The organism is Pedobacter jeongneungensis (assembly GCF_000633455.1).
GTDB classification, from domain to species: Bacteria; Bacteroidota; Bacteroidia; order Sphingobacteriales; family Sphingobacteriaceae; genus Pedobacter; species Pedobacter jeongneungensis_A.
This window is the reverse complement of sequence record NZ_AYMG01000001.1, coordinates 230,686-288,356: the sequence shown is the minus strand read 5'-3', so window position 1 is coordinate 288,356 and position 57,671 is coordinate 230,686. Positions and strand designations below refer to the sequence as shown.

The 57,671-nt window shown below is 38.9% G+C and carries 49 protein-coding genes (2 of these 49 only partly in view); 26 read left to right on the top strand and 23 right to left on the bottom strand.

Annotation, left to right across the window (positions count from 1 at the left end; all coding sequences use genetic code 11):
- Positions 1–969, top strand: the 3' portion of a protein-coding gene (locus tag U859_RS0101270) for a VIT domain-containing protein (protein WP_025141634.1). The gene continues 2,115 nt to the left of window position 1, outside the view; only the last 969 of its 3,084 coding nucleotides appear in the window; its start codon lies beyond the left edge, outside the window; its stop codon occupies positions 967–969.
- Positions 970–1,146: 177 nt separating this feature from the next.
- Here the strand turns inward: U859_RS0101270 and U859_RS0101265 are convergent, their stop codons facing one another.
- A complete protein-coding gene (locus tag U859_RS0101265) occupies positions 1,147–1,668 on the bottom strand; it encodes a 5' nucleotidase, NT5C type (protein ID WP_025141633.1) in 522 nt (173 codons plus the stop codon).
- A gap of 144 nt (positions 1,669–1,812) precedes the next feature.
- On the opposite strand from U859_RS0101265, the gene U859_RS0101260 reads away from it, so the two are divergent.
- From U859_RS0101260 to U859_RS0101235, 6 genes are all read left to right on the top strand, one after another.
- Positions 1,813–2,385 (top strand): 30S ribosomal protein S16, encoded by a 573-nt coding sequence (locus U859_RS0101260; protein WP_025141632.1) that lies wholly within the window; start codon positions 1,813–1,815, stop codon positions 2,383–2,385.
- Between the two features lie 138 nt (positions 2,386–2,523).
- A complete protein-coding gene (gene rimM, locus U859_RS0101255) occupies positions 2,524–3,051 on the top strand; it encodes a ribosome maturation factor RimM (protein WP_025141631.1) in 528 nt (175 codons plus the stop codon).
- Between the two features lie 84 nt (positions 3,052–3,135).
- On the top strand, positions 3,136–3,570 hold the full coding sequence (locus U859_RS0101250) for a hypothetical protein (protein WP_025141630.1): 435 nt from the start codon (positions 3,136–3,138) through the stop codon (positions 3,568–3,570).
- A gap of 149 nt (positions 3,571–3,719) precedes the next feature.
- The gene (gene trmD, locus U859_RS0101245; RefSeq protein WP_025141629.1) at positions 3,720–4,394 is read left to right on the top strand and encodes a tRNA (guanosine(37)-N1)-methyltransferase TrmD; all 675 of its coding nucleotides are present in this window, start codon (positions 3,720–3,722) and stop codon (positions 4,392–4,394) included.
- Positions 4,395–4,532: 138 nt separating this feature from the next.
- Complete coding sequence (gene rplS / locus U859_RS0101240; protein ID WP_025141628.1) at positions 4,533–4,880, top strand: 50S ribosomal protein L19; 348 nt, start codon at positions 4,533–4,535, stop codon at positions 4,878–4,880.
- Positions 4,881–4,950: 70 nt separating this feature from the next.
- A complete protein-coding gene (locus U859_RS0101235; RefSeq protein ID WP_025141627.1) occupies positions 4,951–6,126 on the top strand; it encodes a mechanosensitive ion channel family protein in 1,176 nt (391 codons plus the stop codon).
- Between the two features lie 515 nt (positions 6,127–6,641).
- On the opposite strand, the gene U859_RS0101230 is transcribed toward U859_RS0101235, so the two are convergent.
- From U859_RS0101230 to U859_RS0101220, 3 genes are all read right to left on the bottom strand, one after another.
- Positions 6,642–7,301, bottom strand: a complete 660-nt coding sequence (locus U859_RS0101230) for a phosphatidylserine decarboxylase family protein (RefSeq protein WP_025141626.1) — start codon at positions 7,299–7,301, stop codon at positions 6,642–6,644.
- Between the two features lie 56 nt (positions 7,302–7,357).
- Positions 7,358–7,900, bottom strand: coding sequence for a hypoxanthine phosphoribosyltransferase (gene hpt / locus U859_RS0101225; RefSeq protein WP_025141625.1), 543 nt, complete (start codon positions 7,898–7,900; stop codon positions 7,358–7,360).
- Between the two features lie 141 nt (positions 7,901–8,041).
- Entirely contained in the window at positions 8,042–10,207 is a 2,166-nt protein-coding gene (locus tag U859_RS0101220) for a transglycosylase domain-containing protein (protein WP_025141624.1), read from the bottom strand.
- Between the two features lie 131 nt (positions 10,208–10,338).
- On the opposite strand from U859_RS0101220, the gene U859_RS0101215 reads away from it, so the two are divergent.
- From U859_RS0101215 to U859_RS0101205, 3 genes are read left to right on the top strand one after another with little or no spacing between them, the layout of a single operon-like run.
- Positions 10,339–11,415, top strand: coding sequence for an Mrp/NBP35 family ATP-binding protein (locus U859_RS0101215; RefSeq protein WP_025141623.1), 1,077 nt, complete (start codon positions 10,339–10,341; stop codon positions 11,413–11,415).
- A gap of 35 nt (positions 11,416–11,450) precedes the next feature.
- Complete coding sequence (locus U859_RS0101210; protein ID WP_025141622.1) at positions 11,451–11,696, top strand: NifU family protein; 246 nt, start codon at positions 11,451–11,453, stop codon at positions 11,694–11,696.
- 53 nt (positions 11,697–11,749) lie between these two features.
- Positions 11,750–12,385 carry a hypothetical protein gene (locus U859_RS0101205; RefSeq protein WP_025141621.1) on the top strand — a complete coding sequence of 212 codons (636 nt, stop codon included), beginning with the start codon at positions 11,750–11,752 and terminating at the stop codon, positions 12,383–12,385.
- 304 nt (positions 12,386–12,689) lie between these two features.
- On the opposite strand, the gene def is transcribed toward U859_RS0101205, so the two are convergent.
- The 4 genes from def to U859_RS0101180 all read right to left on the bottom strand — a co-directional run bounded on the left by def (position 12,690) and on the right by U859_RS0101180 (position 17,446).
- Positions 12,690–13,250: a peptide deformylase gene (def, locus tag U859_RS0101195; protein ID WP_025141620.1), complete on the bottom strand. Its 561-nt coding sequence runs from the start codon at positions 13,248–13,250 to the stop codon at positions 12,690–12,692.
- A gap of 191 nt (positions 13,251–13,441) precedes the next feature.
- A complete protein-coding gene (locus tag U859_RS0101190; protein ID WP_025141619.1) occupies positions 13,442–14,674 on the bottom strand; it encodes a M16 family metallopeptidase in 1,233 nt (410 codons plus the stop codon).
- Positions 14,675–14,700: 26 nt separating this feature from the next.
- Entirely contained in the window at positions 14,701–15,153 is a 453-nt protein-coding gene (locus U859_RS0101185) for a hypothetical protein (protein WP_025141618.1), read from the bottom strand.
- A gap of 142 nt (positions 15,154–15,295) precedes the next feature.
- The gene (locus U859_RS0101180) at positions 15,296–17,446 is read right to left on the bottom strand and encodes a S9 family peptidase (protein ID WP_025141617.1); all 2,151 of its coding nucleotides are present in this window, start codon (positions 17,444–17,446) and stop codon (positions 15,296–15,298) included.
- A gap of 402 nt (positions 17,447–17,848) precedes the next feature.
- Between U859_RS0101180 and proB the strand changes: the two genes are divergently transcribed.
- Both proB and U859_RS0101170 read left to right on the top strand, forming a co-directional pair.
- On the top strand, positions 17,849–18,928 hold the full coding sequence (gene proB, locus U859_RS0101175) for a glutamate 5-kinase (RefSeq protein ID WP_025141616.1): 1,080 nt from the start codon (positions 17,849–17,851) through the stop codon (positions 18,926–18,928).
- Between the two features lie 233 nt (positions 18,929–19,161).
- Positions 19,162–20,409 carry a glutamate-5-semialdehyde dehydrogenase gene (locus tag U859_RS0101170; RefSeq protein ID WP_025141615.1) on the top strand — a complete coding sequence of 416 codons (1,248 nt, stop codon included), beginning with the start codon at positions 19,162–19,164 and terminating at the stop codon, positions 20,407–20,409.
- Between the two features lie 446 nt (positions 20,410–20,855).
- On the opposite strand, the gene U859_RS0101160 is transcribed toward U859_RS0101170, so the two are convergent.
- Together U859_RS0101160 and U859_RS0101155 are read right to left on the bottom strand one after the other, a co-directional pair.
- Entirely contained in the window at positions 20,856–22,238 is a 1,383-nt protein-coding gene (locus U859_RS0101160; protein ID WP_025141613.1) for an MBL fold metallo-hydrolase RNA specificity domain-containing protein, read from the bottom strand.
- A gap of 82 nt (positions 22,239–22,320) precedes the next feature.
- Positions 22,321–22,671: a hypothetical protein gene (locus U859_RS0101155; protein WP_025141612.1), complete on the bottom strand. Its 351-nt coding sequence runs from the start codon at positions 22,669–22,671 to the stop codon at positions 22,321–22,323.
- Positions 22,672–22,770: 99 nt separating this feature from the next.
- On the opposite strand from U859_RS0101155, the gene U859_RS0101150 reads away from it, so the two are divergent.
- Positions 22,771–23,022, top strand: a complete 252-nt coding sequence (locus U859_RS0101150) for a hypothetical protein (RefSeq protein WP_025141611.1) — start codon at positions 22,771–22,773, stop codon at positions 23,020–23,022.
- A 53-nt stretch (positions 23,023–23,075) separates the two neighbouring features.
- On the opposite strand, the gene U859_RS0101145 is transcribed toward U859_RS0101150, so the two are convergent.
- Positions 23,076–23,450 (bottom strand): hypothetical protein, encoded by a 375-nt coding sequence (locus U859_RS0101145; protein WP_025141610.1) that lies wholly within the window; start codon positions 23,448–23,450, stop codon positions 23,076–23,078.
- A 232-nt stretch (positions 23,451–23,682) separates the two neighbouring features.
- Positions 23,683–24,306, bottom strand: coding sequence for an XAC2610-related protein (locus U859_RS0101140; protein ID WP_025141609.1), 624 nt, complete (start codon positions 24,304–24,306; stop codon positions 23,683–23,685).
- A 113-nt stretch (positions 24,307–24,419) separates the two neighbouring features.
- Between U859_RS0101140 and U859_RS0101135 the strand changes: the two genes are divergently transcribed.
- Positions 24,420–24,812, top strand: coding sequence for a hypothetical protein (locus U859_RS0101135; RefSeq protein ID WP_025141608.1), 393 nt, complete (start codon positions 24,420–24,422; stop codon positions 24,810–24,812).
- Between the two features lie 3 nt (positions 24,813–24,815).
- On the opposite strand, the gene U859_RS0101130 is transcribed toward U859_RS0101135, so the two are convergent.
- On the bottom strand, positions 24,816–26,354 hold the full coding sequence (locus tag U859_RS0101130) for a YifB family Mg chelatase-like AAA ATPase (protein ID WP_025141607.1): 1,539 nt from the start codon (positions 26,352–26,354) through the stop codon (positions 24,816–24,818).
- Positions 26,355–26,732: 378 nt separating this feature from the next.
- Positions 26,733–28,070, bottom strand: coding sequence for a signal recognition particle protein (gene ffh, locus U859_RS0101125; protein WP_025141606.1), 1,338 nt, complete (start codon positions 28,068–28,070; stop codon positions 26,733–26,735).
- Positions 28,071–28,277: 207 nt separating this feature from the next.
- Between ffh and U859_RS0101120 the strand changes: the two genes are divergently transcribed.
- The 3 genes from U859_RS0101120 (at position 28,278) to U859_RS0101110 (ending at position 33,488) form a co-directional block, all read left to right on the top strand.
- Positions 28,278–28,640, top strand: coding sequence for a BlaI/MecI/CopY family transcriptional regulator (locus tag U859_RS0101120; protein WP_025141605.1), 363 nt, complete (start codon positions 28,278–28,280; stop codon positions 28,638–28,640).
- Positions 28,637–30,793 carry a M56 family metallopeptidase gene (locus U859_RS0101115; protein WP_029985338.1) on the top strand — a complete coding sequence of 719 codons (2,157 nt, stop codon included), beginning with the start codon at positions 28,637–28,639 and terminating at the stop codon, positions 30,791–30,793. The genes U859_RS0101120 and U859_RS0101115 overlap by 4 nt, the downstream gene beginning before the upstream one ends.
- Positions 30,794–31,067: 274 nt before the next feature.
- Entirely contained in the window at positions 31,068–33,488 is a 2,421-nt protein-coding gene (locus tag U859_RS0101110; RefSeq protein WP_025141603.1) for a DUF5916 domain-containing protein, read from the top strand.
- 106 nt (positions 33,489–33,594) lie between these two features.
- Here the strand turns inward: U859_RS0101110 and U859_RS0101105 are convergent, their stop codons facing one another.
- Complete coding sequence (locus tag U859_RS0101105) at positions 33,595–34,584, bottom strand: helix-turn-helix domain-containing protein (protein WP_025141602.1); 990 nt, start codon at positions 34,582–34,584, stop codon at positions 33,595–33,597.
- A 96-nt stretch (positions 34,585–34,680) separates the two neighbouring features.
- Here U859_RS0101105 and U859_RS0101100 point away from each other — a divergent pair, with 96 nt between their 5' ends.
- Positions 34,681–35,412, top strand: coding sequence for a hypothetical protein (locus U859_RS0101100; RefSeq protein ID WP_025141601.1), 732 nt, complete (start codon positions 34,681–34,683; stop codon positions 35,410–35,412).
- A 2-nt stretch (positions 35,413–35,414) separates the two neighbouring features.
- On the opposite strand, the gene U859_RS0101095 is transcribed toward U859_RS0101100, so the two are convergent.
- From U859_RS0101095 to ruvX, 7 genes are all read right to left on the bottom strand, one after another.
- Positions 35,415–36,419 carry a DUF3078 domain-containing protein gene (locus U859_RS0101095; protein ID WP_025141600.1) on the bottom strand — a complete coding sequence of 335 codons (1,005 nt, stop codon included), beginning with the start codon at positions 36,417–36,419 and terminating at the stop codon, positions 35,415–35,417.
- 93 nt (positions 36,420–36,512) lie between these two features.
- Complete coding sequence (locus tag U859_RS0101090) at positions 36,513–36,830, bottom strand: hypothetical protein (RefSeq protein WP_025141599.1); 318 nt, start codon at positions 36,828–36,830, stop codon at positions 36,513–36,515.
- A gap of 2 nt (positions 36,831–36,832) precedes the next feature.
- Positions 36,833–37,585 carry a hypothetical protein gene (locus U859_RS0101085; RefSeq protein ID WP_025141598.1) on the bottom strand — a complete coding sequence of 251 codons (753 nt, stop codon included), beginning with the start codon at positions 37,583–37,585 and terminating at the stop codon, positions 36,833–36,835.
- Between the two features lie 48 nt (positions 37,586–37,633).
- Entirely contained in the window at positions 37,634–38,476 is an 843-nt protein-coding gene (locus tag U859_RS0101080) for a glucosaminidase domain-containing protein (RefSeq protein ID WP_025141597.1), read from the bottom strand.
- Positions 38,477–38,545: 69 nt separating this feature from the next.
- Positions 38,546–39,223 (bottom strand): glucosaminidase domain-containing protein, encoded by a 678-nt coding sequence (locus U859_RS0101075; RefSeq protein ID WP_025141596.1) that lies wholly within the window; start codon positions 39,221–39,223, stop codon positions 38,546–38,548.
- 161 nt (positions 39,224–39,384) lie between these two features.
- Entirely contained in the window at positions 39,385–40,023 is a 639-nt protein-coding gene (locus U859_RS0101070; RefSeq protein WP_025141595.1) for an O-methyltransferase, read from the bottom strand.
- A 7-nt stretch (positions 40,024–40,030) separates the two neighbouring features.
- The gene (gene ruvX / locus U859_RS0101065; protein WP_025141594.1) at positions 40,031–40,447 is read right to left on the bottom strand and encodes a Holliday junction resolvase RuvX; all 417 of its coding nucleotides are present in this window, start codon (positions 40,445–40,447) and stop codon (positions 40,031–40,033) included.
- A 500-nt stretch (positions 40,448–40,947) separates the two neighbouring features.
- On the opposite strand from ruvX, the gene U859_RS0101055 reads away from it, so the two are divergent.
- The 4 genes from U859_RS0101055 to U859_RS0101040 all read left to right on the top strand — a co-directional run bounded on the left by U859_RS0101055 (position 40,948) and on the right by U859_RS0101040 (position 47,123).
- Positions 40,948–42,096: an ATP-binding protein gene (locus U859_RS0101055; protein WP_025141593.1), complete on the top strand. Its 1,149-nt coding sequence runs from the start codon at positions 40,948–40,950 to the stop codon at positions 42,094–42,096.
- A gap of 1 nt (position 42,097) precedes the next feature.
- Positions 42,098–43,639 carry a stage 0 sporulation family protein gene (gene ricT, locus U859_RS0101050; RefSeq protein WP_025141592.1) on the top strand — a complete coding sequence of 514 codons (1,542 nt, stop codon included), beginning with the start codon at positions 42,098–42,100 and terminating at the stop codon, positions 43,637–43,639.
- The gene (locus U859_RS0101045) at positions 43,608–44,099 is read left to right on the top strand and encodes a gliding motility lipoprotein GldH (protein WP_037505112.1); all 492 of its coding nucleotides are present in this window, start codon (positions 43,608–43,610) and stop codon (positions 44,097–44,099) included. Before ricT ends, U859_RS0101045 begins: the two co-directional genes overlap by 32 nt.
- A 165-nt stretch (positions 44,100–44,264) precedes the next feature.
- Complete coding sequence (locus tag U859_RS0101040; RefSeq protein ID WP_025141590.1) at positions 44,265–47,123, top strand: TonB-dependent receptor; 2,859 nt, start codon at positions 44,265–44,267, stop codon at positions 47,121–47,123.
- A 309-nt stretch (positions 47,124–47,432) separates the two neighbouring features.
- Here the strand turns inward: U859_RS0101040 and U859_RS0101035 are convergent, their stop codons facing one another.
- A complete protein-coding gene (locus tag U859_RS0101035; RefSeq protein WP_029985334.1) occupies positions 47,433–48,734 on the bottom strand; it encodes a UDP-N-acetylmuramoyl-tripeptide--D-alanyl-D-alanine ligase in 1,302 nt (433 codons plus the stop codon).
- Between the two features lie 84 nt (positions 48,735–48,818).
- On the opposite strand from U859_RS0101035, the gene U859_RS0101030 reads away from it, so the two are divergent.
- The 4 genes from U859_RS0101030 to U859_RS0101015 form a co-directional block, all read left to right on the top strand.
- A complete protein-coding gene (locus U859_RS0101030; RefSeq protein ID WP_025141588.1) occupies positions 48,819–51,314 on the top strand; it encodes a M14 family metallopeptidase in 2,496 nt (831 codons plus the stop codon).
- A 237-nt stretch (positions 51,315–51,551) separates the two neighbouring features.
- Entirely contained in the window at positions 51,552–54,770 is a 3,219-nt protein-coding gene (locus U859_RS0101025; protein ID WP_025141587.1) for a SusC/RagA family TonB-linked outer membrane protein, read from the top strand.
- 17 nt (positions 54,771–54,787) lie between these two features.
- Entirely contained in the window at positions 54,788–56,215 is a 1,428-nt protein-coding gene (locus U859_RS0101020) for a SusD/RagB family nutrient-binding outer membrane lipoprotein (protein ID WP_025141586.1), read from the top strand.
- A gap of 499 nt (positions 56,216–56,714) precedes the next feature.
- Positions 56,715–57,671, top strand: partial view of a SusC/RagA family TonB-linked outer membrane protein gene (locus tag U859_RS0101015; RefSeq protein WP_025141585.1) — the start only. Its footprint extends 2,238 nt past the window's final position; the window shows 957 of its 3,195 coding nt (coding positions 1–957); the start codon lies at positions 56,715–56,717; its stop codon lies off the right edge, out of view.

Genomic DNA, 57,671 nt, shown 5'->3' with positions numbered 1-57,671 from the left:
CAAGTAGCAAAAGCTGATGCCAAAAGAATATCGCCAGTATCGCCACCACAACACCCGGCAATTATCATCCCCGAATTTAAAAGTGATAAGGACTATATGAAAAATTTGGTTGGTAAACCGGATAGTGCTTACCAGGCTTATTTAAAAATGCGCTCGAAATATATTTCTACACCGATGTTTTATTTCGATGTGGCCAATTGGTTCTATCAACAAAGAGACAGTGTTAGGGCCCTAACCATTTTAAGCAATATTGCCGATTTAGATTTGGAAAACGCTGATCTATATAAAACCCTGGCCTATAAATTAAAACAGACCGGAAATTATAAAGATGAACTTTTTATCACTCAAAAAGTTTTACAATGGCGCCCGATGGATGCACAAAGTTACCGCGATTATGCTTTGGCTCTTGCCGATAACGGTCAGTACCAGTTAGCAATTGATAATTTATATAAAGTGCTTACCCAAAGTTACAATGCCCAAATTGCCGACAGGGACCAGGGGATTGAAGAGATTGTAATTTCAGAAATGAACAACCTCCTTGCAAAACACGGCAATAATATTAGTACAAAAGGAATTGATAAACGTTTGATCCAGCCTTTGCCAGTGGATGTACGTGTGGTGCTCAACTGGAATAAAAATGATACCGATATCGATTTATGGCTAACCGATCCTACTGGTGAAAAAGGCTTTTATGGTAACTCGAGAACCAAAATCGGTGGAAGAATCAGTAACGATTTTACTTCGGGTTACGGACCAGAACAGTTTATGATCAAAAAAGCCATTAAAGGAAAATATAAGATAGAAGTGAATTATTACGGTGATAGGCAGATCAACATCAGTGGACCAACAACGGTAACTGCTGAGATTTACACCCGATATGCAACTGGAAAACAGCAAAGAAAAGTAATTGTACTGCCACTTGCGGCAGGAAGTGGTGGCGGAAACTTTGTAGGGGAATTTAATTTTTAGGAAGGTGATTACACCGATGGAAGGCTTAGAATGATTTGGGAGCCTTACGAGGTAGGTCGTCATTCCCAACTTGATTGGGAATCTTAATGCAATAAGTGTTAAGATTCCCGCCTGCGCGGGAATGACGATCGCTTTATTCTAATCCCATTCCGTTGCTCTCCGGTCGAAGTAACGGATCTACAACAACAAACCCGCTACCTCTTCCCAGGTATTTACACGCTCATATTCAGTTATAAGTAAATTATGTGGCGAGGTAAACAATAATGGCCTGCCGTCAAAATTTACAAAGTTTTTGATTCGGTCGTCAATAATAATGTCAACGTTCACAATTTTATTTCCGCAGAACATAATGTGCTGCCAATCGATAAAAGGGAAATGCTCGGCCATCCAATCGTATTTATCTACCAGCGAGTTACGGAATTCCATTGCCGCCGAAACAATATAAACATCATATTTTTGCTGCAGGGCTTTAATTACCCGTTGACTATCATCGATAACGTCAAGATCGCGGAAAAACCCAGGTTCATTAATATACTCGAACCATTTTTGGTTAACCTCCTGGGGCACATGGTGATAAATTTCGTTTCCGGCATCAATCTTTAAATCAAGCGGAACATTAAAATCACGGTTATATAATTTAATAAATTTTCCAACGGCATCGGCAATCACCTCGTCCATGTCAATCGCAATTCTTTCCATTTTGTATCTGCAAATATTTTGGCGTAAATATCCTGAAAACAAAGAAATTAAACTATGTTTTTAATTTCCAGTATTTTAGTTATCTTTGCAGCCCCGCAGCATGAAGCTCCGGGAACTATGTTGAATACATAAATACAAAAGAAAATGGCAACTAAAATCAGATTGCAAAGATTCGGTAAAAAAGGGAAACCTTTTTTCCACGTTGTGGTAGCAGATTCTCGCTCTCCACGTGATGGTAAATTTATTGAGCGTTTAGGTTCTTATAACCCAAATACCAATCCTGCAACCATCGAAATTAACTTCGAAAAAACTTTAGCTTGGGTTAACAGTGGTGCAGAACCAACTGATACTGCTCGTGCTATCCTTTCTTACAAAGGTGTTTTATACAAAAAACACTTAGAAGGTGGTGTTAAAAAAGGAGCTTTAACTCAAGAACAGGCAGATGAAAAATTTGCAGCTTGGTTAGATGCTAAATCAGGTAAAATTTCTGGTAAATCAGAAGGTTTAGCTGCTTCTAAAGCTGACGTACGTAAAGCAGCTTTAGCCGCAGAAGCTAAGAAAAAAGAAGATAGAGCAGCAGCTATCGCAGCTAAAAATGCACCAGTTGCAGAAGAGGTTGTTGAAGAAGAAGTTACTGAAGAAGCGCCAGCTGTTGAAGCTGAGGCAACTGAAGAAGCTCCTGCAGCAGAAGCTACTAAAGAAGAAGGAGCAGAATAATTTTAATTATTTTGACTCATAAAATAGCGTTCCGAATTTCGGAACGCTATTTTTTTAACTAAAAATGTCATCCTGAGGTACGAAGGATCTGTTTCATCGCTATCAGATCCTCGTACCTCAGGATGACAATGTAATTATATGAAACACGAAGAAGCATTTTACATAGGGTACGTTACCAAAACGCGGGGTTTAAAAGGAGAGGTTCAGGTCTTTTTCGAATTCGACGATTATGAGCAACTGGAGTTCGACGTTGTTTTTGCAGATATGAACGGCAAATTAGTACCCTATTTCGTGGCATCGGCAAAATTGCAGGCCAATAAAACGGGTTATTTTAATTTTGATGATGTTGATCACATCGATAAAGTGCAGCCCTTATTAAAAAAGAAACTTTATCTTCCCATTGCCCAAATGCCTGAAAGAGATGAATCAGAGTTCTTCTATACAGATTTAAAAGGCTTTATGGCTGTTGATGAAACGCTTGGTGAGCTTGGAGAAATAATAGAGGTAAATGAATATCCTCAGCAATTTGTGGCTACAGTGATTTATCAGGAAACCGAAATCCTTTTTCCGTTAAACGAAGATTTTATTGTGGAAATTGATGATGAGGAAAAAATCCTGACACTTGATTTGCCTGAAGGTTTGCTTGATATCTACCTGGAAAAATAAACTTTCTTGTTTAGTATATCAGTTAACAGGTAATGTTTTTAAAGAAAAATTGTTAATTTAGATTTCATTCTAACCAAAATTAACATGCTCAAAAGAACATCAAAAATTGCCCTGATTTTTGTGGCTACGCTAACAATTTTTTCTTGTAAAACGGTTCAACAGGCTAATTTAACAGAAATTAAACCTTTCATAGGCATCTGGAACGACACCACCAACCCGGGGAGCAAAATCGTTTTCAAATCTGACGGTAGTTTTTACAATATCGCTAAAGAAGGAGGCGTTCAGATCGTTACCCATAGCGGTACCTTTAAAATTTTATCAAACAACATGTATGTGCTCAGTATTTCTGATGCCAGAGCCAATGCTACATACGATTTAAAGGGTAGGCAATATGCAAATTACTATACTTTAAGCCGTGATCAGAAAACGATGAAAGTAAGTGGCTATGTTGATGGTCGGAACGGGGGAAAAGGACTGCAATGGGCAAGCGACTTGGTGAAGATAAATACGCTGGATTAAGCATAAATTGGTTTCGTAGCAAATAGAGCAAAAGCCTTAGATAGTACAAATGGTGGTTAGCTTTCTGATTCAGCAAAGAAATTGATCTTGAATACAGCAAAATTCGACTTCGGGCTAAAGACTTCGCACTAAAGACTTACCTTTGCAGTATGCGTTTTGATATCATAACAGTTCTGCCTGGTTTATTAGAAAGTCCTTTTGCCCACTCCATTTTGCAGCGGGCCCAAAAAAAGGGCATTGCCGAAATTGTGGTGCATAATCTACGGGATTATGCCACCAATAAGCAAAAAAGTGTAGACGATTATCAATATGGTGGCGGCAGCGGTATGGTAATGAGTATCGAACCCTTTGCGGCATGTATCGAAAAACTTCAGGCTGAGCGCGAATACGATGAAATCATTTTCATGAGTCCCGATGGTGTTACGTTAAACCAAAGTACAGCCAACGAACTTTCTATTAAAAAAAACATCATTATTTTGTGTGGCCATTATAAGGGCATAGATCAGCGCATACGCGATATCTTTGTAACTAGAGAGATATCGGTGGGCGATTACGTTTTAAGCGGAGGTGAGCTTCCTGCTGCGATTGTGGTAGATGCTGTGGTGCGTTTAATCCCTGGTGTTTTAAATGATGAGACTTCTGCCCTATCCGATAGTTTTCAGGGAGATTTACTTGATGCTCCGGTTTATACCCGGCCGGCAGATTGGCGTGGACATAAAGTGCCTGATGTTTTATTAAGTGGCCACGAAGCAAAAGTGAACGAGTGGAGGCACGAACAGGCCTTAGAGCGGACTAAAACCCGTCGTCCTGACCTTTTGGAATAGAAGCATTTAACACAATCGAATGTGGAATTCATAAAGATTGTGGAAAAAATTAAAATAGGTTTTTTTATATCAAAAAAAATCCCTAATATTGCAATCCGATTTTCAAGGTAAAGAAAGTTGGTTTAATAGCTTAAAATCATGGATTTAGTAAAATTTGTTGAAGAGCAGGCCATCGCGAAAAAAGATTTTCCTGCGTTCAAGTCTGGCGATACAGTGAGCGTACACTATAAAATTCGCGAAGGTAATAAGGAACGTATCCAAATTTACCAAGGTGTTGTAATACAACGTAACAGTGCTGGTGCTAACGAAACCTTCACCGTACGTAAAATGAGCAACAGTATTGGTGTTGAACGTATTTTCCCTATCAATTCTCCAAACATTGAGAAAGTAGAAGTGAATAGCTATGGTAAAGTTCGTAGAGCGAAATTGTTCTATTTACGTGCTTTAACTGGTAAAGCTGCTCGTATCAAATCATTGAGAAAATAATATTCTTTATTATACGATATAGCCTTCACGATTAATTTCGTGGAGGTTTTTTTGTTTATACCTTTGTTAAATGTTAGATTCTGCTTTTTTCGACCAAGTTTTTTGGGGCAACACTGTAAAAGCCTATTTCCTTTTCGGGGGGATATTATTTTTAGGTCTGGTATTTAAAAATATTGTTTCCAAGCTTTTAAGCAGGTTGCTGTTTAGGCTTTTCAGAAGTTTCTCCAACCAATCGCATAACGATGCCTTTGTGGCTTTACTGGTAAAGCCGATTGAGATTTTCATTCTGTTATCTACCCTCTACCTTTCCATTAACCAATTAAAACATCCTTTAGAAGTAGCTGTATTTCATTACAGTAAATTAATCGGTAAAACAAAGGAATTAATCCCGGTAACCATTGGCGATTGTATAGACAGGATATTCCTGTTTATGATTATTTTGTCTTTTTTCTGGATTATTTTAAGGATAATCGATTTCATCAGCCATGTATTATTGTACAAAGCTTCCCTTACCGAAAATAAGGCCGATGATCAATTGGTACCTTTTTTAAAGGAGCTGTTTAAAACCATTGTCATTTTTATAGGCTTTTTTACGCTTTTAGGCTTCGTTTTCGAGGTGAATGTGTTAACGCTGATTACCGGATTGGGTATTGGTGGTATTGCCATTGCTTTGGCGGCTAAAGAAAGTTTAGAAAACCTGATCGGATCATTCACAATCTTTTTAGATAAGCCTTTTACCGTTGGCGATCTGGTAAAAGTTGATGGTGTGGAAGGAACAGTAGAAAAGGTAGGTTTTAGAAGTACCAGGATCAGAACATCTGAAAAAACCATGGCTACCCTACCCAACAGGGGCATGATAGACGGGGTTTTGGAGAATCTCTCTTTAAGAAATTCACGCAAAGTATCCTTTGTTATCGGACTTACTTATGAAACCAGTTCCGATTCGTTAAGAAAAATTATCACCGAAATAGAAAGTTACATCAATAATCACGAAGGTACAAGTAATGATGGAAACGCCTCTTTTAAAAGCTTTGGCGATTCGGGTTTGAATGTTGAGGTTAATTATTTTGTAACGGTACTTAATTATACCGAATTCCTTAAAATCAGACAGGAAATCAATCTGGAGATTATGGATATCGTGATCCGGAATAAATCAGATTTTGCTTACCCGACACAACGTTTAATCAGCGACAGGCCGCCTGGCAATGCAGCAGAAAAAGAAGTGGGTAATGATACTACGGATTAGATAGATTCCAATAACTGACTTCTGTGGTCTATGTCCTCACAGACCGCTCTACGTTAATTAGAAGATGCGATACAGCAGGTGTATTGGATAAGTCAAAAGGTTGCTTTTTTTGGAAAGCAAAGCCTGTGAGAATGATTAAAGTTTGTTCCTGCTATGCACTACAAGTCCTCTCCCGATGAAAAATCGGGATGCGGGCTTTCCGTTGCTATCAGGTTTAGGGGATCCTTCAGTGTTTCAAAATCCTTTCAGTTCCCGTGGTCTGTGTCCTCAAAGACCACCGCGTTAATCCAATGGTAGTAAAAACAAAAAGCCGATTAGCATTAACTAAACCGGCTTTCTTGTGAAATATTATACTCTTAACTTAAAGTTTGCCAATTTGGTGATTCCACCTTTTACAACTTGGTTGAGTTAAGTCAGTGGTCTGTGTCTCCACAGACCACTGCGAGAATCTACTGGTAATAAAAAAAGCCGTCCCGGTTTTACATCGGGACGGCTTTTTTATACTTTTAATATCCTTAGCTTAAAGTTGCCAGTGTAGTGATTCCACCTTTTACAACCTGGTTAAGTTCTACGTTAACTTTAGTACCTACAGGAAGAAAAACATCAACCCTCGATCCGAATTTGATAAAACCGAATTGTTCTGTTTGTACCACCTGATCGCCTTCTTTTACGTACCAAACAATCCTGCGGGCCAAAGCACCTGCAATTTGACGGAACAGTACAGGCGTACCGTTTTTATGCTCTACAACAGTTGTGGTACGCTCATTCTCAGTAGAAGATTTAGGGTTCCATGCCGCAAGATATTTTCCCGGGTGGTATTTGAAAAATTTAACCACACCTGAAATGGGGTTACGGTTAATATGCACATTAACCGGCGACATAAAAATAGATACCTGTAAACGTTTATCTTTAAAGTATTCGCCTTCTTCTGTTTCTTCAATTACCACTACTTTACCATCGGCAGGACAGATGACCAGGTTTTCTCCTGATGAGAAGCTGCGGCTCGGATTACGGAAAAACTGCAGCACGATGATAAATAGTGCTGCTGAAAAAATATAAATAAACCAGCGCAACCAGGTAATGTCGTGATATTTATAATCAACAATCGCGTTGATAACGAAAATAAACAGTATGCTTAAGGCAATAGTAGTGTAACCTTCTTTATGTATGGTCATTGTGTTCGAAATTATTGGGCAAAGGTGCGAAAAATAAAATTAATCCAATCTAAAAATTATGCCTCAGTTGCTCTATAAATGTCGGTTAAGTTTCTACCAAGACCATTGTAATCTAAACCATAACCCACCACAAACTCGTTAGGTATTTCAAAACCAACATATTCCAGTTCTTCAATTTCGTACTTCAGCGCACTTGGTTTTAGCAAAAGTGAACTTACTTTAACCGATGCCGGATTTTTTTCTTTAATCGTTTTTAAAATATGGGTTAAAGTTAGGCCGGTATCAACAATGTCTTCCACAATCACGATATCTCTTCCCTCAATGTTTTCAGGCAGTCCGATCAGTTCTTTTACATTACCAGAGCTTGATGTGCCTTCATAAGAGGCCACGCGCATAAAAGCAATTTCGCAGGGTACATTGATTTCTTTGATTAAATCGGCCATAAACAAAAAACTGCCATTTAGCACGCCGATAAAAAGTGGACATTTACCTTCATAATCAACGTTCATCTGAATACCCATCAAACGGATTCGTTTATTTAAGGTGTCGTTTTCTAAAAATATCTCGAACTCTTTATCTTCTACTTTTATTTTGTGCATGCTGCTGTTAAATAGTTTTAATGTTGAAACGTTGTAATGTTATTGTTGGCAAAACGGTTAATCGTATAAATTGGTTAACTGTTCGAACAACTTCCCTAACTGAAAATTGTGAACTGTTTACTGAAAACTCCCAACCCCAAACTACTGTTGTTGGTTCTTCTCCAGTTCCTTTTGGCGTCTCCGCTCTTCCCTGCGCTCCTGCCTCAATTGTTTTTTGGTTTTAGTGGTGTCTGCAGGATTGCTTGTAGGTTTAGTTACTGTAGTATCTTTTTTAGATCCGCCTCCAAATAAGCGTTCGAAGAAACTTTTGTTTTTATCGTGTACAATTACAACCGGTAAGCCATCGCCATCATCATCAAATGCGCTGGTATCTACTACAGCAGTATCAGGTGCTAAGTAACGACGAAGTCCTTCTCTCAAGCGAACATTATAGAAACCATAACCCGAGGTATCGCTAGGCGTTAAACCTTTTCTGGCCATAATGTTTCCCATAAACCTGAAATAGTTGAACATGTAAGGTTTCAGGCTGCCATCGGCCATAAATTTATACATCGATGCTTTTGGCTTAGGCACAATACTGGCTAAAAATAATCCGTCACCAATGGTTAAATCGGCAGGTTGTTTTCCAAAATAGTACCTTGATGCCTCTCCTATCCCGTAAATGTTCTGGCCAAGCTCCATAATGTTAAAGTAAACCTCCAACATTCGCTGTTTACTGATCAGGTGGTTATGTTCAATAAGCCAAACAATCAAAATTTCCTCGGCTTTACGGGCCAAAGTTTTCTGACGGCTTAAATAAACGTTTTTTACCAGTTGCATACTGATGGTACTACCACCACGTTTAAATTTCTTTTCCTTAAAATTTACGGCTATCGATTTTCGGATCGATTCTTCAACAAAACCATTGTGCGTAAAAAACGAAGGATCTTCTGCGGTTAAAACAGCATTGATGAAGTTTTTAGAAATGGCAGATAATGGAGTGAAATTTGGGTTAGACGGACCAATGGTGATATCGCGCATTGGTTTGCCGTATTCGTACGGCGTGTAAACAAAGGTATTGTTGATTTTTTGAAGATTCGTTTTGCCCCATTGCACGATTTTAAAATCAACGGGTGTTAGGGTCGAATTAAAACGGACACTATCGGGTATTTTGGTATCGAGGTAAAAATTGAGGTTATATTTAACCTTACCCTGTACCTTTAACCCTTCCAGCGATTCGAACAAACCCTGCGGAAAAGCATCTAAAATGCTTTGGGCATCCTGTTCTTCTGCGTTTAATTTTAATTCGTATATCTTGTTTTTTCCTAAAGTATATTTAACAAAAGGATGGATCTGTGCATTTTTAAGATAAGCTGTTGATGAGCTATCTAAAGCAATATAGTTTTGGCCAACCAAAATATCGGCATCCAGTTTTGCGCTTTGTACAATAATATCGTTTGAAGCAATACGCGGCTGGTTGATCAGCATATTTTTTACTGACCATGAGCCTGATATTTTATAATCATCGCCACTGTATTTCGCGTTTTTAAGTTCCGTTTGTAAGGTGTCGAAACTGATTTTTGCGTGGAGTTTATTGTTCAGGTAGGGTAATTCGAGTTTTTTACCGTCAGCATAAGCAGTAAAACGTAATTCTTTGCTGCCAGGATTAACATAACCATCTACATGCCAGGTCGCTTCGCCATTATTTACATTGATGGCCGATTTTAGGTCCCCTCCATCAATAGTAGCCATGGTGGCAAAGCTCAGTTTAGCCGTATCATGATCATTTAGTTTAAAAATCATGTTCTGCACATCCATATCATCAGGAATTTTGTACAAAACCTGGTTTAGGATGTTGCTGGCTATTTCTGATAAGTTAACTTTCCCTTTATTTTCGGTACTGTCTGTTTTCTTTCTTTTTAAAATAAAATCGATATTGGTGGTCGAATCTTTAAGCACTACGCTTACAAAACCTTCTTTTAGTTTTACTTCCGACAATTTTACATTCCCAAAAATGAGTGGAAGAAGTTTTACACCCACACTCAGTTCACCGATATTGGAAAGGGTATCACGCTCTTTAGGAACAACAGAAATGTTGGTCATTTTAACAGTACTCAGGCCGGTAAATCCGGCACTGCCGATTTTAACTTCAAGACCGTAATCTTTATCAGCCTTGGCAATTGCTTTGGCTACCATTTTTTTAAGAAGGGCTTCCCTTTTGCTATAAGCTACGGCGCCCAAAGCAATACAAACGACTAAAAAAACACCTAAAACCCAGGCTCCGATTTTTAAATATTTTTTGGGGATCTTAATTTTTGGTATTCGCATATAGTCGTTAAAATGGTTAATTGCTTAAACGTAACAATTAAATGTTTATTTCGTGTTAAAATTACAGTTTAAAAGCCTAAATAAAAGTATTTATGGCTATGTTTTGTTAATTTTGAATTTAAATTAATACAATGCAGATTAGCCCGCAACAAGTTTTAGATGCGCTTAAAAATGTTGAAGATCCCGATCTTAAAAAAGACCTGGTCACCTTAAACATGATTAAGGATTTACAGATAGCAGATAACCAAGTCAAATTTACATTAGAGCTTACTACGCCGGCATGTCCGATGAAGGAAATGCTGAAAAATGCCTGTACAAATGCCATTAAACATTTTGTGTCGCCAACGGCAGAAGTTGTCATCAATGTAACTTCGAGGGTTACCCAGCCAACCAACTCATCTTCACTAGATAACATCAAAAACATCATTTTGGTTTCATCTGGGAAAGGTGGCGTGGGTAAATCTACGGTATCGAGCAATTTAGCTGTGGTATTGGCAAAAGATGGTGCCAAAGTTGGGCTTATTGATGCCGATATTTATGGCCCGTCGGTACCTACCATGTTCGACCTGGTTGATGCAAAACCTGGTGCTGAAGAAACCGCAGATGGGAAAACCAAAATTTTGCCGATCGAAAAATACGGAATCAAATTATTGTCGTTAGGCTTTTTTGCCGATCCTGGTCAGCCGGTACCGTGGCGTGGCCCGATGGCTTCAAATGCAGTAAAACAACTTTTTAACGATACCAATTGGGGTGAACTCGATTACCTGATTGTTGATCTTCCACCGGGAACAGGCGATATCCACATTACCATTACGCAGAGTTTCCCTATTTCGGGAGCAGTTGTAGTTACCACACCTCAGCAGGTTGCTTTGGCTGATACACATAAAGGTTTGGCCATGTTCAGAATGCCGGGAATTAATATTCCAATTTTAGGTGTTATTGAAAACATGTCGTATTTTACACCTGCAGAACTGCCTGATCATAAATATTACATTTTCGGAAAAGGCGGGGGTACGGAACTTGCAGCGCGTTTTGATGTGCCATTTTTAGGTGAAATTCCAATTATCCAGAGTATTTCGGAGGCCGGAGATCAGGGGAAACCGGTGGCCTTAAACCAAAATCCTTTATTGGATGAAATATTTGGTGATATTGCAAGTAAGATTGCACAGCAGATCTCCATCAATAATGCGCAAATGGTGAATTGCTAAAAAATTACTATTTTTATAACCTTAAAAAATATATAATGAATTTAACAGAACAAGTAGAACAGGCATTGGAAACCATCAGGCCATATTTAAAGGCCGACGGAGGTGATGTTTCTGTTGAAGAAATTACATCAGAAGGCACAGTGAAGCTTAAGCTTTTAGGTAACTGCGGTTCTTGCCCAATGAGTTTTATGACCATGAAATCGGGTATAGAACAGGCAATTATGAAAGCTGTTCCACAAATTACTTCGGTAGTTGCCGTAAACATGGCAGAGCAAGAGTAAGCTTTAACAATATTTAACTAGGAAGTTTTATTTTAAAAATTACTTTTGTCTTAATGAGATATTGTATTGCCCTAATTTGCCTAATTTTTTCTGTAACCGCTTTTGCGCAACAAAAGCCGGCACAGGATAAACTCATCCAATTTTCAGGGATTATTACCGATATCGATAGTTCAAACGTAATACCTTATGTAACCATCACCGATCTTTCGGCAAAGAGTAAAAGGGTTGGTGCCGATTACAGGGGATATTTTACTTTTATTGTTAATCCTGGCGATACGATTTTGTTTACCGCCATTGGATACAAAAAATTCTCAACTGTTATACCACAAAGTACGCCGGATAGCAAATACACCATCATGGTTAAATTGAAAGCTAATGTAATCGATTTACCTTCGGTGCGTGTTTTCCCTTGGGCTACAACAGAAGAGTTTACCCGCGAGTTTTTATCAATGAAACTGGCAGATGATGATATGGCCATTGCCAAAAAGAACCTTTCGCGTTCATCAATTGATGGCTTGATCCAAACGTTACCGCGTGACGGACAGGAAATTGGCAGTCAGAATTACCGATATAATTTTGACAGAATGGTGAATAAGAACATGGTTCAAACTAATCCACTACTTAATCCTTTCGCCTGGGGCAAGCTGATGCAGCAGATCTTTGATGGTGATAAAAGCAGGACGAATTAGTCTGGAGTCTTAAGTTCGGAGTCCTTAGTCTTGGGAGCAGAGCCGATCAATTTTGTTTTTTTCATTAATTTATAAGCATAATCTGCTTTTAATAGAAAAGTCGTCATTGCGAGGCACGAAGCAATCTTACAACGATCGCTACAGCGTCCGCATTAAGATATTGCTTCGCCGGCTGAAAAAACCTTCTCGCAATGGCGAAACCTCACAGCTGAAATAAATTAAGCATATTGATCGCGGTGAGAATCATTCGAATAAAAAAAAGGAAAACGTTTCCATTTTCCCTCTTACATTTTCCATTTAAGGCCTATCTTTTCTTGCTCTTGTTCGGAAACTTCATTTTGTAATCTGTTTTGATATTTCCTTTCGAAATGGCATCGAGTTTACTTTTAAGCATCGTTTTGCGTAGTACACTTACTTTATCGGTAAATAATTTACCTTCGATATGGTCGTATTCGTGCTGGATTACACGTGCAGGCATTCCGTCAACATCATCCGTATGTTCTACCCAGTTTTCGTCGAAATAGGTAATTTTGATGTTTGGCTTGCGCATGATGTTTTCGCGGATATCCGGAATACTTAAACAACCTTCGTTAAAGCTCCAGGCCTCTCCTGTTTCTTCCAAAATCTCTGCATTAATAAATACTTTTTTGTAACCAGGTTTGCCATCTTCATCTTCACCAGTATCTACAATAAATAAACGGATTGGCAAACCAATCTGAGGTGCAGCAAGGCCTACCCCGTTTGCGTAATACATGGTGTCGAACATATCGCTGATCAATTGTTTTAATTCAGGATAGTCTTTATCGATATCGGTTCCTACCTTTTTTAAAACAGGATCGCCGTAAGCTACTATTGGTAATTTCATTGTATTGTATTTTTTTCAGAAATGAATCTGAATTTGTTAATGTAGGCAAAATTGTCATTCTGAATGCAATGAAGAATCTTTCAATTAGCATTACCGACTAAACAAATTGCTGCTGTATTTAATGGAACTGCTGATTGCGATGAGATACTTCGTGCCTCAGTATGACAGCAAATTCTTTACAAAAATAACAATTATTCCTCTATTGGGCAGAAAGTAAAGATATTCAGCTGCTCAATATCTAAAATTTCATGAGTAACATCGGCCATTTGCGTAGTGGTAACGGCATTAATTTTCTCAAAAACGGTTTCCAACGAATCTATTTTATCATGATCAATCAGGCTTTTGGCCATTGATATGATTAAACCAATCCTGTTTTCTTCTCCTAAAGCAATCTGTCCGATAAATTTATTTTTGGCTTTTTGCAACTGCAGCTCATTTAATGGTTTCTCTTTAAGCTTTTTGATCTCTTTAAAGATTAAAGAGAGTGCCTTTGTCTGTTTTTCTTTATCCGTTCCGAAATAAATGGAAAAAATACCGGTATCGTGTAATGGAGAGAAATTCGATTCGATGGTATAGGCAATACCATATTTTTCCCTGATTTGTAAGTTTAAAACCGAGCTCATTCCATTGCCGCCAAAGTAATTGTTTAACAACATTAAAGGAACTTTTTGCGATTGGTAGGTAGAATAAGCCTGCGTGCCCAAAATACAGTGCGCCTGCATAATCGGTTTGTAAATGGTGGTGTTGCTCTGCGGGCGAATGCCCGGTTTAATCCTTTTTTTAACCGGATTGTTTTCTTCAACATCGGCAAAATATTTGCTTCCTTTATTTACAACGCTGTTTAAAGTATAATTTCCTAAAACGGCCACCACGATTTCGTTGGTGCGGTAATTGGCTTTTCTGAAATTGATCACATCCTCTCGTGTAAAGTTTTGAACGGATTCTGTTGTACCCAAAATATTGTTGCCCAATGCATGCCCGGCGAAAAGCATGTCTTCGAAATCATCGTTAATGGCTTCTTCCGGCTGATCTAAATAAGATGAAATTTCATCCAAAATCACGCTTTTTTCCTTATCCATTTCCTCCTCAGGGAAAGTGGAATGGAACATAATATCGTTAAAAAGATCTAACGTCCTATCGAGATATGGGTTTAGAAAAGAAGCATGTACGCAAGTATATTCTTTTGTGGTATAGGCGTTTAAATCTGCTCCAACACTTTCCAATCGGTTTAAGATCTGGTTGGTGCTGCGTTTTTCGGTCCGCTTAAAAATTAAATGTTCAATAAAATGTGCTAAACCTGCTTTATTTTCAGGTTCATCGCGAGACCCTGTATTGATGATAATGCAAGCGTGAGATATGGCTGAGGCCGAAGGCACATGCAATAAGCGTATGCCGTTTGGCAAGGTGTGAACATTGTATTCCATTGAGGGGCAAAGATAAGGCTAATTGCTTACAAAGCCTCCGTATCGGGGTATTGCAATTGTAAAGCGGAAATCAATTTATCTTTGGTTGGTCTTTTTAAGACTAAAAAAACAAAATTAGCGAGGCCAAAAATCAAAAAGAAGGAGTTGTGCGTCATAAAAAAGCCTACGATATTAAAAAGTGCGCCACCTTCTAAAAGTGCAGAACTGATGATAAAGGCACTTTGGTACATGTTGATCTTCGTATCAGCCGTGGCAGATTTATCTATTTTAGAAATTAAATTTCTATAAAAAAATATGCTTCCTGATATGGTAATCAGTCCCATAATCGGGAATATCGGGTTAAAAGGTGCTGTGGTTTGTGGATTGGCATCAAAAAACATGATTTCGCGGTTAAGGAAAATGGTTATCAATGCAAAGAGGAAAACGCCTGAGCATAGTGCGAGGTGGATGATTTGGAGTGTTTTTAGTTTGGTGTTCATTGTGGGGTTTTATATAAATTATGGTTAAAAAAGATCCGTCATTTCGAGGCACGAAGCAATCTTAATGCATACGCTAGTAGCGATCGTTGTAAAATTGCTTCGTCGGCTGAAAAGCCTTCTCGCAATGACGAATTTATTGTGATTATTTCTCTATTCCTTCCAACGAAAACAAAAAGGCCCAGCGTAATGCCACATCCTTTAAATAGTCGAAACGGCCGGATGCACCACCATGGCCAAATTCCATATTGGTTTTAAGCAGCAGTACATTTTTATCAGTTTTGGTTGCCCGTAATTTAGCGACCCATTTTGCCGGCTCAAAATACTGTACCTGACTATCGTGTAAACCAGTGGTAACGAGGATATTCGGATAAGCTTTTTTCTCTACGTTTTCGTAAGGAGAATAACTTTTCATGTAATCATAAGCGGCTTTTTGTTTTGGATTTCCCCATTCATCAAATTCGTTTGTAGTAAGCGGAATACTTTCATCAAGCATGGTATTAACCACATCTACAAAAGGAACATCGGCAATCACACCATTCCATAAATCGGGAGCGATATTGACCACTGCGCCCATTAATAAACCACCCGCGCTACCGCCATGTGCGTATAAATGGCCTTTCGAGGTATATTTCTGATTAATCAAATACTCTCCTGCTGCAATAAAATCGGTAAAAGTGTTTTTCTTTTTCATCAGTTTTCCGTCTTCATACCATTGGCGGCCCATTTCCTGTCCGCCACGGATATTGGCAATGGCAAATACAAAACCGCGATCTAACAGGCTTAAACGTGGTGAAGAGAAATAAACATCCGAATTTGCACCATAAGAGCCATAACCATAAAGCAACAATGGCGATTCTCCATTCTTTTTAAAGCCTTTTTTATAAACCAGGGCAATTGGTACTTTGGTGCCATCTTTTGCGGCTGCAAAAACGCGCTCAGTAACATAATCTTTTGGATTATAGCCGCCCAAAACCTCCTGTTGTTTCATTAGTTTCTGGTCTTTTTTTACAAGATCATAATCGTAGGTAGAGTTTGGAGTAGTTAATGAGGTATATGAATAGCGTAAGGTTGTGCTGTTATATTCAGGGTTAGCGCCTACGCCGGCATCATAGACAGGTTCGTCAAATTTGATATAATAATCGCTTTTGTCTTTTTTGAGTACGCGCAGCTCGGTTAATCCGTTTTTACGCTCTGATAAAACGGTAAAATCTTTAAATTCTTCAGCACTTTCCAATAAAACATCGGCACGGTGCGGAATCACCTCTTTCCAGTTTTCTTTTTCGGTCTTATCCAGCGGACATTCCATTAAACGGAAATTCTTGGCGTTCCAGTTGGTTAAAATCAAAAATTTGCCATCAACAGGCATTACATCATACAATACATCTTTTGATCGCGCTGCAAAAACTTTAAAAGGGCTTTCCGGGTGGTCGGCATCTACTATTTTATATTCTGAAGTAAGTGTTCCCTGCGAAGCGATAAAAATATACCGTCCATTTTTCGATTTACCTACACCAATATAATTGGTATTATCTTTCTCATCGTAAACCACGGCATCGGTTTTGGCATCTGCACCAAGCATATGTTTTTTGATTTTTTCGCTTAGTAGTGTAACCGGATTTTTTGACGTGTAAAAGAATGTTTTATTATCGTTTGCCCAGGCTACCCCTCCTTCTGTATTGGTAATGGCATCTTTTAAGATTTCGCCAGTTTCTAAATTTTTAATGTTAATGGTGTACTGGCGGCGTGAAACCTGATCTACACCAAAGGCTAAAAGTTTATTGTCGGGACTGATGCTAAATCCAGTCGCGCTGTAATAGGCATGTCCTTTTGCCAGCTGATCTACATCCAGCAAGATTTCTTCAGCTGCAGATAAACTTCCTTTTTTGCGGCAGTATTTAAAATATTGCTGTCCATCTTCTGTCCGTGAATAATAATAATAACCGTTTTTAAAAACCGGAACTGATTCGTCTTTTTCTTTGATTCGGGCTTTCATTTCCTTAAACAGATCAGCCTGAAACTGATCGGTACTTTTTAGCATGGTGTCCAGGTAAGCGTTTTCGGCCTTCAGGTAGTTTACAACCTTTGTGCTGTCGGGCCCTTTTTTAAAATAATCGATCATCCAATAGTAATTATCTACTACGGTATCGCCATGTATTATTCTTTGGTGCGGAATAATCTCCGCTATGGGCGCCTTTGCATCTGGCCACTTTATTGTTTTCATTTCTTTCTTTTGAGGGTGATTACAGGCTGTAATTGCGCTAAGCAATATAAGGCCTGGTAAGATACGTTTCATAGTGGTTTGATTTAGGTTCAATTGCAATTTAATAATTTAGTTCAATAGTTCATTAGCCATTAGTTTATTAGTGGTTAACTTGTTAATTGTTTAAATCGGTTAACTGTTTTAGGCAACTAACACTTCTGACCTCGGTCCTCGGACTTAATAAATAGTTCATTTGTTTATTCGTGGCGTGGTGGTTAATCGGTTAATTATTTAAATCGGTTAATTGTGTTATGCGCCAGGACTTCTGACCTCGGTCATCAGACTTCGGACTCATAGGTTAATCGCCGCCAACGCTTAGCGCTAAACTCCAAACCCAATTATCATTTTCGCAAAAATCCATTAAGCCTATGGATAATCATCTGATTTAGAAAAATTGATGTTAAATTGCCGCTTCCAAACGGTTTGAAGATCATAATGAAATTAGGGTACAAAAAAATAGTTGTTAAAGTTGGTTCAAATGTAATTACGCAAGCGAATGGTTTGCCGGATGAAGCAAGGATTAAACACCTTGTAAATCAACTGGCCGACATTAAACAGATGGGTATTGAAGTAATTTTGGTGTCTTCGGGAGCAGTGGCTTCGGGCAGAAGTTTGATCAAAGTATCCGAAAAACAGGATGCGGTAACTACCCGACAGCTATTGGCGGCTATTGGTCAGGTAAAACTGATCAATACCTACTCCAATTTCTTTGCTGCACACAATATACAATGTGCACAGGTTTTGGTTACCAAAGAAGATTTTCGTGACCGGGCGCATTATTTGAACATGAAAAACTGCCTGCAGATTTTGCTTCAAAATGAGGTAATTCCGGTGGTGAATGAAAATGATGTGGTTTCGGTAACTGAACTGATGTTTACCGATAACGATGAACTGGCCGGATTAATTGCTTCGATGTTAAATGCCGATGCGCTGATTATCTTGTCGAATGTAGATGGCATTTATAACGGTGATCCGAAAATTGAGGGTTCAGCTGTTATTGAGGAAATTAATGGTTCAGTTGCTAATTTGGCCTCTTTTATCCAAACTGGTAAATCGCAATTTGGCCGTGGCGGAATGATTACTAAATCGACTATGGCGCAAAAAGTGGCCAAATTGGGTATTTCTGTGCATATCGCCAATGGAACAAAAGATAATGTGCTGGTTTCCTTATTAAATAATGAATTGGTACATACCCGTTTTGTGCCCGAAAAAAGCAAGTCGGGCAAGAAAAAATGGATTGCCCATTCAGAAACAGCTGCAACCGGCGTGGTAAAACTAAATGATGGTGCCAAAACGGTATTAACCTCGGGCAGAGCAACCAGTTTATTGCCTGTGGGGATTATCGAAATCCAAACCGACTTTTTAAAAGGCGATATTATTAAAATTATTGACGAAAATAACCAGCTAATAGGTTTGGGTATTGCAGAATACGGATCGGATAAAGCCCGGGAACGTATCGGCCAGAAAAAACAGAAAGCTTTAGTGCATTACGATTATTTTTATTCGGCTATTTAGTGATTAACCACCGAGCACACAGAGAAAAAATCACAGAGGGCATAGAGAGTTAATAACCGATGCGCTCATTTTTCCTCAGTGAAAACTCGGTGCCCTCTTTGGTTAAAAAGAAAAGCAATTTAGATAACCACCGAGCGCACAGAGAAAAAATCACAGAGGACATAGAGTTTAAAATATACCATGCTCATTTTCTCAGTGAAAACTCCGTGCCCTCTGTGGTAATAAAGAAAAAAATGGATTACAAACAATACTTCGAAAAAGCAAAGCAAGCTAGTCGCACTTTGATTAGTCTTAGCAAAGAAACAACAGATGCTGTTTTAAAGGATCTGGCTGAAGCTTTAGTGGCCAATACAGCAGAAATTCTCGCTGAAAACGCCAGGGATTTAGCTAAAATGCCTATCGAAGATTCTAAATACGACAGGTTAAAGTTAAGCGCAGCACGTATTGCAGATATTGCAAATGACCTGAAAAATGTTGCCGGCTTAAATAGCCCCTTAGGTAAAGTCCTTTCTGATAAAACATTGGATAACCAACTTCATATCCAAAAAGTGAGCGTGCCCTTGGGTGTTGTTGGTGTAATTTACGAAGCTCGCCCCAATGTTACGGCTGATGTATTTTCACTCTGCTTTAAAACCGGAAATGTTGCCGTATTAAAAGGTGGAAGTGATGCCGAATTTTCTAATCTCGCGATTGCAAAGGTAATACATCAAGTATTGGATAATCATAAAATAAACCGCGATATTTTAACCTTGTTGCCAGCGGAAAGGGCCGCAACAGAAGCTTTGCTAAATGCGAGGGGTTTTGTTGATGTGCTGATCCCCAGGGGGAGCCAATCATTAATCAATTACGTCCGCGAAAATAGTAAGATCCCTGTTATCGAAACCGGCGCAGGTATTGTACATACTTATTTTGATGAATCGGGTGATTTAGAGAAAGGTAAAGCAATTATTTTCAATGCCAAAACCAGAAGGGTAAGTGTATGTAATTCTTTAGACTGCGTGTTAATTAACGAAAATAGACTGGATGATCTTCCTGCACTTTTATCTCCTTTAGCTGATGGAAATGTAGAATTATATGCGGATGAAAAAAGTTATGAAGTATTAAAATCTTCTTACCCACCTCACTTACTAAACAAAGCCACGCCTGAACATTTTGGGACAGAATTTTTGTCGTTAAAATTAGCGGTTAAGGTTGTTGGAAATTTAACTGCTGCACTAAACCATATTGCTGATTATAGCTCAAAACATAGCGAAGCCATTATTTCTGAAGATGCTGCTAATATTGCTCAATTTTTAAATGAAGTAGATGCAGCTGCGGTTTATGCCAATGCCTCTACCGGTTTTACAGATGGCGCACAGTTTGGTCTTGGTGCAGAAATCGGGATTAGTACACAAAAACTTCATGCCCGTGGCCCAATGGGTTTAGAAGAATTAACGAGTTATAAATGGGTGGTGAGAGGTGACGGGCAAGTGAGGGGCTGATAGATTTATTGTCATTCTGAGGAATAATTTATTTTATAAAAATCAATATGAATGACGTATATATTTAATTTTTTGCCTTGTGGCGCAGTCTTGCTTCGGCTCGCCGCCGCCGAAGGGCTCTTTCTTTTTGGCATCAAAAAGAAACAAAAAATGCCGGCTGAAAATTTTTCTTTCAAAGCCAGTAGGATGGCAGGGGCAGTGGAGCCCGAAAAATTTGTTAGGCCGGATTTATGTAGAACGGAGATGTGGTGCTTTGGCCTAGCTGGACGGGAAATGCATACTTCCTCAAATTGCTCATTAATAAACAATTACAAAATAACGTCAATGGTAGCGCAGAATCTCTAAGCCTTTGGTTCATAGTCTCAATAGATCATGGTTTAATAGCCGCAATGGTCATCAGCTATAAACCAAAAGACCATGAACTATTAACCCAATGAACAACTGACCTACAACTCAAAAACCGCTCCCCTTTCAGGTACTTCAACATTAAAACCATCTTCCTGTAGCGCCAGCGATAAGCTTTGCAGGCTTTTATCTTCGCCATGCACCAGGAAAACTTTTTTAGGCTGACCAGTTTGCTTAATTGTTTTTACCAGGTCGTTATGATCGCCATGGCCACTTAACAGATCGGTTTGGCGGATAGTCGCATATACCATCATTTCGCGGTCTTTAATCCGCACAATCGGCGCACCACTTAGTAGTTTGTAACCTAATGTTCCTTTTGCGCAGTAACCGATAAAAAGAATGGTGCAGTAATAATTCTGAATGTTATAATACAAGTGATCCTGAATCCGCCCTCCCTCCAGCATACCTGCGGATGAAATGATAATGCAAGGATCGAAATAATTAGAAACATCCTTGCTTTCTTTCATGGTTTGGACATAAGCCAGGTGCTCAAATTCAAACTCATCCCCCATGGTCTGGTAAAAGTCTTTTGCTTCCTGATTCACCAGGTTATGGTGTTTGCGGTAAACCTCTGTAGCTTGAATCGCCATAGGGCTATCCACAAAAATCTGAACCGGAGGTAATAGTTTTTTAGTGAATATCTGATTTAAGGCAAATACCAACGATTGTGTTCTACCGATACTAAATGCAGGAATAATCAAGCGGCCTGGGCTTTTAATACAGGCTTCTGTAATTTCCTGTACCAGGCGTTCTTCCAATGTCTGATCTTTGGTGTGCATTCTGCCACCATAAGTAGCCTCGCTTACCACATAATCCACATCAGGCAATGGTTCTGGATTAACCAAAACAGGATAGTTTTCTCTACCGATATCGCCGGTAAAAGCTATTTTTTTCTCAACGCCGTTATCATTTATGGTTAAAATAGCCGCTGCGGCACCTAACAAATGGCCAACAGGTACAAAAGTTAAGCTAATATCGCCATTGATTTTGAACGGTTTGTTAAAGGCAATGGTTACAAAACGATCGATCATATCCATTACGTGCTTGTGCAGGTACAATGGTTTTGGTCCGCTGAAATTGCCGCGTTTTGTACGGGGTTTTCGACCGGCCTTTCTTAAAAAAAGTTCAACAGAATCGAATAACAATATTGAAGTTAAATCGGCAGTTGGTGGTGTACAGAGTACCTGACCATCAAAACCCATTCGAACCAGTGTAGGTAAATTACCAGAGTGATCGATGTGTGCGTGGGTTAAAATTACCAGGTTAATGCCTGCCGGATCGAACGGAAATTGTTGATTTTCTTCCTGATAGGTTTCCTTTTCATAGTCTAATCCGCAATCTATCAGTATTTTATAATGTCCAATTTCGAGTAAGTGCATACTCCCTGTTACCTGTTGCGCTGCGCCCCAAAACGTTAACTTCATCTTCTTATCTATCGCGTAAATTCTTTTGCCGTAAAGTAATATAAATGATGGGATTTTTAAACAATCAGGCGTAATTTTTTAATTATAGTTGATTAACTTCTCTGAATTTAAGGCTCTTCAATATTTCGCTTTTTGCTTCTTCCGAAAAACCTTCTAAATCGGCAGTAGTAATGATTTTATCTATAAGCAAAGCTATTACAGTATCGAAAAACCATGAATTTTTAAGCCCGTCGTATCTTCTGGCAATGTGTTTATCAAAATCTTTTACTGCGGTAAATATCTTATAGTAGTCATCCCTATTGTCTTCAGGCTGTTGCGTTTTCCATTGATCCAAAACTTCAGCGAATTCGTACATGCCTTTTATTAATTCTCTTTGTAAAGCTACCTCAAATAATTTTCGGGCAACCTTGTTATCTGCTTTTGAAAAATCCATCTTTATTAATTGATCCTATAAAGATAAGAATGTCTGATATATCCGTTCAAGCTCAAAGTCAACGAAAAGATTTTTTATCTTTGTAAAAAAACATTCAGCATGCAAGAGCCTTTTGATATCGAAATCGGACCGATCAACTATTCAGTTTTTCCGGAAGGAAATGATTCATACACCATTTTTAAAGATGGAAGAGAATATATCCAGATTCAAAAAGATACTTCATCGATCTGGTTGAAAATGGATTATAAAACAGAACTTCCGATTTTTGAGGAGGATGAAGAGGTGAATGCAATTGGCCAGGCGATTGAAAAATACGTGCCTGAAGAAGATGACGAGGAAGAAGAATTGTAATTTTATAAAAGAGGCCCGATTTTTTAAAACCGGGCCTTTTGCTTATTCAATGTTTACCTTGTACAGTTTGCTGTCCAGGTTTGGCCATCTTTTACAACCAGAATTTTAAGGTTGCTGGCATCAATACTAATGCCTGTTAAGCCTGAGCCTACGCTCACATAACTGTTATCGCCAGTTTTTTCAAACTTTACACCTGTAATATCAGGAATGTTGTTGCCAAAGTAAAAGTTATACGTTTCGCCAACTTTGCTCACGGTTACTTTACCATCAGAACTGTTAATAGTTGTTTCGCCATTGCGGTAAGAAACCGTTCCTTTGTAAGTACCCACGAAGAAATCTTTATCTGCTGGATCAGTATCTTTTTTACACGATACCATTACTGTTAATGCTATTAAAAGCATACTGAAAATTTGGACTGTCTTTTTCATCTCTTTCACTTTTTTGTTTTAAATAGGGTTGAATAATGTAACAGCCCTATGACAATGACTATGCCAAAGAAGGTTGTAGGCCGCATAAATCAAGGTGATTTAAGAAGTTGATTTGAATTTTAATTAACTGAAATTTAGATGTTTATATCTGTTTTATGTTTTTGTGGCTAATTTTTTTTCGGATAGGTAATAATAGGAGCAGGACAGTGTATCCTTTTTAGAATAATCGTTATTAATGGACAGGTTTTTTTAAAATTTTCCTAATTCTTTTATCCAATTCATTGGGATCGCTTTCAAATGTATCTTCAAAACTTTTTCCAATCTCGGAAGCTTTGTTATCCTTAGAAATTTTATAAATGCTGTAATTATTCGTGCCAGATAAACCGTAAGATACAACAACATGGTGTTTGCGGTTGTATTCAGGGTTTACAATGTTTTCGAAATTTTTAACTCTGATTATTTTTTTGTTTTTATGGTTTATCAAAAATAAATAATAAAAGGCGTTGCCACCCCGGCCTCCGGTTTCTGAAAAGATAACCACATCTTTAATGCCGTCTCCATTGTAGTCTTCGTAAGAAATGTTGTCATTGATCAATTTTAAATAAACTTTCTCTTTCCAGAAGATTTTATCCGTTTTTGCACTGCTTTTGCCGAAATAAACGTTGGCTTCAGTTGCTCCACCGAACGATTCTTTTCCATCAATCCCATATTGTATGGCCAGGGGGTAGCTTTTATCCTGAAATGGGTAAATGTATTGCCATGTGCCTTTTGCATCAGGCTGATGAAATATTTTCTGCGCAAACGAGTGGTTTGAAATTAATAATGAAGTAAAAAGCAAAAAAAATGATTTTTTCATGAACTGATTCTTATTGCAATAATTCATTACGAACTTCTTTAAGTAAAAGTATAATCTTCAAAGCTGCAATTTATCCTTTCTACCTATATTTACGTAAAGGCTATTGAGAATATATGATAAATACAACAACACATATAGATTATAAAGGTAAGATCCCTTTACATTTTGAAATTAAAGATTTGAAAGGAAATAAGAATGGATTTTTATCTATGACAACTTTTGTAATCTCTGAAAATATAGAGGCAATGATTACAAAATCGGTAAATGTTCTGATCGCATTTACCAATCAGGTTTTCGATGATGAATATGTGATGAATAACCAAGGATATTTTGAACTTGACGAGATCACAATAGAAGATACCGGGCAACATTCTTACGTGACTGATCACATTACGTATACATTGGCGTTTTCGTTAGAATCCCATTCTGGATTTGTTTTGGATTATCTTAGTTATAGTGTTGTATTTGATACGCAATTTACTTTAACGGCAGTAAGTAGAGGTTAAATATTACCCTGCCCAGCCGTCACGATCCAAACTGCGGTAATTGATTGATTCGGCCAGGTGTTCGAGTTCTACATTTTCGCTTCCGGCCAGATCGGCAATGGTGCGTGCCACTTTTAAAATCCTGTCGTAAGCCCGTGCTGATAAACCCAGGCTTTCCATGGCGGTTTTTAAAAGCATAATTCCATCCTCATTAATCTGGCAGACTTTGCGGACCATTTTAGGACTCATTTGTGCATTATAATGCAGTTCTGGTTTATCTGCAAAACGTTTATCCTGAATTTCCCGTGCTTTAATTACGCGATTTCTAATAACGTCGCTTTTTTCAGCATGGTCTGAAGAGGCCAAAGAAGTAAAATTAACAGGTGTAACCTCTACGTGTAAATCGATGCGGTCTAAAAGTGGACCTGAAATTTTGCTCAGGTATTTTTGCACTACGCCTGGTGCGCAAACGCAATCTTTTTCGGGGTGGTTATAAAAGCCACATGGGCAGGGGTTCATAGATGCTACCAGCATAAAACTGGCCGGATATTCTACCGAAAACCTCGCTCTTGAAATGGCAACTTTACGATCTTCCAGAGGCTGGCGCATTACTTCTAAAACGGTACGTTTAAATTCAGGCAATTCATCCAGAAACAAAACGCCGTTATGTGCCAGCGATATTTCGCCTGGCTGCGGGTTGATTCCGCCGCCAACGAGGGCCACGTCGCTAATGGTATGATGGGGCGAACGGTAAGGACGCGCGGTCATCAAAGCATCTGCTGCAGAAAGCTTTCCAGCTACAGAGTGAATTTTCGTGGTTTCGAGCGCTTCGTTTAAATTTAAGGGAGGCAAAATGGTAGGCAGGCGTTTAGCAAGCATGGTTTTTCCGGCTCCCGGCGGACCGATCAATATTACATTATGTCCTCCGGCAGCGGCAATTTCGAGTGCGCGTTTAATATTTTCCTGCCCTTTAACATCTGCAAAATCGTGTTCGTAGTTGTTAATGTTTTTTAAAAATTCTTCTTTGGTATCTACTTTAACCTCTTCTAATACTTCTGTTTTATTAAAAAAAGCCGCTACCTGTGCAAGATTTTCTACGCCATAAGCAGCTAAACCATCAACAATGGCCGCTTCGCGTACATTTTGTTTAGGCAGGATAAAGCCTTTAAAACCATCTTGTTGTGCCTGTATGGCAATGGGTAAAGCACCCTTTATAGGCTGGATACTTCCATCTAAGGAAAGTTCGCCCATAATGAAATAGTTCTCCAATTCATCATTGGGAATTTGCCCTGATGCGGCTAAAATGCCGATGGCAATGGGTAAATCATAGGATGAGCCTTCTTTTTTAATATCGGCAGGTGCCAAGTTGACCACGATTTTTTGCTTCGGCATACGCAAGCCCGAAATGTTAATGGCACTGGCCACTCGTTGCAGACTTTCTTTTACCGCATTATCTGGCAGACCTACCATGTAGTATTTGGTACCGCCACTGATATTCACTTCGATGGTTATGGTTAGTGCATTTACACCATAAACAGCACTCCCGTATGTTTTTACAAGCATTAATTTTTTATTAAATAAAAGCAGGATGTAAATTATTCGGGACGAATAGTGATTTATGCTAAGATAATAATTTTTTAGTTTATTGACTAAAATTATAGCACTTTGCGATATCCCTGACGGGCTTTTAATTAAGGAAGAAAACTGATAGCGCTATTTGATTTTGGAGTTCTAGTTAAGCTAAGCAACAAACTTGGTTAAATAAACCTGATTGTACGAATGCCGATTTTTCTATCGGCAGCAGGAAAAGCAGGACTGTAGCCCGCTATAGAATGCTGAACACTCATTTCCAAAACCTATAAACCAAAAATCCCAACCATTTCTGATTGGGATTTAAATATCTGCAATATGTTATTTTTGCTTTAAACTTTCTGCTAAAACCTATCTTCCAAACGGCATTTTAGGCATGCCTTTCATCATTGCTGCTGCGGCTGCCGGGTTAGAAAACTGCTTCATCATTTTACGCATATCTTCAAACTGTTTAATCAGCTTGGTTACTTCTTCTACCTTACTGCCCGATCCTTTTGCAATACGCAAACGGCGACTTTGTTGAATGCTATCTGGATTTTCTTTTTCGAACGGGGTCATCGAATTAATGATGGCTTCGATTGATTTAAAAGCATCATCCTGGATATCTACATTCTTCATCATTTTACCCACACCAGGAATCATGCCCATCAAATCTTTCATATTACCCATTTTCTTGATCTGCTGGATCTGGTTATAGAAATCGTTGAAGTCGAATTTATTTTTACGGATTTTTTTCTGAAGTTCTGCGGCCTCTTTCTCATCGAACTGCATCTGCGCACGTTCAACAAGTGAAACCACATCACCCATACCCAAAATACGTGATGCCATACGATCTGGATAGAAAACATCCAGTGCTTCCATTTTCTCGCCGGTACCGATAAATTTAATCGGTTTGTTTACCACCGATTTAATTGAAAGGGCTGCACCACCACGGGTATCACCATCTAATTTTGTTAGAACAACACCAGTAAAATCCAAACGGTCGTTAAATACTTTGGCTGTATTTACCGCATCCTGACCAGTCATTGAATCTACTACGAATAAAATCTCATGAGGATTGGTTTGGGCTTTCACCTCCGAAATCTCGTTCATTAACGATTCATCAATAGCCAAACGACCGGCGGTATCGATAATAATAACGTTGTTTCCGTTTTGTTTACCGTGCGCAATACCTTCAAGGGCAATACCAACAGGATCTTTCGAATCGCGGTTAGCATAAACCGATACGCCAACAGAAGTTCCCAAAACCTCTAACTGATCTACCGCTGCCGGGCGGTACATATCGCCGGCAACCAATAAAGGTTTTTTACCCTTGCCTTTTAAGTGTAATGCCAGTTTACCTGCGAAGGTAGTTTTACCCGCACCGTTTAAACCTGCAATTAATATAATGGTAGGATTTGCTTTGGTATCTAACTCGGTAACTTCGCCACCCATTAAGGCAGCAAGTTCGTCGTTCATTATTTTGGTAAGCAACTGACCCGGAGAAACTGCTGTTAGTACATTTTGTCCTAACGCTTTTTGTCTCACATCATCGGTAAATGCTTTTGCTGTTTTATAATTTACGTCGGCATCCAATAACGCTTTGCGAATTTCTTTCATGGTTTCTGCCACGTTGATTTCCGTAATGCTGCCTTGTCCTTTTAATACTTTAAATGCTCTGTCTAGCTTGTCCTGTAAATTATCAAACATAATTGGGTACAAATTTTTGTAAATGCAAAGATATTGTTTTTTTGCCTAAAAGAGAGTTTAATCGTAATTAAACGGCAATTTTAAGGTCTGATTATTAAAAATATAGCCATTTAAAAATTAAATGTAATGCAAAAGTTACATTAATACTAATCGATTAGTATTGCTATTAATAAATTAGTAGTATGTTTGTTTATCAATTTTTACAACATGATCAAACTAGCAAAAAGAGAAGAACAAATTATGCAAGTGTTTTGGGACGTAGAGAAGGGCTTTATCAGGGATATTATCCCTTTGCTGCCCGAACCTAAGCCTCATTACAACAGTGTAGCTACGATGGTGAAAATTTTAGAGGAAAAAGGATTTTTGGGTCATGATGTAATTGGCAATATGTTCTGTTATTTCCCGGTTATTGGACGGGAAGAATACCAAAAGCACGCGTTAAAGGATGTTGTAAGCCAATACTTCGACAATTCTTATCCGCGTATGCTGGCTTTTTTTGCTAAAGAACAAAATTTATCAGAAGACGAATTAACTGAAATTGTTAACCTCATTAAAACAAAGAAACCATGATGTTCTACGTGTTGAGTGTGGCCCTGATTTTAACAGGTTGCCTGGTATTTTATAAGCTCCTGTTGCAAAATGAAACCTTTTTTCCTTTAAACAGATACGTATTGCTGGTTTGTTTGGTATTGTCTTTTAGCCTGCCTTTAATGCCGGTGCCAGCACAATTTTCATTCAGAAAAGCAAATGTAGAGGCACCAATTATTATTAATGAACCTGCGGCACCTGCGGTAGGCATACCTCAGCAAAAGTCGACGGTAAAGGCTACAACCAGCACGGAAAACAATGAGAAGGGTTCTTACTTTAAAGATATTTCTATCCTAAAGCTGGTTTTATGGGCTTATTGGCTTGGGGTAGCCGTATTTGCGATCAATTTTGTTTTTCAGCTTTTTGTTTTGCTCTATCGTGCTTATTCTCGACCTGTAATTATTGATGGCCGTTTCAGAATTGTTGAACTGGCAGGTAATCAGGCACCCTGCTCGTTTGCCAATAACATTTTTATCAATCCCGAAAAGTATGATTGGGATACCTACAACCAAATTATCCTGCACGAAAAAATCCATATCCAGCAAGGGCATAGCTATGATATTTTGATCGCCGAACTGGCCTTGGTTTTTCAGTGGTTTAATCCCTTTGCCTGGATGTACAGGAAGGCGATGGAAGACAACCTCGAGTTTTTGACGGATAATGAACTGCTGGCCAACTCTGATATAGAGCCTGCCAGCTATCAAATGAGCCTGGTAAAAGTGTCGGCCCCACATTTTCCAGCCAGTTTGACCACTAACTACAATCAATCCATCCTTAAAAAAAGATTAGTTATGATGAACGCAAAAAAATCAAACGTAAATTCTACCTGGAAATATCTCTTTATTGTGCCATTGTTTTTGGTATTTATCGCTTTCCTTAACGAGCCGATGGCTTATGGAAAAAATGATAGTCAGGTAAAAAAGAGTGAAAAATTTCAATTGATGGAGAACGATGGCACCTGGTTTGCCACCATTAATGGAGATAAAGTAAATATCCGTTTCGAATCAGACGAAGACGGCAAAAACAATAACAGCAGCCAGTCTTTTTCGATGACAGAGCTTAAAAACCTGCCAAGAGGAAGCGAAGGAACGTTCTCGGTAACCCGCGATGCCGGCACCATGAACTTTAGCGGGAAATTTGAAAACAATACCGGCATGGGGACTTACAAATTTAGTTCTAATGCAGATTTTACCAGTTTCCTTACCAAAGAAGGCATAACCAATATCAAGACAAAAGATAACCTGGTATTTTTTATGATCAATGTAAAGAGAAACTATATTGCCGGGATAAAAGCATTGGGTTACGATGGTATTTCTAAAGATAACCTGATCCCTTTGGTTGCATTGAATGTAACTCCTGAATACATTAAATCGTTAAAAACAGCCGGTTTGACAAATTTAACCCTGGGCGAGCTGATTCCGCTAAAGGCTTTAAATGTAGATGCTGATTTTGTAAAAGGCATTAAAGAATCTGGTTTTACCAAAATAACGGCCGATAAAATGATCACCCTTAAATCGCAGGGCATTACGGGAGAGTACCTGAAAAATGCAAAATCTGCCGATGAGGAAAGCCGTGCATCGAATGTACAAACAACCCCAGTAAAAGCTAAGCTGGGCAAAACTCCTCAGAAGAATACAACAGAGGATACTGATGAGGATGAAAAACTGAGCAGGTTGATTACCAGAAAAGTAATGAATATTACCCCCGATTATGCCAAAAGCTTTTCGGCTCAGGGCTTAAAAGTTTCTGAAGATAACCTGATCGCCATGAAATCCTTAGGTGTTACCGCCGATTATTATGCAGGTTTTTCTGCTCAGGGGCTGAAGGTTTCTGACGATAATTTAATTGCGATGAAATCTTTAGGGGTTACTCCCGAGTATTTTGCAAGTTTTAAAACAGCTGGCCTAACAGGTTTAAGCGCTGATCAGCTTATATCATTGAAATCTTTGAGTGTAGCTGCTTCTGATTTTAGCGAGTTTAAAAAACTGGGCTTTAAGAATTTAAGTGTAGATGATATCATCTCTGCAAAAGCCACCGGAACGTCTCCTGTATTTGTCGCTTCGATGAAGAAAAAGGGCCATAACTATAATTCTATAGAAGATTACATCAAAATGAAAGTGCTTGCGCTGGATTAGTTGAGCAACAACCCAATAAACCAAACCAACTATTTTTGGCGCCCAATCGCCAAAAATAGTTGTATCGGCCTTGTCCCTCATACACAGAAACAAAAATCCCTAATATTCTTAAAAAAAATCTGCTGCTTAATGTTAAGTGGCACCAACCTTTATTGCCTTTTTAAATCCGTTCATCGCATATCCCGCATCAGAATATAATAAACCCGGAGGTTATTTAAGTTTTGATGCAACATTTTGTTCTGTACACAGTCTTATATCCAACTAACCTAAACGAATGAAACGCTATATCCTCCCTATTTTAATATTTCTATGTACTTTCTGTAAAGCGCAGGATATTTCTAAACAGAAACATTTAGATGCAAAAAGAACGACTCAGATTCCTAAAATTGATGGTATTTTAGATGATGAATGCTGGAACAATGTGCCTGTTGCCACCGATTTTATCCAGATAAGGCCAAATCCCGGAAAAATTGAAACTCAGGATAAGCGTACCGAAATGAAGGTGATTTATGATGACGTTGCCATTTACGTTTATGCCCGCATGTACGATCATCCCGATAGCGTTTCGCACGAACTGGTTTCGAGGGATAATATTGGTAACGCGGATTTCATTTCGATTATTGTTGATCCTTTTTATGATAAAATGAACGGAAACGGATTTTTCGTTACCGCAGCAGGGGTTCAGTTTGATGCTAAATACTCGCAGGTTGGTGATGAAGACGCCAATTGGAATGCGGTGTGGGAAAGTGCGGTTAAATTAGACGATAAGGGCTGGACCTGTGAAATGAAAATCCCTTATTCGGCCCTTCGTTTCTCGGGTAAGGATATCCAGAACTGGGGACTAAACTTTAGCCGCAGGATTCAGCGAAAAAACCTTCAAACTTTTTGGAACTTTGTAGACCCTAAAGTAAGTGGTTTTATCAATCAGGAAGGACTTTGGATGGGAATAAAAGATATTAAACCGCCATTAAGGTTATCTTTTTCGCCATATATTTCGGCTTATGTAAACCATTACCCCGCTAATTTGCCAGGAGTAAAAAATACAACCTCGCGTTTTAACGGGGGTATGGACGTTAAATACGGCATTAATAACAGTTTTACCCTCGATATGACTTTGGTACCCGATTTCGGTCAGGTGCAATCGGATAACAGAATTTTGAACCTTACCCCTTTTGAGGTGAAATTTAACGAAAACCGTCAGTTTTTTACCGAAGGAACTGAGCTTTTTAACAAAGGCGATCTTTTTTATTCAAAACGGATCGGTTCCATCCCATCTTATTACGATTACAGCGGAGTGGGCAGCGATAAAATCGTAAAAGATCAAACCGAAGCCAAAGTATTAAATGCTACAAAAATTTCGGGAAGGACGGCAAAGGGCTTGGGGATCGGGATTTTTAATGCAATAACCAATAGTATGGAAACCGAGGTGGAAGATGCTCAGGGGAACGTGCGTATGGTAGAGACCCAGCCGCTAACCAATTACAACATTCTGGTTTTCGATCAATCGTTAAAAAACAATAGCTCGGCAACATTTATCAATACCAATGTGTTGAGGCAGGGTTCGGCCTACGATGCCAATGTAACGGCATTGCTGTTTAACCTGAACAATAAAGGGAACAAATACTTTGTTAATGGAGCAGGTAAAATGAGCTATTTACGGGGTAAAGAAACCAGTACAGGATATAGTTACGGGCTTAAGTTTGGCAAGCAGAGTGGTAATTTCCTCTGGAGTTATTCGCAGCAATACGCCGATGATAAATTTGACCCATCTGATTTAGGCTTTTTTACCAATAACAACTTTTTAGATCAGGTGCTGGATTTTCATTATAACATTTATAAGCCGAGCAGTTGGTATAATCAGTTTTTAAGCTACTTTAATGTTTTATACTCGAGGAGGGCTACGCCAGGTAGCTTCCAAACTTTTTCTGTAGAGGGCGGACCTTATGTTCAATTTAAAAATCTTTGGTCGGCAGAAGTAAATGGCATTTATACGGCGGCAAAAAACGATTTCTACGAATCGAGAAACGGGCAGGTATATAAAGCACCAGAAAGCTATAGCTTCGTTTTATACATTAACCCTAACCGCGCAAAAGCATATAATTTTGGCGGAAACATCCGCTACAGAGAACAGGAGCTTTTTAAAGGAAGGGAATACAATTTTTACTTTTTCCAAAACCTGCGGATAAATGATAAAATTGCTTTTGGTTTAGACCTCAATTTTAATCCTAATTACAATTATGTAAACTGGGTAACGGCACAGGGTGATAAAGCCATCTTTTCTAAATACGATCGCAGAACGGTAGAAAACTCATTTGATGCGAAATATACTTTTACCAATTTAATGGGATTTACGGTGGTATTGAGGCATTATTGGAGTGATAGAAGGAATAAGGAATATTTCCTGCTTAAACCGGATGGCAATTTAACTGATTATACCGGAGCACCGCTAAGTGGACTGGATAGAAATTATAATGTGTTTAACATCGACTTAATTTATACCTGGCAGTTTGCACCTGGCAGCACCCTTTCTGTTTCGTACAAAGATGCTGCAGAAACTTATGATACTTATTATACACAGCGTTATAATAAAAACCTGAGCGGAATTTTAAATGCCCCGCAAAATAACAGCCTTTCGGTTAAGGTTTTGTATTATGTAGATTATCTTGATCTGAAGAAAAAGAGGAAGAAGGCTTAAAAACCTTGATTTAGTGGTCATCTCCTTGCCTGGGTTAAGCCCAAGGCAAGGAAATGGAAAATATGCGCTGAGACTAAGGACTGATGACTAGGGACTTTGGACTAAACTAACGCGCTTTCCCTGGGCTTATCCCAAATTTCTTGCTAAAGGCATTGCTGAAATGTTGTACCGAAGAATACCCCAGCTCATCAGAAATATTCTTAATGTCTTTAGTATTGTCTAAAAGCAATTCTTTGGCCCTCATTAGTTTATAGTCGCTTAAATAGCCGAAAACTGTGTTTTTAAACACTTCTTTAAAGCCATGTTTCAGTTTAAATTCGTTTATACCTGCAATTTTGGCCAGTTCGGTTAAGCAGGGCGGATGATTGGCATTGGCCAGCAGGTATTCTCTTGCGTAATAGATGCGATCTTTATCGTAGGCCGATTTAATAGCCGGATTTTCTGTTTTTTTAGCAGCCTCTTCAAAAGCCTGTGCCTGTAAGGCCAAAAGTTCTAAACATTTAGATTGTAGGAATAATAGTTTTAATCCACCTGTAAAATGGCTATTCATAATATCGTTGATGCAACTGTGCATGGCCAGGCTAATCGGCAGATTTTCTGACGAAATTTCTACCGAACGGTTGTTCATAATCTTTTCGGCAAAATTCTTTAACAGCATGCTGCTTTCGCTGGTTAAATCAATAAAACGTGCCCTTTCGAAATTTACTTCAAAAAATTTATGTGGACCTCCTGTATCAAACTCTGCCATCCCGTCAAAATCAGGACTATAAATAATATTATGCTGATTTGCCTTAATATCCAGGCGTTTATTGGTGAGGTAATTTTCCATAATGCCTCCGCCAGTGAGCGCAAAGTGGAGCTCTACCATGTCAGGTTCATCAAAAGATTTAATGCGCAGGCGGCTTTGTTTCACCACCATATCGCCATAAACAATGTAAATACCTGAAAAAGCAATCTGTACGATCTCTGCATCGCCAAAAGGAAAGCTGTATTTATCCCTCCTTTCGGTTACCAATGGCTGATTAAATTGAGCAATGTCGAACTTACTTCCTACAACATAATATTTATCATCGCTATCGTAAATGTTTAAGGCCATAAAATCCTTTTGATATAAACTTTAATCCTTTTAGTATAAAAAGATCCGTTTGTTAGACAACTACTTTTGTTCAAAGTTACTAAACAAAAGAATACGATGCCTAAATTACCTTCATGGCTGGCCAACACAATGGAAAAAGTGATCAGCAATAAAATATATCAAGTAGAAGTTGTAGAAACCAAAATGTTAAGCAGCAACTTAAAGTGCGTTACTTTTAAAGGCGATTTTTTTGATGCCCGGTTTATTCCCGGAAATGAAGTATTGCTAAGGGTTAATGCAAACGAATACAGACATTACACTTTATCGGGCTTTGACGAGGCACACGAAACCTGTGAAGTGATTTTTTACCTGAACAGACAAGGTCCTGGTCATAATTTGGCCGTAAATATTCAAAAAGGAGACCATTTAAAACTGATTGTAGACCGCGCAAAGGTAAAATACAATGAAGCATCCAATCAACATTTCTTTTTTGGTGATGAAACGAGCCTTGGTTTGTACGAATCGTTGGGTAAAAAAGCACTAGACGAAGATGTAGAATATTTTGGGGTGCTGGAACTTCAGGAAGAAAACCTGAATTCAGTTGAACATCTTAAATTATTGATTGATACGGTACCATCTGACCTAGGCGCCCCTGCGAAAAATGCTATAACCTGGATGGACAATATGCACCCGCTATGTTGGGAGATGTGTCAAAATGCTACTTTTTACTTAACCGGAAGGGCAAAATCGGTACAGCAGTTTAAACGCTACCTAAAACAAAGGGGTGTAAGCTTTAGGCAGATTATTACCATGCCCTACTGGGAAATTGGTAAAGTTGGTGGTGGTTAAGGCTACCTCGGGAAGGTAAAGCCAAAACCTAAGGCCAGCGTTTGATTGGCCTGGATTTTATTGGTGCCTGTATCATCATCAAATAACAATACGCCCGTTAAACTGGTATTCATAAAACGGTTAATTTTTGCGGTTAAAGCAATATCCAGCCTGTGGTCGATTTTACTTGCTTTAAAATCCTTGTAAGGAATAAACATGGCGTATCTGGCTTTTAGGTTGGTATTGGTGAAAATATCTTTGTCAAAAGCACTTACAACCTGAAAAGCCAGTTCGTTTTTAAACTTTTTGCCTTTTTCTACTGCATATACCTCGTTTTTACTGTCGTAAACTGCAGTATCAAGTACAAAAGTTTGTCGTGCTGTACCTGTACCGATACGGGTTGAGAAATATTTAACCGGTTTGTACTCGAAACCGATTGATTCTGTTAAATAACCCGGAGCCATAAATTTTGAGATCAAAACCTGCTGTTCATCTCCATTGCCATCCCTATAATATCTGAAGCCCTTATCAAACTGAGATTCAAAACTTACCGACCCGAAAAAATACCAGCTTTTTGATAATTGAAATGAAGCCTTGTTATCCCAAAAAATACGGTCGTTGGTTTTCTTTTGCAGCTGATCTTTGTTTTTAATCTTTCCGTACTGCAAAACCACTTCGCTCACGTAGCTGTAACTGTTTTTGTTATACTCTGCTTTCCAGTTAACCAAGCCGCCAACGGCTACAGAGTTGGTACCCCCACCCTTCCAGTTATTGCTAAACTGCGCCTGGTTTACATTAATACCGATGCTGGTTTTGGTTTTCCAGTAATTAATTTTTGCATTAACCACCAAAGGTTTAATTTTTACTGGTTCAAAGTTTAACGGCCCCTGTCTGCTTGGCAGTGGACTGCGTTTCAATTTTATGTTCAGGTCTTTGGTGTTGATAGGAATAGTATCAATTTCCTGTGCATATAACTTGGTGGAGCAGAAACTTATAATCAGGATGATGGCAGCTAAACAGTTCTTCATTATTACAAAGAAAAAGAAAAATTTTAGAGATAAAAAGCATTTAACGAAATGATTGTCAGATTGACAATTGAAATTGAACAAAAAATAGCCTTATCAGATGGACTTGATCCAGCCATACCAATTGCCATTTTTGAGGTATTTAAGGTCGGTTTCATGATCGTAGGCTTCCTTTTCAAAAATAATGTTCCGATAAGCTAAATCGTGGTTTTGGTATCTGAAAAGGTTGATGAGGTAGTTGAGAAGATAGAGGATATAAAAAGGAAAAACAAGCAGTTCTAATTGCTGGCGCAGATGAATTGTTTCATGGTTAATAATCTCCGCGTCTCTTTTAAGCCTTTCAGATTTCAGCAATATAAAAGGAAATATAGCCATGCCAGCTGCCGGAAGTTTTTTAACGATGATGATTGGCACCCTCACAGCTTATCGATGGTTATTTTAGGCAATGGAGGCAATTGTAACGCTTTCGGGTTTAACCTGTAGCTTTTATAGGCATTTCTGATAAACTGATTAAAAGAATAATCAGTTGCATCAAGTACGAATTGATAGGTTGGGCGATATTGCTGCATAAAATCGGTCAGTTCATCATCCTTTATACCCAATACCTGGCGAACCAGGTTGGCATTAAAACGGTAATCGATCAAATCTTCACGGTAATCTTTTTCGAGGATTTTCTGCAGGTGACGGGCATTTCTTCCCTGGCGGCTCAACAGGTTGTAAATAGCATCAATCCCCAAACCTACCCCGCCATTGCCCAGGTTTAATAAATCTTTACTGCTGCCCTTCATAGTTTGGTAGCGGTATTCCTGTACGTTTTTTTCGTACAATTGCTGTGGTGTTAAGCGCTTCCGCTGAATCACTACATCGCGCAACCTGATTCCTAAAGTTTTAAGCTGAAAATACATGGCAGTTTGGCCCTTGAAAACCATAGTATCTACCCCATAACCCGATAAAGCGGCCACTAAAGTATCGCCAGGGATAGCAAAAGTGCTAAATTCTCCTTTTGTATTGTTGTATAAACCATCTCCGGTACGGATATTATAAATGTACACTTTGGCCAAACGCTGTTTGCTTTCTTTATCAATAACAATTCCCTGCACAGGTTTTGTTTGTGCAAAAAGCAGCTTTGAGAGGCCTAAAACGAAAATAAGGGTGAAAAAAAACTTCATCAGACTACAAAACTACAAATATCCGGCAGGCAATGTTTGTACTTAACATTATTTAACCTTAAGCACCTGGCCTAACTTAATTCCATCTGTAGTTATTCCGTTCAGCATTTTTAACTCATCGACCGTTAAATTAAAACGTTTTGAAATATTGTACAGTGTATCTCCTTTAATAACGGTATAGGTGCCATCGGCAAGAATTGGTTTTGCACCCGGAGGAGGCGTATCAACAGGTGTAAATTTGGCTTTTTCCTGTGGAATATTCTGGTTAATTTCTGTAAAAACCCTGTCCTCGCGGGCAATTTTTTGCTTTTCGCTTTCAGATTGATCGTATTGGTAAAGCTGGTATTTTTCGATGGTATTAATCAACAGATCCGGATATTTCGGATTGGTGGCATATCCAGCTGTTTTTAAGCCTTGTGCCCAGCTTTTGTAGTCGTTTTTATCCAATTGGAAAAGAAAACTGTAACGTTTGCGTTTTAAAAACTCAGAATGATCCCTGAATGATTCGCGGGCATCTTTATACACCCTGAAACAGTCGTTTTTCTGGTCGTCATCACGGAAATAATTTTTTCCTCTCCAATCTGATGTACATTTAATGCCGAAGTGGTTGTTGGCATATTTGGCTAAATCGCTGTTTCCACTGCCTGATTCTAAAATTCCCTGTGCTAAAGTAATGCTTGCCGGAATACCGTTTGCATTCATTTCTTCTACTGCTACCCCTTTAAATTCGTCGATATAACTTAGGGTGTTATAGCTTTTGTACGAATTGTTATTGGCTTTATTGGCGGCCTTTTCGATCTGTTTATTGTTTTTCGAAAACTTACGCGTACCACATGAGCTCAAAAAAATAAGGATTGCCGCTAATAAGATAAAATGATTGGATGAACGCATTGTATGGTGATGTTAATCGGTTAATTGTTTAAATTGGTTAACTGTAAAGTTCGACTTTGGACTCATGACTCAAAACTTAATCTTCTGTCCTGGTTTTAAATTTGCCTTTTTGATGCCGTTTTTCTGCATGAGTTTCTTAACCGTTGTACCTTTCTTTTTTGCAATAATACTTAAGTTATCGCCCGATTTTACAGTATAGGCCTTTGTTGTTCTTCTGCTTCTGGTGTGGTGACGGACTGGTGTGGCATAAACTGGCTCTTCATATCCTTCGGGTCTTTCGTCGTATTGATAGAGTTCATATTTTTTGATCAGGCTAATTACCTGACTGGCCCAGCTTCTACTGATTGCATAACCACAACGACGGATGCCGTAAGTCCAGCCTCTGTAGTCGTATTGATCGTATTTTGCAAAAAGGTCATTAAAAGGCTCACGCGTTTCCATAATCTCTACAAAATGACTGTAGGATTCGTCCGCATTTAAATAATCGCGGTACGAAGAACGGATTTCTGCATTATTGTTAGGCCCTTTTACACCAAAATGGTTATTGAGGTGTTGTGCAATTTTACTGTTTCCGGCACCTGATTCATGTATGGCAACAGCCAAAATAACGCTCGCCGGAATTTTATGATCATGCATTAAACCTTGTGCATATTCTACATGCTCCGCAATATATTCTTCTGTGTCTTGCGCCCTGGCGATAATTCCCGATAGGAGCAGTAAACAAAAAGTAAAAATCTTCTTAGTCATGGTTAACTGTACAAATTGTTTAATTGGTTAACTGTACGATTAACCGATTAAACAATTTAACCGATCAATCTTTTATATGCTAAACTTTATTCATTTCATTTTTGGTTAATTGCTTAACCGGCGTTGATAAATCAACTAACCGATTTAAACAGTTTCTACAATTAACCCAACTTCCTGATCACAAACAAACCATCGCGAACAGGCAATATTAATTTCTCAACCCGTTCATCTGCAGCTATTTTATCATTAAAACTAGTAATATTTCTGGTGTCTTTGTCTTGTTTCTCCTGAAGTACTTTTCCACTCCATAGTACATTATCCACAATAATAATCCCGCCAGGGCGTACACGGTCAAAAATCAGATCGTAATAAGTGCCGTTATTTTTCTTGTCGGCATCAATAAAAACGATATCGAAAACTTCGTCTAAACCAGCTATTGTTGCGGTAGCATCACCCAGGATATAATTAATCTGATTGTTATATGCTGATTTGGCAAAGTTGCTGCGCACCATGTCTTCCAGCTCCTCATTAATATCAAGGGTATAAAGCAGGCCGTCTTTGGTTAGCCCTTCTGCCAGGCATAGCGTAGCATAGCCGGTAAAAGTGCCGATTTCTAAAATCCTTTTTGGGGCAACCATTTTGCTCAGCATGCTCAAAACCCTGCCCTGGTAATGGCCGGAGAGCATCCGTGGCATCAAAACTTTAAGGTTGGTTTCGCGGTCTATTTGCTGTAGCAGTTCGCTTTCAGGCTCACAGTAGGCAATTAATAAATCTTGTAAATCGTCGTTTATCAGGCTCATTTGTTGGTTATAAACGGTTACTTTCCATAAAATATTGTAAAATGATGGTTGCGGCAATGGTATCAACCCTGTCTTTGTCTCTTCTATCCATTTTTTTTAGCCCGCTTTGCATAATGGCCTGGTGTGCCAGCTTAGAAGTAAAACGCTCATCAACCCAGTGCCTCGGGATATCGGGAAACGACTTTTTTAAAAGCGTGGCAAAACCCTTTACATGTTGTGCAGAGTCAGATGGAGAACCATCCATTTGTTTTGGATCTCCCAATACAAAAGCCTCTACCTGCTCGGTAAGCATATATTTTTTAACGTATTCGATCACATCTTTCGGATGTACCGTATCGAGGCCCGTTGCAATAATCTGCAAAGGATCGGTTACTGCAATGCCGATGCGTTTTGTTCCATAATCAAATGCGAGGATTCGCGCCATAAATGTTAAGCGTTGGGTGTTTGGCGTAAAGCGTTTACCACAGTTTAAAAAAATAAAAGCCAAAGGTAAGGTTTTTGAAATAATCGGTAAGCCTAAGAGTTAATACTTTGGTAATGTATGTGTTATTGGCTTAAAAATTGATTCGTTCCATTTTTTGGAAAGCAAAACCTGTAGTACTTAGGTATGTCCGGTCCTGCTGTATGCTTTAGCCCTCATGCTTCGGGGCTGCCGCTCCCATCAGGTTTAGTTGATACAGGCAGGTACGGTTGGGTAAAGTTGCAGAGCGTACTATTTGATATTCCGGAAGAATTACTGACTTAGTTAAATAAGCGATAGCAGGACTTTCGGAACCGAAACGCACCAGACCTTGCTTTTCAAAATATTATTGATTCAATAAGTTAATACAATTACAAGCTTTGTTTACATCAAAAGTGTGTTTCAAAAGTAAGAACGTGATGACGAATGTGTGAATCTCATATCTATTTCTTATTTTGCACCAAATGCAGTTTAAAGAAATCATAGGACAGGAAAGAGTGAAGCAACAATTGGTGCAAACGGTTAAAGAAAACCGGATTAGCCATGCACAGCTGTTTTTGTCGCCCGCTGGTTCAGGTGCTGTACCTTTGGCCATTGCCTATGCGCAATACATTAATTGTCTTAATAAAGGCGAAAATGATAGCTGTGGCGAATGTTCGAGTTGCAGAAAATACGAACGTTTGATCCATCCCGACCTGCATTTCTCCTACCCGTTTTTTGCTTCCGCAAGCGTAAAAACTGCAGTAGATGTACTGGAAGAATGGCGGGGCATGTTAATGCAGGATCCTTATTTTGATATAGACATCTGGCGCTCAAAACTCGATGCAGCCAATAAACAGGCCAATATCAACATCGCCGAATGCCACGATATTATAAAAAAACTAAGTTATAAAGCCTTTGAGGCCGAAACCAAGGTTTTAATTATGTGGTTGCCCGAATATTTGGATAAGGCTGGTAATGCTTTATTAAAATTGATCGAAGAACCACCTGCAAATACGCTGTTTATTTTAATTGCGCAAAGTCAGGACCAGATTTTAACCACTATTTTATCAAGAACACAGATTGTTAAGATCCCGAAATTATCTTCAGAAGAAGTGACCGGATTTTTATTAAACAGCAGTGGATTAAATGAAAATCAGGCCATTGATTATTCTTTTTTGGCCGATGGAAATTTAATTGAGGCAAAAGCTTTGGCTGCCGATACCCAGAGCGACAGTTCGGGTACGTTTACGGCCTGGTTAAGGATGGGTTTTGGAAATAAAGTGCCCGATCTGATCGAATTTACCGACGAGGCTGCCAAGTGGGGAAGAGAAAACCAGAAGAATTTTTTAAAATACGGTGTAAATTATTTACGCGAGTGCTGTTTGATTTTAAGCGGAGCTGAAGAATTGGTGAAATTGCCGCCCCTTACCTTCGAAACGGCAAAAAAACTCAGCACGCATGTACTTACCTTGCCTATGGCAGAGGCCATAATCGGCGAACTGGAAAAGGCACATTACCACATTGAAAGAAATGCAAACCCAAAAATTCTGTTTTTAGATGTATCTTTACAATTGGTGAAAATTATCAAGTTTAAAACGCTCCCTGCGGGGACTCAATATATATACAATTAATATGGGATGTGGAAGTTGTTCAACAGGTGGTGGTTGCACCCCTAATGGATGCAAAAGTAATGGCTCATGTGGCACCGGTGGTTGCCAAACAATGGAAGTTCACGATTGGCTGTCTAATTTGGATATGCCCTCTAATTATAAACCTTTTCAGGTTACCGAAATCAAATTTAAAGGCTCGCGTAAAGAGTTTTTCCTCAATAATGATAACATCTACCTCGAAATTGGGGAACTTGTTGCTGTTGAAGGGCCAACCGGTGGTTTTGATGTAGGGCACGTTTCGCTTACGGGCGAATTGGTCCGCATCCAGATGAAACGCCGTAAAACGGCGCTCGATCAGGTAACTAAAAAAATCTATCGTAAAGCTACAGAGGCCGATGTAGAAAAATGGAATGCTGCCAAGGGAATGGAATGGGAAACCATGCACAAAGCCCGAAAACTGGCATTGGATTTACGTTTGCAGATGAAAATAAGCGATGTGGATTATCAGGCAGATAAAACCAAAGCCACTTTCTTTTATACAGCCGATGGCCGTGTGGATTTCCGTGAGCTGATTAAAAAAATGGCAGAAAGTTTCCGTATCCGTATTGAAATGCGCCAGATCGGGATGCGCCAGGAAGCTGGCCGCTTAGGCGGAATTGGCTCTTGTGGTCGCGAATTATGCTGCTCTACCTGGTTAACCAATTTTAAAACGGTTTCTACAGCTGCGGCCCGTTATCAAAACTTATCATTAAATACCTTAAAGCTTGCCGGTCAGTGTGGCAAATTAAAATGCTGCTTAAACTACGAGCTGGATACCTATCTGGATGCTTTAAAAGATATTCCCGATAGAATAGAAAATCTTGATACTGAGGCTGGTTATGCCCGTCACCAGAAAACCGATATTTTCAAAAAAATCATGTGGTTTAGTTACCAGGGCGATGAAAACTGGATTCCGGTTAAAGCTGCCCGTGTAAAAGAGATCATGGCGATGAACAAGGCAGGCAAAAAAGCTCCTAACTTAAAAGAAGAAGCCGTTCAGATTGCAGCACCGGTTGTGGTAGAAAAATCGTTCGATTACGAAAATGTAGTTGGTCAGGATAGTTTAACCCGTTTAGATGAACGTTCGCGCGGTAAAAGCAACCAGAACAGGAACAACAACCAGAAAAATAACCGAAGCAATAGCCAAAATAAAAGGGAAAGAGTTCCTGCCGGAGAAAAAAATGCAGGGCCTAATAATAAACCACAGCAGCCTCAACAGGGTGTACAAAAAGCTCAGCAAGGTGGAAAACAACAGCCTAACGGACCAAAACCACAACAAAATGCTGGTCAGAAGCCTCAACAAACCGTACCGAAACCTCAGCATGTTAACGGCCCAAAGCCTCAAAATAACAAACCAAAGCAGCAACCGCAAGCACAAAAACCTGTTGTAAATGTAGAAGGAAGTGCTGCTGCAGAAGGCGCTAAGCCAGAGCAAAGCAAAAACAAGAACAGAAATAACCGTAGGAAAAACAATAACCGCCGAAACAATAATAATGGCTCAGAAAATAAACCTGCTGCTGAATAAAAGACAAGTATTTTTGCTTGCTTTTTTATTGATCACTTCGCTTTTTGTTGGCTGTACGACCAGTGTAATTGATAGTAATATTGAAATTGCCGATCGCAGGTGGACCTACCGTAATCATATTTCAACGCCGTTTGAGATTAAGGATAATACCAGGGCCTACAATATTTATTTTAAGCTTAGGCATACTGCTGATTATAAATATGCCAATATTTTTATCCTTGCTCATTTCAAAGACGGCAAAAAGATGGTAACAAGGCGTTATCAATATAAACTGGCTAAAAATGACGGCGAATGGTTAGGAAGCGGCTCTGGAAATGTATTTAGTTACACCCTGCCTATGCTTACCAATTATCATTTTCCACGAAATGGTAAATTTGAGATCGAAATTGAGCAGAATATGCGCGATAATCCGCTTTTGGAAGTAAGTGATGTTGGTGTTTTGGTTGATTTAGCTCAATAAATATTTATTTCCTTGAATGGGGGTTAATTTTCACAATATTTAGATCTTTTGTCTTTAGTTATCTACAGAAAAGGTATATTGTTTTAGTATTTTATTCTTTATCAGTGAGTTGCTGTTTAAAACTTTGTAATAAAATTGTTATTATTGTTTATAAACCTATGAACTATGATAAAAATATTATTCAAAAACTCCCTAATCCTCCTCTTACTGTTTGTTTCTAATCATCTGCTTGCCCAGGGCTTAAAGGGTAAGGTTACGGATTCTGCAGGATTAGCTATTCCGGGTGCTACTGTTCAGGTAGTTGGATCAAAAGTTGGTACATCTTCCGATGGAAATGGCCTTTATGCCTTAAAGTTCCCGGCAGCGGGTGCTTACAAAATCCGGATTTCATTTACGGGTTATCAAACAGCTGAAGTCGCTGTTCAGATCGATAATACTGTAAAAACGATGGATTTTGCATTGCAGGATACAAAGGAATTATTAAGTGATGTAGTTGTGGTGGGATCAAGGTCAGCGCCAAGAACAAACATCGAAAGTGTTGTCCCCGTGGATCTGATTTCTACAAAAGACGTTAAGGTATTTGCCCAAACAGATTTAACACAAATTTTGAATTTCGTGGCGCCATCCTTTAGCTCAAACCGGCAAACGGTTTCTGATGGAACCGATCACATCGATCCTGCATCCTTACGTGGCCTGGGGCCTGATCAGGTTTTGGTGCTGGTAAATGGCAAACGCAGGCATACCACCGCATTGGTAAACATTAACGGTACTTTCGGACGTGGTTCTGTTGGTACAGATTTAAACTCCATTCCGGTTTCGGCAATTGAACGGATTGAGGTTTTACGTGACGGTGCTGCGGCACAATATGGCTCGGATGCCATTGCCGGAGTAATCAACATTGTATTAAAAAAGGTAACTCCATATAGTTTCTCTAGTTCCTTTGGTCAATCTTCATCAAGTGCTTTAGGTCGCGATTTTAGTGATGGCAGAACTTTTCAGGTTGATTTTAGCAAGGGCTGGGCATTTAAAAATGATAAAGGTTTCATCAATTTTGCAGCACAGTATCTTCAACGCGGATATACCAACCGTGGCGGTTTAGATACCCGGCCATTATTGTATTCTGCAAGCCCAACCAAAGGCCCGACAGAAACCGAAGCTGCTTTTCAGGCCCGTTTTGCCAGTTTAAAAGCGGCTGATGATGCAAGGGCGGCTGCAAATGGTTTAGACAGAAATAATATGCGCGTGGGTAATTCTGATTCTAAAAACGGCGGTGGATTCTTAAACGGACAGTTTAATTTTGGAAAAACTACTCAATTATATTATGCAGCAGGCTTTACGCATAAAACGGGTAGTGCAGCCGGTTTTTATCGCTTGCCAACACAAACCACGCAAATAGATTTATCCATCTATCCTAACGGATTTTTACCTTTTATCGATACAAAGATCAATGATTATTCATTTTCTGCAGGTTTAAGAGGTAAAATAGGTACATGGGACTATGACCTTAGCAATACCAGTGGAGAAAATACAATAGCATTTAATATTAATAATACGGTTAATGCTTCTTTGCCAACAGGAACAAGTCCTACTTCGTTTTACGCAGGAGAATTGCTATTCAGACAAAATACCAGTAACCTCGATATAAACAAAAAGCACACTTTTGAGGGTGGATTTTTAACTTCATTGAATACTGCCTTTGGCGGAGAGTTCAGGATAGATAATTACCAGATCAAAGAAGGCGAGCTTTTATCCTATTCAAATGGAGGAAGATTGATCGGGACATCCCCTACCGCATCTGGCGCACAGGTATTCCCTGGATTTAAGCCGAGTAATGCTTTGGATAAATCGAGACACAACGTAGGCGCTTATGCCGATTTTGAAGCTGAATTTGGGAAAAGGATAACCTTAGAAGCCGCAGGCAGATATGAAAACTACAGCGATTTCGGTTCAAACTTCTCTTATAAATTCACAGGTAAGGTTAAACTTTTTGGAGATGTTTCCATCCGTGGGGCTTATGCCACTGGGTTTAGGGCACCATCTTTACACCAACAGTATTTTAATAATGAGAGTACACAATTTGTAGGAACCAACGCTACTCAGGTTTTAACGGTAAATAATGCGAACCCAATTGTTGCCCAATTTGGTGTTGGAGCATTAAAACCAGAAATTTCTAAATCTGGAAGTTTAGGTTTGGCCGGTAAAATTGCAAAAACTTTTACTTTCACCATTGATGCTTATAACATCGATATCAGCGACCGGATTGTTTTTTCCAGTCAGTATGCCCGCGAACGCTCTGGCGGTGTTTTGGTACCAACCGGCGTAGTGAACCAGATATTAAATACAGTAGATCCATTGGCGCAGATTAATAGTGTACAGTTTTTCACTAACGCCATTACTACGAATACCGCAGGAATCGACGTGGTTTTAACCAATAGATTTAACCTTGGTGCAAAAAGTAGTTTAATTTTAAGTGTTGCCGGTAATGTGAACAAAACTGTGGTTAGAAGTATCCAGGGGTCTGATAAAATTGAAAGCGACGCATCGTTAAAAGCTAAATTATTCGATCGTTTGGAACGCTCACGTTTCGAAAGCTCTGTACCTAAAAACAAGTTGAATATCACCGCAACGTATAATGTAAATAAATTATCGCTTGTTGCCAGAACGGTTCGTTTTGGAGAGGTTACTTACTTAAATGCCATCGATCCAAACCTTCCTGCCAATGGTTTGCCAACGCAGTTGGATCAAACTTTTGCTCCGAAATGGGTAACTGATTTCTCTGTAAGTTATGCAGCAAGCAAAACCTGGTCTGTAACCGTAGGCGCGAATAATATTTTCGATGTTTATCCCGATAAATTATACATTGATCCCCGGAATAATGAAAACAACCTCAGCGGTGTTTCTACCAGTAATTATTCAGGCGGATTAGACAATACTTCTAATGGGAGGTTCTTGTACCCAAGGGCTGTTAGTCAGTTTGGTTTTAGTGGCAGGTATGTATATGGCAAAATTGCCTGTACATTTTAAGGATATTGAGTTGAGCAGCTGTCTCAAAGAATTTTAATATCGATTTATCGTCATTCCCGGAAGCCAAAGAAGATAAAGGAGTTGTGATGAAAGGTCGGGAGGATCGTCATTTCGACCGCAGTGGAGAAATCTTTAAACATAGTTCAAAGATCTCTCCATTTCGCTGCGCTACAGTCGAGATGACGACCATTCTGTTAAAATCTGTCTTTGGTAGACTGTCGAAGAAAATATTTTTACTTCAATTATTGAAAGGTCTTTGACAGACAGCCTATATGTTTAAACTAATGGTAATGCTCTAAGAGATTTAAACTACAAATACTGCAGCAAACTTTCCAGTTTCATTCCTCGTGATCCTTTTAATAATACTAAATGATCTTGAATCAGATTTTCCTGTAAATATGTGGCTGCTTCGGTTGGGGTTTCGAAAAATGTACCTTTAAAATTGTCTTTAAATGTATAAAAATCCTTCCCGATAAAAATGAGCTGATCTAAACCACTTTCAGTGGCTTGTTTCGCAATGAGTTCGTGCTGGCCAAGAGATTCAGGACCTAATTCGAACATATCGCCCAAAATAGCGGCCTTTTTATTGGCCGATAACACCGCAATGTTCTTCAGCGCAGCTGTCATGCTGCTGGGGTTGGCATTATAGAAATCGCAGATTACCGTGTTTTTTTCTGTTTGGGTTAACTGCGAACGGTTGTTTTTGGGCTGATAGTTTGATAAACCTGCATTAATTTCATCAGGGCTCATATCAAAGAAATCGCCTATACAGATAGCCGCAAGAATGTTTTCGAAATTATAACTGCCTGTTAAATTGGTTTTTACCGCTGATGAAACCTCATGATTGGTCCAGTCTACTTCGATAAAAGGATCGCTGCTTTTTAGTTCCCCTTTAATAGTGTTGCCGTTTTCTGTTCCATAATAAATCAGTTTATTTAATCCGGCAACAGCACTCATTTCGAGTAAATTATTGTTATCTCTATTAATAAAAGTGTAACCATTGGTTTGTTTGAGGTAAGCGTAAAGTTCTGCTTTGCCTTTTTTTACCCCTTCAAATCCGCCAAAACCATCTAAATGGGCCATACCCACATTGGTAATAATGCCATGTGTAGGTTGTGCAATGGTGCAAAGGAGTTCTATTTCTTTTTGGTGGTTGGCGCCCATTTCAATTACCGCAATCTGCACATCATCTGTGATGGATAAAATTGATAATGGAACACCAATGTGATTATTTAAGTTACCAAAGGTGGCAAAAGTTTTATAACGTTCAGCCAGAACAGCGTTTACCAGTTCTTTACTGGTGGTTTTACCATTGCTACCTGTTAAACCAATAACCGGGATATTTAATTGTTTACGGTGATGGCGTGCCAGATCCTGTAAAGTATTTAACACATCTTCTACTAGTATACATTTCTCATGTTGGGCATATTTTTCTTCATCGATTACAGCATAAGCTGCCCCTTTTTCGATTGCCTGGACAGCAAATTCATTGGCGTTGAAAAGATCTCCTTTAAGCGCAAAAAAGATACAACCTGGGCTAATGTTTCTTGTATCGGTAGAAATTACAGGGTTTTCCAGGTAGTAATCGTATAATTTTTCGGTTGTAATCATGCTTATCGTAAAAAATATGATGTAAAATTAAGCTTTAGCAACAACAAAAAACAAAATTAGTACATTAGGTAAAATTATTTTAACATGAAGAGACTGTTAACGTTCTGCCTAATCTCCTTTGGTTCCATTTTTTTTGTACACGCCCAACTAAAATCTCCTGACGATTTTTTAGGTTATGCGCTTGGCGCGCACTTTACCCCGCACTATAAAGTAGCCGATTATTTTAGGCAAACAGCCGCAGCCGCTCCTAAAAATATAAAACTGATAGAGTATGGAAAAACGAACGAAGGCAGGCCGCTGATGGTAGCCGTGATTTCTTCAGCAGAAAATATAGATAAACTGGAGCAGATCAGAAATAATAATCTTGCTTTAACTACAGGTACAAATACCAGTGTCGATTTAACCAAACAGCCAACCATACTCTGGTTGAGTTATAATGTACATGGCAATGAGGCAAATTCTACTGAAACTTCGATGAAAATGCTTTATACACTCGTATCGGGCACGAATAAACCAGCTGCCGAGTGGTTAAAAAATACGGTTGTGGTAATCGATCCCTGTTTAAATCCGGATGGTAGAGACCGTTATGTAAATTATTTTAACAGTGTGGTAGGTAAAACACCTAATTCGGATCCATCTTCAAGAGAACATATCGAGCCCTGGCCGGGTGGCAGGCCAAACCATTATTATTTCGATTTGAACCGCGATTGGGCCTGGCAAACGCAGATCGAAAGTCAGCAAAGGTTAGCATTATATAACCAATGGATGCCTCAGGTACATGTAGATTTTCATGAACAAAGTTATAACGAACCTTATTATTTTGCACCAGCTGCAGAACCGGTACATCAGGATATTACGCCCTGGCAAAAAAGTTTTCAGGTGGTTGTGGGTAAAAACAATGCTAAATATTTTGATGCAGAAGGTTGGCAATACTTTACCAAAGAACGTTTCGACCTGCTTTACCCTTCTTATGGCGATACCTACCCCCTATATAATGGATCAATCGGTATGACTTACGAGCAGGGCGGCATCAGGGCCGGATTATCGGTAGTAACCAATGATGGCGATACCTTAACCCTAAAAGACCGTATCGCACACCACTTTACTACAGGAATGTCGACGCTCGAAGTAACTTCTTTAAATCATAATAAACTTTTAGAGGAGTATAAAAAATATTTCCAACAGGAAATGGCTAATGCTCCAGGTATTTATAAAAGTTATATTATTAAGCCAACCAACCTGTCACGATTGAAAAAACTGGCAGAACTCTTAACCAAAAATAAGATCGAATTTGCTTATGGTGGAGATAAAACTGGAAAAGCTTACGATTATGATACCCAAAAAGAAGAAAACTTTACCATTGGCCGAAATGATTTAATCGTAAATGTTCAGCAGTCGAGAGCAGTTTTAGCTAATGTTTTATTAGAACCACAAACTTTTGTAACCGATTCTAATACGTATGATATTACGGCCTGGGCCCTCCCCTATGTGTATGGTTTAAAGGGTTATGCCAGTAAAGAAAGCATAAAAGGCAAGTTTTCTTCATTAGAAGAAACCAAATTGGTGAATACAGAAGTAGAGAAGCCATTGGCCTGGCTATTTAACTGGGGAACAAACGAAGATGCCCATGTTTTAATAGCCCTGCAAAAAGAAAATATAAAAGTAAGGCAGGCCGATCAGCCCTTTTCTGTTAATGGTAAAGATTACCCTGCAGGAACATTGATTGTATTGCGGGCTGAAAATGAGCGATCGATTAAAGGTGTAAAAGATAAAGTTGCTTTTATTGCCAAAATGCTTGATAAACCCATTCAGGCGGTAAGTAGTGGTTTTGTAGAAAAAGGTAAAGATTTTGGTTCTAATGTTTATCCGCTATTAAAACAACCGAAAATTGCAATCGTATCGGGCATGGAGGTCTCATCTTTAGCTTTCGGTGAAGCCTGGTTTTTCCTGGAACATGATTTAAACCTTTCGCCGAGTATTATCAACACTAAAGACATCAATAATTTAGACATCAATAAAATCAATACACTTATCCTGCCGGATGGAAGTTACTCTCCTTTTATTGGTGATGGCTTAACCGCATGGTTAAATAAAGGTGGTAAGCTGGTTTTAATGGAAGATGCCATTGAAAGTGTGCTGGAGAAAAAAGGATTCGATATTAAAAAGAAAGAAGCGGCAGTTAAAAAAGACGAAAAACCCGAAGCAAACAAACTTCTTTTTAAAGATAAGGACAGAGATGATTTCGAAACCACCATACCTGGTGCCATTTATAAGATTAACCTTGATGCTACCCACCCATTCTCTTATGGTTTGGGCAAAACTTACTATAGTTTAAAAACCGATCGAAAGATTTACGAACCATTTGCCAAAGGCTGGAATGTAGGTTTAATTAATGATAAAAGTTTAATGGCTGGTGTAGTGGGTAAAAAAGCCCGCGAAGAGCTTAAAACCGGATTACTCATTGGTGTGCAGGATTTTGGCCGCGGACAGGTGGTTTATCTGGCTAACGACCCCCTGTTCAGAAACTTCTGGGAAGGAGGAAAAACCCTCTTTGGCAATATTTTATTTTGTAGCTATTAGAATTTAACACAAATAAAAATTGAACGGCCTTGCAATTAAATTGTAAGGCCGTTTTCTTTTTTAATGAAATAAGTTAACGTTAAAAAAAACCATTAATTTTTAAACGTAATAAAATAATGTATCTTCGTGATGATTCACCCCTGAATTAATTGTAAGTTTTGGAGATTATACTCCAAAAAGATCACATCCTCAAAGTGCGCAACGCATTTAATTAATCTTTTACTAATTTATTTAAAAATGAAAAAACTTATACAAAGTTTGTTCATTCTTGTGCTGTTTGCATATTCTGCTATGGCCCAGGAACGAACAATTACTGGTACAGTTACTTCTGGGGATGACAAACAAGCTATACCTGGGGTTAGTGTAAAAATTACGGGTGGCCAGGGTGGTACCGTTACAGATGCTAATGGTAAATTTTCTATTAAGGTATCTTCAACAGCAACAACATTAGAGTTCTCGTACATTGGCTATGCCCGACAAACTAAACCGATTGGCGAGGCTACAATTAATGTGGTTTTAGTGCCTGATGCTAAAGCGTTAGATGAAGTAGTGGTTACAGCTTTAGGGCAGACAAGAAAAAAGAATACACTTTCTTATGCCGCGCAACAGGTTAAAGGTGAAGAATTAAGCCAAACACGTTCTGCAAATGCGGCTTCAGCGTTATCTGGTAAAGTTTCTGGCTTGCAAATTATACAGGGCAATGCAATAGGTGGTTCAACCAATGTAGTAATCCGTGGCAGTAAATCGCTTACAGGTAACAACCAGGCCCTGTTTGTAGTTGATGGAGTGCCGGTAGATAACTCGAACAACAACTCAAAAGACCAAAAAACAGGTCGGGGTGGTTACGATTATGGCAATGCTGCCGCGGATATTAATCCAGATGATATTGAATCTGTTAACGTACTAAAAGGTGCTGCCGCAAGTGCATTATATGGTTCAAGGGGTGCAAATGGTGTAATTATGATTACCACTAAAAGTAGAAAATCCAATGGCATGGGTATCACGATTAACAGTGGCGTTACCATTGGGCACATTGATCGATCTACTTTTCCAAAATATCAAAAGGAATATGGAGCAGGCTACTCTGATGGATATGACAGTGGTGATGGCTTTTATCTGATCGATGTTTTAGGAAATGGTATAAAAGAAAAAGTAGCCCCTACGGGTGAAGATGCATCTTATGGGGCAAAGTTTGACTCCAACTTATTGGTGTACCAATGGGATGCTTTTGATCCCAGCTCGCCAACCTACCACCAAAAAACGCCTTGGGTTGCTGCAAAAAACGATCCTTCTACCTTTTACGAAACTTCCATTTCAAATAGCAACAGCATCATGCTTGATGGTGCTTCAGATAAAGGGACATTTAAGTTGGGCTATTCCAGAAACGATGAACGCGGCACCTTACCAAACAGTAAAGTGCTTAAAAACATTATTAATTTCGGCGGAACCTATAAAATTACAGAGCGCTTAACGGCATCAGCCCTAGCCAATTTTTCGAAAGTAGACGGTTTAGGCCGATATGGCTCTGGTTATAGCGGTTTAAACGTAAACCAGAACTTCAGACAATGGTATCAAACCAATGTTGATATTCAGGAACAAAAAGAAGCTTATTTTAGAAATGAGCGAAATATTAGCTGGAACTGGGGATATCCTTCCGATCAAAAGGCTTTAGTTGCCCGGTTTACCGATAACTATTACTGGACCAGGTATAAAAACTATCAAAACGATACCCGGAGCAGGATTTTTGGTAATGCGTCCTTAAACTATAAAGTAACCGACTACCTGAATATTTTGGGGCGTGTTTCTTTAGATTCTTATAATGAGTTTCAGGAAGAGCGTATTGCAAGTGGTAGCAAAGAGCCTGGGATGTACAGCCGCACGGATAGAACCTTTCATGAAACCAACTTTGACCTAATTGCTAATTTCGATAGAAACCTAAACGAAGATTTTAATCTTAAGGCATTAGCAGGGGTAAATATCAGGCAAAGTCTTTTAAATGATACCTACTCCACCACTAATGGGGGATTGATTGTACCTGGTTTGTACAGCGTAGCAAATTCTGTTGGTACAATAGCTGCGCCGGTCGAAAATTATGAACCAAAGGAAGTAGATGGTGTTTTTGGAGGAGCAACATTAAGTTATAAGGAATTTTTAACCTTAGAGGGTACTTTTAGAAGGGATAAATCATCAACACTCCCTGTTGGAAACAATGCTTACAATTATTATTCAATCGCCGGAAGCTGGTTGTTCTCTAAACATTTAGAAAAAGAACTTAGCTGGTTGTCATCAGGAAAAATAAGGATAAATTATGCTACCGTTGGTAACGATGCACCATGGGGAAGTACAAGAAATGTATACTTACCTCAAAGTCCATTTGGTTCGACCACACTTTTTGCATCCCCGATTACTGTAAATAATGCTGAATTAAAGCCAGAGCAAACAGAAAGTAGCGAAGTGGGATTAGAAATGGCTTTTTTACAGAACAGAATCGGTTTTGATGCTTCCTATTATTTAGCTAAATCCAAAAATCAGATTTTTGCAGTTGCCACCTCGGCTGCCGTTGGCTTTACCAATAAATTTGTAAATTCTGGCGTAATCAGGAATAATGGTATAGAGCTTTCGTTATATGGCAGCCCGGTTAAAACGAAAGAGTTTTCATGGAACATCAATGTAAACTGGACAAAGAACAACAGTAAAGTGTTAGAGCTTTATAACGGAAGCACGAATCTGCAATTGGCTAGTTTTAATGCCGGTATAAGTATTAATGCTACGCTTGGCCAACCTTATGGAACAATTCAGGGAAAAGATTTTGTTTACGATGCCAGTGGACAAAAGGTTATCGGACCTAAGGGATATTATTTAGTGACCAATACCACCACCAACGTAATTGGCAATGTTAACCCGAAATGGATCGGTGGTATCCAAAATACCTTTAAATACAAAAATGTATCACTTGGTTTCCTGGTTGATTTTCGCCATGGCGGTAATGTTTGGTCGCTTGATCAGTTTTATGCCACTTACTCGGGCGTATTACCCAATACCATTGGCTTAAATGATTTAGGAAACCCGATGAGAGATCCTATCACCAACGACAGTAAAAGCGGAGGCGTAATTTTAGAGGGAGTTACGGAAGATGGTAAACCAAATACAAAACGTGTTATGATTGATGCGAATTCACCAGCTCCTCCACCGTCTGCATTCTCTTATGATGCAAGTTATATAAAGCTGAGAGAGGCAACATTAACTTACTCGCTTCCTAAGAATATTGTCTCAAAGTTAGGGCCGCTTAAGGCTGTAGATTTATCTGTTTTTGGCCGGAATTTATGGATTATCCATAAAAACCTTCCTTACTCCGATCCGGAAGAAAACCTGTCATCTGGCAATATACAAGGTGTTCAAAGTGGCGCGTATCCAACCACCAGAACAATTGGATTCAATGCAAAAATTTCATTTTAACGATTAAGAAAATTCCAATGAAAAAAATTAAAATATTTTTTGTTGCCCTATTGGCCTTTGGGGCATGTAAAAAAGACATCACAACATTAAATGATCCAACAAAAAAACCGGCTGTAGTTCCGGCAGGTACATTGTTTGCCTATGCAACGAAATCATATAGCGATGCCATTACCAGCACAAGTGTAAATACAAATGTGTTTCGGTTTGTGGTGGGGCATTGGGCAATGACCACTTATCAGGATGAATTGCAGTATGATTTTAATACCCGCGAGATTCCCAAAACCTGGTGGACAATTATGTACCGCGATGTGCTTCAAAATTTAACTAAATCAGCTGGATTTATAAATTCAGATCCTTTGATGGAACCGGGAGTTAAGGTCAATAAACTTGCTATTTTAGATATTATGCAAGTGGTGGCTTATAGTACGTTGGTAAATACATTTGGAAATGTACCTTACAGCAAAGCGTTAGATGAAAACAATTTATTTCCAGTTTATGATGATGCCAAAACCATTTCGCTTGATTTGATTAAAAGGTTAAATGCCGACATTGCACAATTGAATACCAATAACAAAGGCTTCACCGCAACAGAAGACCTGATTTATTTAGGAGATATTGCTAAATGGATTAAATTTGCTAACTCTTTACGTATGCAACAGGCCATGATTTTGGCCGATGCTGATCATGAAACAGCAAAGGCAGGTGTTGAGGCGTCTGATGCCGGAGCTATTTCAGTGGCTGCTGATAATGCATCTTTTGCTTATCTGGCAGGTGCTCCAAATCAAAACCCATTATATGTTGATATCGTAACAGGTGGTAGAGGTGATTATGTGGCGGCAAATGATTTACTTAATAAGTTGAAAACATTATCTGATCCGCGCCTGAGATTATATTATTCTCCTAATAGCGATGGTGTGTTTGTAGGCGGCATCTCTGGTGCTGGCAATTCACTTAAAGCTATTTCAAATCCAAACCCTATACTTTATGCTGCGAACGCGCCAACTTTGTTTATGGATTATGCAGAAACAGAATTCTTTAGGGCAGAGGCAGTAGAAAGAGGTTACGCCGTGAGCGGAACCGCAGAAGAACATTATAATAACGCGATTACAGCATCTATTATTTATTGGGGAGGAACAACGGCCGATGCTGCAACATACTTAAAAAATGCTTCGGTAGCCTATCAAACCGCAGCAGGTACCTGGAGAGAGAAAATTGGTGTACAAAAGTGGATTGCCTTGTATAACAGACCTTTTAACGGTTGGACAGAGCTGAGAAGGTTTGATTATCCGAAAATTACGCCTCCTGTAGGTGCTAAATCAGGTTTTCCTGTTAGGTTAAACTATCCAACTAATGAACAGCAGTTAAATGGTGCCAACTATACGGCCGCTGCTGCTGCAATTGGTGGCGATGTTGTAACGACAAAATTATTTTGGGATAAGTTCTAGATCAGATATTTTGGTTAGCCCCTGTTATTGCCTGATCTTTTGGTGCTAACAGGGGCTTTTTTATTGACTATTTTAAATAAATTTCCTCTCTAACCACACACCTATACTACAATATTTCTTTGCTATATATTTCTCAACCCCGTGTCTTATTTAATGCCTGCCTATTAACAAAATGCGCGTTTAACTGTTGATTTAGTTCATTTTGGCATATAGATTAGAATTTTGGCACAATTTTTTTATATATTTTAGCTGCTTTAAGAAGCAGTTTTAATGTTAAATTAATGCTATTTTGATCTTGTTTGTACGCAATTTGTTTAAATGCATATAATATTATCTCTTTTTGTAGAAAAATACCCCTAATAAGTCTTTTTTGTAATACAGCTTATTTGTCAAATAAAAGTCATTATATTTCTTTGTTTTGTTAAAGTTTGTTAAAATGTTGGGTATCTCTCCTATATTTAGCTTTTAAAATAATCATTAACTAACCTATTTTCAAATTATGAAAAAACTTCTACAAAGTTTGTTCATACTTATGTTTGTTGCTGTAACGGCAATGGCACAAGACAGAACAATCACTGGTACAGTTACATCAAAGGATGATGGATTACCAATCCCTGGTGTAAGTGTTACGATTACTGGAGCTAAAAGCGGAACTCAAACATCTTCCGATGGTAAGTTCAGCCTAAGTGTACCTTCTGGTACTACAAGCTTAAGATTCTCTTTTTTGGGTTTTCAGGCTCAAACGGTAAATATTCCGGCTAATGGAGTAATCAGAGTATCTTTAACATCAGATCAAAAACAACTAGGTGAAGTTGTGATCACTGGTGCATTGGGAATCCAAAGACAGAAAAAAGAACTTGGATACGCAGCTGCAACGGTTGGAAATGCTACTTTGAATGCAGGTAACGCAGTTAATTTAGCAACTGGTTTACAGGGTAAGGTATCGGGTTTAAATATCGCTACAACTAATAGCGGTGTATTCGAAAACGTTAAAATTAACCTTCGTGGTATCCGTTCATTAACTGGAAACAATAACCCGTTATTGTTGTTGGATGGTGTTCAAACTGACATCAACTATCTATCGTCATTAAACCCTAATGACATTCAAGATGTTTCTGTACTAAAGGGTGCAGCTGGTGCTGCGGTTTATGGTTCTGATGCCAGAAACGGTGTAATTATCGTTACAACCAAAAAAGGTACTAAAGATGGAAAACCTGTTGTAACAGTTAGTAACTCAACTCAATTTCAGGATATCAGCTTTTTCCCTAAATTCCAAGAAGGTTTTGGTTTAGGTGGTGGTGGTAATAACGCTAAACTTGGTGATTATACTTCTATTGAGAACTGGTCATGGGGCCCTGCTTATGATGGTTCACAAGTTCAGATCGGACCTGATTTAACTGGAATTACAGATCCTGTTTATGGACCATTAACTACTCAACATGTAACATATAGTCCT

What these genes read in the sequence shown, in the direction of transcription:
- U859_RS0101185 (WP_025141618.1), bottom strand. Translation starts at nt 15,153, where the DNA reads ATGAACACCAAACTAAAAACACTCCAAATCATCCACCTCGCACTATGC.
- U859_RS0101075 (WP_025141596.1), bottom strand. Translation starts at nt 39,223, where the DNA reads ATGACTAAGAAGATTTTTACTTTTTGTTTACTGCTCCTATCGGGAATT.
- trmD (WP_025141629.1), top strand. Translation starts at nt 3,720, where the DNA reads ATGCGTTTTGATATCATAACAGTTCTGCCTGGTTTATTAGAAAGTCCT.
- U859_RS0101025 (WP_025141587.1), top strand. Translation starts at nt 51,552, where the DNA reads ATGAAAAAACTTATACAAAGTTTGTTCATTCTTGTGCTGTTTGCATAT.
- U859_RS0101145 (WP_025141610.1), bottom strand. Translation starts at nt 23,450, where the DNA reads ATGAAAAAGACAGTCCAAATTTTCAGTATGCTTTTAATAGCATTAACA.
- U859_RS0101140 (WP_025141609.1), bottom strand. Translation starts at nt 24,306, where the DNA reads ATGAAAAAATCATTTTTTTTGCTTTTTACTTCATTATTAATTTCAAAC.
- U859_RS0101230 (WP_025141626.1), bottom strand. Translation starts at nt 7,301, where the DNA reads ATGACCATACATAAAGAAGGTTACACTACTATTGCCTTAAGCATACTG.
- U859_RS0101045 (WP_037505112.1), top strand. Translation starts at nt 43,608, where the DNA reads ATGGCTCAGAAAATAAACCTGCTGCTGAATAAAAGACAAGTATTTTTG.
- U859_RS0101215 (WP_025141623.1), top strand. Translation starts at nt 10,339, where the DNA reads ATGCAGATTAGCCCGCAACAAGTTTTAGATGCGCTTAAAAATGTTGAA.
- U859_RS0101110 (WP_025141603.1), top strand. Translation starts at nt 31,068, where the DNA reads ATGAAACGCTATATCCTCCCTATTTTAATATTTCTATGTACTTTCTGT.
- U859_RS0101170 (WP_025141615.1), top strand. Translation starts at nt 19,162, where the DNA reads ATGGATTACAAACAATACTTCGAAAAAGCAAAGCAAGCTAGTCGCACT.
- U859_RS0101120 (WP_025141605.1), top strand. Translation starts at nt 28,278, where the DNA reads ATGATCAAACTAGCAAAAAGAGAAGAACAAATTATGCAAGTGTTTTGG.
- proB (WP_025141616.1), top strand. Translation starts at nt 17,849, where the DNA reads ATGAAATTAGGGTACAAAAAAATAGTTGTTAAAGTTGGTTCAAATGTA.
- U859_RS0101150 (WP_025141611.1), top strand. Translation starts at nt 22,771, where the DNA reads ATGCAAGAGCCTTTTGATATCGAAATCGGACCGATCAACTATTCAGTT.
- U859_RS0101115 (WP_029985338.1), top strand. Translation starts at nt 28,637, where the DNA reads ATGATGTTCTACGTGTTGAGTGTGGCCCTGATTTTAACAGGTTGCCTG.
- U859_RS0101040 (WP_025141590.1), top strand. Translation starts at nt 44,265, where the DNA reads ATGATAAAAATATTATTCAAAAACTCCCTAATCCTCCTCTTACTGTTT.
- ricT (WP_025141592.1), top strand. Translation starts at nt 42,098, where the DNA reads ATGGGATGTGGAAGTTGTTCAACAGGTGGTGGTTGCACCCCTAATGGA.
- ffh (WP_025141606.1), bottom strand. Translation starts at nt 28,070, where the DNA reads ATGTTTGATAATTTACAGGACAAGCTAGACAGAGCATTTAAAGTATTA.
- U859_RS0101190 (WP_025141619.1), bottom strand. Translation starts at nt 14,674, where the DNA reads ATGGAATACAATGTTCACACCTTGCCAAACGGCATACGCTTATTGCAT.
- U859_RS0101030 (WP_025141588.1), top strand. Translation starts at nt 48,819, where the DNA reads ATGAAGAGACTGTTAACGTTCTGCCTAATCTCCTTTGGTTCCATTTTT.
- U859_RS0101180 (WP_025141617.1), bottom strand. Translation starts at nt 17,446, where the DNA reads ATGAAACGTATCTTACCAGGCCTTATATTGCTTAGCGCAATTACAGCC.
- U859_RS0101205 (WP_025141621.1), top strand. Translation starts at nt 11,750, where the DNA reads ATGAGATATTGTATTGCCCTAATTTGCCTAATTTTTTCTGTAACCGCT.
- U859_RS0101160 (WP_025141613.1), bottom strand. Translation starts at nt 22,238, where the DNA reads ATGAAGTTAACGTTTTGGGGCGCAGCGCAACAGGTAACAGGGAGTATG.
- U859_RS0101080 (WP_025141597.1), bottom strand. Translation starts at nt 38,476, where the DNA reads ATGCGTTCATCCAATCATTTTATCTTATTAGCGGCAATCCTTATTTTT.
- hpt (WP_025141625.1), bottom strand. Translation starts at nt 7,900, where the DNA reads ATGCACAAAATAAAAGTAGAAGATAAAGAGTTCGAGATATTTTTAGAA.
- U859_RS0101070 (WP_025141595.1), bottom strand. Translation starts at nt 40,023, where the DNA reads ATGAGCCTGATAAACGACGATTTACAAGATTTATTAATTGCCTACTGT.
- U859_RS0101220 (WP_025141624.1), bottom strand. Translation starts at nt 10,207, where the DNA reads ATGCGAATACCAAAAATTAAGATCCCCAAAAAATATTTAAAAATCGGA.
- U859_RS0101035 (WP_029985334.1), bottom strand. Translation starts at nt 48,734, where the DNA reads ATGATTACAACCGAAAAATTATACGATTACTACCTGGAAAACCCTGTA.
- U859_RS0101085 (WP_025141598.1), bottom strand. Translation starts at nt 37,585, where the DNA reads ATGAAGTTTTTTTTCACCCTTATTTTCGTTTTAGGCCTCTCAAAGCTG.
- U859_RS0101020 (WP_025141586.1), top strand. Translation starts at nt 54,788, where the DNA reads ATGAAAAAAATTAAAATATTTTTTGTTGCCCTATTGGCCTTTGGGGCA.
- U859_RS0101095 (WP_025141600.1), bottom strand. Translation starts at nt 36,419, where the DNA reads ATGAAGAACTGTTTAGCTGCCATCATCCTGATTATAAGTTTCTGCTCC.
- U859_RS0101055 (WP_025141593.1), top strand. Translation starts at nt 40,948, where the DNA reads ATGCAGTTTAAAGAAATCATAGGACAGGAAAGAGTGAAGCAACAATTG.
- ruvX (WP_025141594.1), bottom strand. Translation starts at nt 40,447, where the DNA reads ATGGCGCGAATCCTCGCATTTGATTATGGAACAAAACGCATCGGCATT.
- def (WP_025141620.1), bottom strand. Translation starts at nt 13,250, where the DNA reads ATGAAATTACCAATAGTAGCTTACGGCGATCCTGTTTTAAAAAAGGTA.
- U859_RS0101155 (WP_025141612.1), bottom strand. Translation starts at nt 22,671, where the DNA reads ATGGATTTTTCAAAAGCAGATAACAAGGTTGCCCGAAAATTATTTGAG.
- U859_RS0101260 (WP_025141632.1), top strand. Translation starts at nt 1,813, where the DNA reads ATGGCAACTAAAATCAGATTGCAAAGATTCGGTAAAAAAGGGAAACCT.
- rplS (WP_025141628.1), top strand. Translation starts at nt 4,533, where the DNA reads ATGGATTTAGTAAAATTTGTTGAAGAGCAGGCCATCGCGAAAAAAGAT.
- U859_RS0101265 (WP_025141633.1), bottom strand. Translation starts at nt 1,668, where the DNA reads ATGGAAAGAATTGCGATTGACATGGACGAGGTGATTGCCGATGCCGTT.
- U859_RS0101135 (WP_025141608.1), top strand. Translation starts at nt 24,420, where the DNA reads ATGATAAATACAACAACACATATAGATTATAAAGGTAAGATCCCTTTA.
- U859_RS0101130 (WP_025141607.1), bottom strand. Translation starts at nt 26,354, where the DNA reads ATGCTTGTAAAAACATACGGGAGTGCTGTTTATGGTGTAAATGCACTA.
- rimM (WP_025141631.1), top strand. Translation starts at nt 2,524, where the DNA reads ATGAAACACGAAGAAGCATTTTACATAGGGTACGTTACCAAAACGCGG.
- U859_RS0101100 (WP_025141601.1), top strand. Translation starts at nt 34,681, where the DNA reads ATGCCTAAATTACCTTCATGGCTGGCCAACACAATGGAAAAAGTGATC.
- U859_RS0101210 (WP_025141622.1), top strand. Translation starts at nt 11,451, where the DNA reads ATGAATTTAACAGAACAAGTAGAACAGGCATTGGAAACCATCAGGCCA.
- U859_RS0101250 (WP_025141630.1), top strand. Translation starts at nt 3,136, where the DNA reads ATGCTCAAAAGAACATCAAAAATTGCCCTGATTTTTGTGGCTACGCTA.
- U859_RS0101105 (WP_025141602.1), bottom strand. Translation starts at nt 34,584, where the DNA reads ATGGCCTTAAACATTTACGATAGCGATGATAAATATTATGTTGTAGGA.
- U859_RS0101235 (WP_025141627.1), top strand. Translation starts at nt 4,951, where the DNA reads ATGTTAGATTCTGCTTTTTTCGACCAAGTTTTTTGGGGCAACACTGTA.